This is a genomic window from Stenotrophomonas genospecies 3, from assembly GCF_054473855.1.
The window spans coordinates 1-56746 of sequence record NZ_JBTMUR010000006.1 but is presented as its reverse complement, the minus strand read 5'-3'; the positions used below and the strand labels follow the sequence as shown (position 1 = coordinate 56746).

The window sequence follows — 56746 nt, the reverse complement described above, 5'->3', positions numbered from 1 at the left end:
AGTGGGACCGGCCGGTGAGCGCCTGTTCTCGCGGCTGGCACCGGGCAGCTATCGGCTGGAAGTGCAGGCGCGGTCGGCCGACCATGTCTGGTCACGGGTGCAGAGCCTGGAATTCCGCGTGCAGCCACCGTGGTGGCGCAGCCTGTCCGGCCTGCTGGTGCTGGCCTCGTTCGCGCTGCTGCTGACCAGCTGGTTCGCCTGGCTGTACCGTCGCCGCCTGCAGCGTCGCCACGCCTATCAGCTGGCGCTGCACAAGCAGGAGCTGGCCGAGCAGACGTCGGCGGCCAAGACCCGCTTCCTGGCCAACCTTGGTCATGAGATCCGCACGCCGATGACCGGTGTGCTCGGCATGAGCGAGCTGCTGCTGTCCTCACCGCTGGATCCGCAGCAGCGCGGCTATACACAATCAATCCGCCACGCCGGCGAGCACCTGCTGCATCTGGTCAACGATGCGCTGGACCTGGCGCGGATCGAATCGGGCCGTCTGGAGTTGCAGTCCAAGCCGTTCGCGCTGAGCTGCCTGCTGCAGGATCTGGCGGCGCTGATGGGCCCGTTGGCTGCACAGAAGGGCCTGCGCTTCACCCTCGACAACCAGTTGCCGCCCGGCCTGCAGGCCACCGGCGACGCGATGCGGGTACGGCAGATCCTGCTGAACCTGCTTTCGAATGCGGTCAAGTTCACCAACCGCGGCACCATCACCCTGCACGCGCGCAGCGACGCCGAGCTGCGATCGCTGCATTTCGAAGTGCGCGACACCGGCCCCGGCATCAGCCAGGAGCAACAGCAACGCCTGTTCCGCCGCTTCGAGCAGGCCGATGGTGCACGTACCGCGGCGCAGTACGGCGGCAGTGGCCTGGGCCTGGCGATCTGCCGCGAACTGGCGCATGCGATGCAGGGGCGGATCCAGGTGGAGAGCCAGCTTGGTCGCGGCACCTGCTTCGGCGTGACGTTGCCGTTGCCGATGGTGGTCGATGCCGATGCCGAAGCAGATGGTGAAACGCACCGCGAGGACGCGGCCAACATGCCGCCATTGCGGGTACTGCTGGTGGAGGACGACGCGACTGTGGCCGATGTGGTGCGCGGGCTGCTGAGTGCGCGCGGGCACGAGGTGGTACATGCGGGCCATGCGCTGGCGGCACTGCGTGAGATCAGTGCCGGTGATTTCGACGTCGGCCTGCTGGATCTCGACCTGCCGGGCCTGAGCGGCTTCGAGCTGGCCCAGCATCTGCGCAACCAGGGCTACATGCTGCCACTGCTGGCGGTGACCGCACGTACCGACCCGGACCTGCAGCAGCAGGTGGAGGCGGCCGGCATCGGTGGCTTCCTGCGCAAGCCGGTGACCGGGGAACTGCTGGTGGAAGCGATCGCCCGGGTGATGGGAAGGTAGGGATTATTGCAGGGCTTGCAGCCCTGCACCTGCAGAAGCAACGTCAACGTCAAAAGCGTGCAATCCGTGGGATGGCGGGGTGGGTCCGGTTGCGGGGGACGCTGCAAGTCCCCCTCCGGGGCCCGGCCCAGCCGCTGGCGGCTGTGCGTTCGGGCGCTTGCGAAGCCGTGCTTCGCAAGCAAAGCGCCCTCACCCATGTAAGCTCGGTCGCCGCTTGCTCGTGTGCGCTGTCCTGCGCACACGGCAAGACCGGGGTTGGGCGTCCTGCCCAACCCGCCCGAGGCATGCCTCGGGCCCATGCGGCTCACGCCCCCGCAACCGGACCCACCCCGGCTTCGACAGAATGCCGCGATCTGCCAGAACGGCGTCGTGCACCGCTTTGGTAGGTGTCGACCTTGGTCGACACAGTAGATCCACGCCACGCGTGGATGACTCATTCGATATCTGACAGATGTGTCGACCAAGGTCGACACCTACCAACAACCGCGCGTTCCAACAGTCGCCGTTACCCACAGCCGCGTGAACCTGTCAGAGGTGGGGCGGTGTGGGCTTGCAGGACCGTTGGCGCCATGGATGGCGCCATCGAGCCCCCATGGACGGGTTTACGGCGTGTCCTGCAAGCCCACACTGCCCCGCCATCCCACGGAATGCTCGCTGTTGCTGTTGCTGTTGCTGTTGCTTCGGGTTGGGCCTCTGCGGGTGCAGGGTGCAACCCTGCCGAACCCCCTCACTCCGCGACGTGCTCGACCTGCCGTGGCTCCGGCTTGGTGTCCGGCAGCTGCCAGAAGATCATCGTCGAGGTCAGGGTGATCGCGCCCACGCACAGGAAGGTGGCGTGCAACGCGGCGGTGGCGCTGTTGCTGTCCAGGTGATTGCCGAACGCGGCCAGCAGGCTGCCGGCCGCCGCGGCACCGAAACCGGCGGCGAGCATCATCACCATCGACAGCAGGCTGTTGCCGGAACTGGCGAACTCGCGGTCCAGATCCCGCAGCGTCACGGTGTTCATCACGGTGAACTGCAGTGAATTGACCGCGCCGAAGAACGCCAGCTGCAGCAGGCGCCAGGCCAGGTGCTGGCCGGGTGTCATCAGGATGAAGCTGGCCATCGCCAGGCCCACCAGCACGGTGTTGACCATCAGCACGCGGCGGTAGCCGTAGCGCTCGACCAGCTTCACCGCCAGCTTCTTCGACACCATGCCGGCCGCCGCCACTGGCACCATCATCAATCCAGCGTTCATCGGGCCAAGGCCCAGGCCGACCTGCAGCAGCAGCGGGATCAGCATCGGCATGGCGCTGCTGCCGATGCGCGAGAACAGGTTGCCAAGGATGCCGATGCGGTAGCTGGGCACGCGGAACAGGGCCAGCGAGAACAACGGCGCGGTGGAGTTGGCGGCATGCAGCCAGTAACCGACCAGTGCGGCCAGGCCGGCCACGGTCATCAGCATCACCAGCGCATGTGGCGTTCCGAGCCCGGAGATGCCGTCCAGCGCCAGCGACAGCACCACCATCGCAAAGGCCAGCATGATGTAGCCGCGCAGGTCGAAACGGGTGCGATGGCTGGCGTAGTGGTCGGGCATGATCTTCATCGCGGCGATGAAACCGATCACGCCGATCGGCAGGTTGATCAGGAACACCCAGTGCCACGACGCGATCTCGACCAGCCAGCCACCCAACGTGGGGCCGATCAACGGGCCGACCAGTGCCGGAATGGCGATGAAGCTCATCGCGCGCAGGAAATCCTCACGCGGCACCGAACGCATCACCGCCAGGCGACCGACCGGCAGCAGCATCGCACCGCCGATACCCTGCAGCACACGTGCCCCAACCAGCTGGTGCAGGTGCTGGGCCAGCGCGCAGGCCAGCGAGCCGAGGGTGAACAGGATGATCGCTACCAGGAAGGTACGACGCGTGCCGTAGCGGTCGGCAATCCAGCCGGAGGCAGGGATGAAAGTGGCCACCGCCAGCGCGTAGCTGAACACCACCGACTGCATCTGCAGCGGGCTTTCGCCCAGGCTGGCCGCCATCGCCGGCAAGGCCGTGTTGACGATGGTCGAGTCCAGCATCTGCATGAAGATCGCCAACGAAACCAGCCACAGCAGGGGGCGCTGGCGGTTGTAGGTCGATGGCGATGTAGACATGGGGTGTGGCCGGTGCAGCGTGGGGGACGCCATGATCGCGCACTGCGGGTCACGGCGCGATCAATATCGCGCCGCAACCGCATGCGCAATGCTCAGCGCTGGCTGTGCGCGTGCACTGCGTCGACCAGCACCTGCACGTGCGCCGGGTCCATGTCCGGCGACATGCCGTGACCGAGGTTGAACACATGGCCCTCGCGCGAACCACCGTTGCCGGCGGCATAGGTGTCGAGCACGCGTGCTGCTGCGGCGGCGATCGCATCCGGCGAGGCGTACAGGGTGGTCGGGTCGAGGTTGCCCTGCAGGGCGACGCGGCCGCCGGTGCGGCGCATCGCCTCGTCCAGATCCAGCGTCCAGTCCAGGCCCAGCGCATCGGCACCGGTCTGCGACAGCGCTTCCAGATGCAGGCCGGTGCCCTTGCCGAACAGGATCAGCGGGGTGCGCTCGTTGCCTTCGCCGCGCTCCAGGCCCTCGGCAATCCGCTGCAGGTAGCGCAGCGAGAACTCGCGGTACATCGACGGCGACAGCACGCCACCCCAGGTATCGAATACCTGCAGCGCCTGTGCACCGGCCGCGCGCTGCGCGCCGAGATAGGCGATCACCGCCTCGGTGGTGACCTCCAGCAGGCGGTGCAGGGCCTGCGGATGGTTCAGTGCCATCGCCTTGATCCGCGCGAAGTCCTTGCTGCCGCCGCCTTCCACCATGTAGCAGGCCAGCGTCCACGGGCTGCCGGAGAAACCGATCAGCGGCACCTGGCCGTCCAGCTCACGGCGGATCAGGCGCACCGCGTCCATCACGTAGCCCAGGTCCTGTTCCATGTCCGGCACCGCCAGCCTGGCGATGGCCGCTTCATCACGCACCGGGTGGCGGAACTTCGGGCCTTCGCCTTCGACGAAGTACAGCTCCAGGCCCATCGCATCGGGAATGGTGAGGATGTCCGAGAACAGGATGGCCGCATCCAGCGGGAAGCGGCGCAGCGGCTGCAGGGTAACCTCGCAGGCAATCTCCGGATTCTTGGCCATGGCCAGGAAGCTGCCGGCCTTGGCCCGGGTCGCGCGGTATTCCGGCAGGTAGCGTCCGGCCTGGCGCATCAGCCAGACGGGGGTGCAGTCCACCGGTTCGCGGCGCAGGGCGCGCAGCAGGCGATCGTTGCGGAGAGGGCTGGTCACGATGGGCATTCCTTGGACGAAAGTTGGCAGCGGCGTCAGTCGCCGTGCGAGAGGATCTGGAAACCGCGGTGCAGTTCGGCATCGCGGGCCTTCTCGAAGGCATGGCGGGCTTCGTCGGCCTGCAGGAACAGCTCGCGCCGCAGCTGCGAGCGGCTGCCGACGCGGCCGCTCTCGCGCAGCAGTTCCCAGCCGCCGAACAGATCCGGCTGCAGGCTCAGGCGCAGGAAGCGCGGTGCCTGCGCACCGGCGTCGGGATGTTGCAGGTAGACGTGCATGGCGCCGATTGTAGCGGGGCCAGGGTGACCCCGGCCGCAACGCGGTCGTACCGGCCGTTGGCCGGCACTACCGGGCCGACAGCACCTTCAGCACCGCTGCCTCATCCACGTCCGGCACCACTTCGGCGCGGCCCATGCCACGCCACAGCACCAGGCGCAGGCGGCCGGCCACGTTCTTCTTGTCCAGCCGCATGCGGCCGAGCAGGGCCTGCGGGTCCAGCCCCGCCGGGATCGCCACCGGCAGGCCGAGCCGTTCCAGCAGCGCCTGCAGGCGCGCGCGGTCGGCATCGTCGGCCAGGCCCAGGTCGGTGGACAGCGTTGCCGCCAGCACCATGCCCACCGCCACCGCTTCGCCGTGGTTCAGCGCATCGCGGCCCGGGGCCGAGTAGCCCTGTTCGGTCTCGATGGCATGGCCGAAGGTATGGCCGAGGTTGAGCAGGGCACGCTCGCCCTTCTCGAACGGATCACGCTCGACGATGGCGGCCTTGTGCCGGCAGCTGCGCGCGATGGCTTCGGACAGTACCGCATCCTCGCCGGCCAGCAGCGCATCGGCATGCTGCTGCAGCCATTCGAAGAACACTGCATCGCCCAGCGCGCCGTACTTCACCACTTCGGCCAGGCCGGCGCGCAGCTCGCGCGGTGGCAGGGTGGCCAGCACGCGGGTATCGGCAATGACCGCGCGCGGCGGATGGAATGCGCCGACCAGGTTCTTGCCGGCCGGAATGTCGACCGCGGTCTTGCCGCCCACGGACGAATCGACCATCGCCAACAGGGTGGTCGGCAGCTGCACGCAGTCCACCCCGCGCATCCAGCAGGCGGCAGCGAAACCGGCAAGGTCACCGACCACGCCGCCGCCGAGGGCGAACACGCAGGCGTCGCGGGTGGCACCGAGCGCGGCCAGTGCTTCGATCGCGCGGCCGAACTCGGCCAGGGTCTTGGAGGCTTCGCCGGCAGCCAGCACGTGCTCGCCGATGATCAGGTCCGCGCGTGCGGCCAGCAGCGTCTGTTTGACCGATGCCAGATAGCGCGGGGCGACTTCGCTGTCGCTGAGCAGCAGCACGTGGCGGCCGCGCACATGCGAGGCCAACGCGGTGCCGTCGGCCTGGGCACCAGCGCCGATGGTGATGGAGTAGGGGCGGTCGCCGCCAACGGCGACCTGCAGCAGGGTGGGGGAAGTCATGCGGTCAGGTCCTGGCGCTGCCATTGCGTGGCCAGCTTGACCACCAGGTGGGCGGTCGCGTCGGCAGCGGTATACGGGTCGGTATCAAGGGTGAGGTCGGCCAGTTCGCGGTACAGCGGGTCGCGGTGAGCAGCCAGATCGTGCAGCACCTGCTCGCGGTCCGGGCGCTGCAGCAGTGGCCTGCCTTTGTCGCGGGCCAGGCGTTCCAGCTGCGCGGCCACGCTGACCCGCAGGTAGACCACGAAGCCGCGCTGGGCGATCAGCGCACGGTTGTCCGGATCCAGTACGGCGCCGCCACCGGTGGAGACTAGCTGGCCGCGGCCTTCCAGCACACGGGCCAAGGCTTCGCGCTCATGGCTGCGGAAGCCGGTTTCACCCGAGTGCTCGAAGATTGTCGGGATGCTGGCGCCGGCGGCATCGACGATGGCCTGGTCGACATCGACGAAGTCCAGCGTGAAGCGCTCGGCCAGGCGGCGGCCGATGCAGGTTTTGCCGGCGCCCATCGGGCCGATCAGGATCAGGTTCGGAGCAGGATTCATGCCCTCTGATGCTAACACCTCCGTGCCCTTGCCTTTACGTTCTTCACGTCAGGCTAGGCGTTCCTGCGGGGTCTCCCGCGCCAGCCGGAGTACAGGCCATGACGGTCGCCAAGGTCATCGAAATCACCGCCTCCTCGCCGAAGAGCGTGGAGGACGCCGTGCGCAGCGGTCTGAAGAAGGTCTCCGAGACGGTCAAGGGCATCCAGGGCGCCTGGGTGAACGAGACCAAGGTGGTCACCAACGGCAGTGGCGAGATCACCGAATGGCGGGTCAACCTGCGGGTGACCTTCCTGGTGGAATAGGCGTGCTCAGCGCACGTCCTGCACCTGGCGCTGGCCGTCCAGCACCACCACGTGGTCGGCCAGGGCGGGCAGGGCGTGCAGTGCCTGCCGGCTGACCCGCTCGTAGTACTGCACGAAGCGTTCCAGCTGTGGCCGGCTCATGCCGTGCCGGCCCGGCTGCGCGGCCTGCAGGTTCTGTTCCTGCTGCCAGCGCCAGCGTGGTACCACCGAGAAATCCGGCGGCTGCAGGAACCAGAGGCGGTCGCAGCGCTGCCACAACGCCGGGTAGTCGCGGGCCAGCGCCTGGTTGCACCAGCGGCGCCAACGGCCATCGGCGTCGGCCTCGCGCTCCAGTGCGTTCAGCGGGCTGTCCAGTGCGTTGTCATCCTGCGCCGGTGTGCCGAGGAACCAGCCTTCGAACACCAGCAGGTCCAATGGCTGCTGCAGCTGCGGCCACTGAGCCTCGGGCAGGCGTTCATCGGCCAGCTTGTCGAATCGTGGCATCGCGAAGGGCTGGCGTGCGGCCACCGCGTCCAGCACGGCGTGGGCCAGCGGCAGGTCGTGGGTGCCGGGCGGCCCGCGGGTGATCAGCAGCGGATGCACCTGGCGGGCCAGCCGTTGGCGCTGTGCGCGGGTCAGGTAGACGTCATCGATCGACAGCGTGGCCGCGTTCAGGCCGCGTGCCTGGGCGCGCGCCACCACCTGCGCGGCCAGCGTCGATTTGCCGCTCCCCTGCAGGCCGCTGATCGCCAATACTGGAACCGCTGCGCCGCTGCCCAGCGCATCATCCAGCGCCTGTTCGGCCAATGTTTCGGGGAATCCTTTCACCTGGGGCATATACGCAGCAGCGGCCATGCAGCCACAATAGCCCAATCCGTGTGAGAAGAACGCAATCATGAGCGACCTGTACGCCGAAGCCCTGTCCACGTTTGCCGGCCTGTTCGACGAGGCCAAGCAGAGCCGCGAGGTCGAGCCGAATGCGATGACCGTGGCCACCGCCGATACGCAGGGCCGTCCCTCAGCGCGTACCGTGCTGCTGAAGGCCTTCGACGAGCGTGGCTTCGTCTTCTATACCCACCTGGACAGCCACAAGGGCCAGGAGCTGCAGGCCAATCCGCAGGCCGCGCTGTTGTTCCTGTGGCGCAGCCTGCGCGAGGCGGGTATCCAGGTGCGCATCGAAGGCCGTGTCGAGCAGGTCGCCGATGCTGAAGCCGATGCCTATTTCGCCAGCCGCCCGCGCATGAGCCAGATCGGCGCCTGGGCCTCGCAGCAGTCGAAGACGCTGGCGACGCGCGAGGAATTCGACGCGCGCGTGGCCGAGATCGAAGCCCGCTTCGAAGGCAAGGACGTGCCGCGCCCGGACGGCTGGAGCGGCCTGCGCGTGGTACCCGACCGCATCGAGTTCTGGTACGGCGCGCAGTTCCGCCTGCACGAACGCTGGTGCTATGAAGCCGGTGCCGAAGGGCGCTGGAGCAAGCGCCTGCTGTATCCGTAAGGCAACCTGATGCAACGCCTGCCGCTGTACCGTGTGGTGGTGTTCGTGCCGTCGGCAGCACTGGATGTAGTGAAGCAGGGCATCCTCGCGGTGGACGCGCTGGCGGCCGGCGACTACGAGCACGGGATGTGGTGGTCGGCGCCGGGGTTCGAGCAGTTCCGCCCGCGCGTGGGTGCGTCGCCCGTGCAGGGTGAGGCGGGCCGCACCGAAGTGGTCGACAGCGTGCGCCTGGAATTCTGCCTGCCTCGGAATCCGCAGCGGCTGCAGCGCATCTTCGAACAGGGCATCGTGCCGCATCACCCGTGGCAGGTGCCGGTGGTGCAGGTGGAGGAAATCGAGCTGCTGCTGGCCAGGTAGATCCACACCATGCGTGGATGAGATGCTTGACGGAAGAGCGGTGCGAACCAAGGTTCGCACCCACCAGGCAACGAGTGGTTACAACCCCTCCGCGCGCAGCCAGCGCCACAGCGTGGTGCGTGAGACGCCCAGCGCCTGCGCCATCCCCTCGCGATCATTGCGATGTTCCTGCAGCAGCGTCTCCAGCTGCGCACGCGGCGGGCGCTTCCCGTTGCTTTCCACCGGCAATGCTACAGCGCCCTCATTCACCAGTTCGGGTGCCAGCTGCAGCAGTCGCGCAGCATCAATCAGCCCTTCACCGGGCTGCCAGTGGATGCGCAGCCGATCCACCAGATTACGCAGCTCACGCACGTTGCCTGGCCAACTGGCGGCGGTCAGCACCGCCAGCGCATCCTCATCCAGTGGCGCATCGATGCCACGCAGCTGGCGGAAGAAGTGCTGCGCCAGCAGCGGGATATCACTGCGCCGCGCGCGCAGCGGCGGCAGGGCAATGCGCAGTGCGGCCAAGCGGTAATACAAGTCGCGCCGGAAGCTGCCGGCTGCCGCGCGCTGTTCCAGCGACTGCAGGGTGGCGGCCACCACGCGCAGGTCCACCGGGGTCGGTTCGGTGGCGCCGACACGCAGTACCTCACGTTCTTCCAGTACGCGCAGCAGGCGGGTCTGCAGTGGCAGCGGCAGTTCGCCGATCTCATCCAGGAACAGCGTGCCGCCGTCTGCAGCTTCAACCAGGCCAACACGGCCGCCACGACGCGCGCCGGTGAAAGCGCCATCGCTATAGCCGAACAGTTCCGCCTCCAGCAGCGATTCGCTGATCGCGCCGCAGTTCAGTGCCACGAAGCGTCCGCGACGACCGCTGGCGGCGTGCAGCTGGCGCGCCACCAGTTCCTTGCCGGTGCCGGTTTCGCCGCTGACCAGCACGGTGCTGTCATGTGGGGCGTAGAGCGCGATCTGCGCGCGCACCCGCGCCATCGCGTCGCTGTCGCCGAGCAGTTCATGCGCATCGGCACGCGCTGCCGGGCGCCGGCGTGGGGCAGGGCGGTTGCTGCCGGAACGTGCCAGAGTCTGGGTCAGTTCCAGCGCATGTTCGAACGCCTGCCGCACCGAGTCGGCGGAGTACAGCAGCACGCCGGGCAGGCCGGCCTGTTCGGCGTGGTCGATGGCCATGCCGGTGCCGACGATCACTTCGATGCCGTTGGCGCGCAGGTCGGCGATGCAGTCGCGTGCGTCCTCGCGGGTGACGAAACGGCGATGCTCGATATCCAGGCCGAAACTCTGCTGGAAGTTGCTGAACACCGGCACGTCGCTGGCGTGGGTGACCAGGCCGATGCGGCTGGCGATGCGTCGCGCGCGCGCCAGTGCTTCCATCAGGTCGAAGCCGTTGGCCTGGATCGGCACCAGCGGCAGCTCCAGCCGGCCGCGCAGCCAGGCGGCGTTGGAGCCGCCGGCAATCACCACATCGCAATGCTCGCGGCGCAGGCGCTGGCCGATCACATCCACCGCTTCCTCGAAGCCGAGGTTGATCTGTTCGATGCGCGCGCGGCGGTCGAACTCGGGAATGACGTCGCCGAGCAGGCCGGTCAGCCGCGAGACGCTGACCGTCCAGATCACCGGGCGGCCGGGGTCGGCATCGGCATGGCGCAGGGGCGAGCGGGGCAGGTACATGGCGGCGGGTTCAGACGGGGTGTTTCATGATACATCTGTTTCAATGTTTCATTTGTTTCGCGGTTGCGTGACGGTCATGTCCGTGAAATCAACGGCTTGCAGCTTGGCATGGTGCTTGCGCCTACCCATCCGTTCTTCAACCTGGATTGCCGCATGACCGCTTCCGCCCCTTTCTCCGCCGGTGCCCGTTTCCGTGAGGCGCTGGCTGCCGAATCGCCGCTGCAGGTGATCGGCGCGATCAACGCCAACCACGCCCTGCTGGCCAAGCGCGCCGGCTTCCGTGCCATCTACCTGTCGGGCGGCGGCGTTGCCGCGGGCTCGCTGGGCCTGCCGGACCTGGGCATCAATACCCTGGAAGACGTGCTGGTGGACGTGCGCCGCATCACCGATGTCTGCGACCTGCCGCTGATGGTCGACATCGATACCGGCTTTGGCCCGAGCGCGTTCAACATCGCGCGCACCGTGAAGTCGTTGATCAAGGCCGGCGCGGCCGCCTGCCACATCGAGGACCAGGTCGGCGCCAAGCGCTGCGGTCACCGCCCGGGCAAGGAGATCGTCTCGCAGGGTGAAATGGTCGACCGCGTGAAGGCGGCTGCCGATGCCAAGACCGATCCGGACTTCTTCCTGATCGCGCGCACCGACGCCATCCAGGTGGACGGCGTGGACAAGGCCATCGAGCGCGCCATCGCCTGCGTTGAGGCGGGTGCCGACGGCATCTTCGCCGAGGCCGCCTACGACCTGGACACCTACCGCCGCTTCGTCGACGCGGTGAAGGTACCGGTGCTGGCCAACATCACCGAATTCGGTGCCACCCCGCTGTTCAGCCGCGATGAACTGGCCTCGGCCGGCGTCGCCATCCAGCTGTTCCCGCTGTCTGCCTTCCGCGCCGCCAACAAGGCTGCCGAGAACGTCTACCAGGCGGTGCGCCGCGATGGCCACCAGCGCAATGTGGTGGAGACCATGCAGACCCGCGAAGAACTCTACGACCGCATCGGCTACCACGCCTTCGAGCAGCAGCTCGATGCACTGTTCGCCGCCAAGAAATAAGCAGTACCCTGCACCATCAAGTTTTCGGAGGGAAACATGAACGATACGACCGCAACCCCGACCTTCAAGCCGAAGAAGTCCGTCGCCCTGTCCGGCACCGCCGCCGGCAACACCGCGCTGTGCAGCGTGGGCCGTAGTGGCAACGATCTGCACTACCGTGGCTACGACATCCTGGACCTGGCCAACACCAGCGAGTTCGAGGAAATCGCCTATCTGCTGGTGCACGGCAAGCTGCCGACCCGCGCCGAGCTGGTTTCGTACAAGGCCAAGCTGAAGTCGCTGCGTGGCATCCCGGCCGCGGTGAAGGCGGCGCTGGAAGAACTGCCGCCGTCGGCGCACCCGATGGACGTGATGCGCACCGGCGTGTCCGTGCTCGGCTGCGTGGCGCCGGAGAAGGACGACCACAACCATCCGGGCGCGCGCGACATCGCCGACAAGCTGATGGCCTGCCTCGGTTCGATGCTGCTGTACTGGTACCACTGGAGCCACAACGGCCGCGCCATCGACGTGGAAACCGACGATGACTCGATCGGTGGCCACTTCCTGCACCTGCTGCACGGCGAGAAGCCGCAGGAATCGTGGGTGAAGGCGATGCACACCTCGCTGATCCTGTACGCCGAGCACGAGTTCAACGCCTCGACCTTCACCTGCCGCGTCATCGCCGGTACCGGCAGCGACATGTACAGCGCGATCTGCGGTGGCATCGGCGCGCTGCGCGGCCCGAAGCACGGCGGCGCCAACGAAGTGGCGTTCGAAGTGCAGAAGCGCTACGACAACCCGGATGAAGCTGAGGAAGACATCAAGGCCCGCGTCGAGCGCAAGGAAGTGGTGATCGGTTTCGGCCACCCGGTCTACACCGTCTCCGATCCGCGCAACAAGGTGATCAAGGACGTGGCCCGCGAGCTGTCCGAAGAACAGTCCAGCATGAAGATGTACGACATCGCCGAGCGCCTGGAATCGGTGATGTGGGACATCAAGAAGATGTTCCCGAACCTGGACTGGTTCAGTGCCGTCAGCTACCACATGATGGGCGTGCCGACCGCGATGTTCACCCCGCTGTTCGTGATCGCCCGCACCGCCGGCTGGAGCGCGCACATCGTCGAGCAGCGCATCGACGGCAAGATCATTCGCCCGAGCGCCAACTACATCGGTCCGGAAGACCGCGACTTCGTCGCCATCGACAAGCGCGTCTGATCCACCTGCCGTACCCATCCGGCCGGCCGCGTGCCGGCCGGGTGCTTTCGCCGCCGCACCGCCGGCACCCGGCCCGCCCCAAGTACTCCGCCAGCCCATGAATACCGATTACCGCAAGAACCTCCCCGGCAGCGCGCTGGATTATTTCGACGCGCGTGCCGCTGTTGATGCGATCCAGCCCCGCGCCTACGCCACCCTGCCTTACACCTCGCGCGTGCTGGCCGAGAACCTGGTGCGTCGCTGCGATCCGGCCACGCTCGGCGATTCGCTGAAGCAGCTGATCGAGCGCCGTCGCGACCTCGATTTCCCGTGGTTCCCGGCGCGCGTGGTCTGCCACGACATCCTCGGCCAGACCGCGCTGGTGGACCTGGCCGGCCTGCGTGATGCGATCGCCGACAAAGGTGGTGACCCGGCCAAGGTCAACCCGGTTGTGCCGGTGCAGCTGATCGTCGATCACTCGCTGGCGGTGGAGTGCGGTGGTTTCGATCCGCAGGCGTTCGAGAAGAACCGCGCGATCGAAGATCGTCGCAATGAAGACCGTTTCCACTTCATCGACTGGACCAAGCAGGCCTTCGAGAACGTGGACGTGATTCCGCCGGGCAACGGCATCATGCACCAGATCAACCTGGAGAAGATGTCTCCGGTGATCTACGTGCAGGACGGCGTGGCCTTCCCGGATACCTGCGTGGGCACCGACAGCCACACCCCGCACGTGGATGCGCTGGGTGTGATCGCCATTGGTGTGGGTGGTCTGGAAGCGGAGAACGTGATGCTGGGCCGCGCGTCGTGGATGCGCCTGCCCGACACCGTCGGTGTCGAACTGACTGGCCGCCCGCAGCCGGGCATCACCGCCACCGATGTGGTGCTGGCCCTGACCGAGTTCCTGCGCAAGGAACGCGTGGTCGGTGCGTGGCTTGAATTCTTCGGCGAGGGTGCTGCGGCACTGACCATCGGTGACCGCGCCACCATCTCCAACATGTGCCCCGAATACGGTGCGACCGCCGCGATGTTCTACATCGACGGGCAGACCATCGATTACCTGCGCCTGACCGGCCGCGAGGAATCGCAGGTGGCGCTGGTGGAGAACTATGCCCGCACCACCGGCCTGTGGGCCGATGATCTGGCCACCGCGCAGTACGAGCGCGTGCTGCGCTTCGATCTGTCCAGCGTGGTGCGCAACATGGCCGGCCCGTCCAACCCGCACAAGCGCGTGGCGACCGCCGAGCTGGCCGAGCGCGGCATTGCCGACGAAGCCAAGCTGGAAGCGGGCAGAGCCGAACAGGCGCAGGGCCTGATGCCCGATGGCGCGGTGATCATCGCCGCCATCACCAGCTGCACCAATACCTCCAACCCGCGCAACGTGATCGCCGCTGCACTGCTGGCGCGCAACGCCAACGCGCGTGGCCTGCAGCGCAAGCCGTGGGTGAAGTCGTCGCTGGCGCCGGGTTCCAAGGCCGTGCAGTTGTACCTGGAAGAGTCCGGCCTGATGCCGGACCTGGAGCAGCTCGGCTTCGGCATCGTCGCCTTCGCCTGCACCACCTGCAACGGCATGAGCGGTGCGCTGGACCCGAAGATCCAGCAGGAGATCATCGACCGTGACCTGTATTCCACCGCCGTGCTGTCGGGCAACCGCAACTTCGATGGCCGCATCCACCCGTATGCGAAGCAGGCCTTCCTGGCTTCGCCGCCGCTGGTGATCGCCTATGCCATCGCCGGCACCGTGCGCTTCGATATCGAGAAGGACGTGCTGGGCGTGGACACCGACGGCAACGAGGTGCGCCTGAAGGACATCTGGCCGAGCGACGCCGAGATCGACGCGGTGGTGAAGGCCTCGGTGAAGCCGGAGCAGTTCCGCCGCGTCTACAACCCGATGTTCAACGTGCGCGTGGAGCACGGTGCGGCGGTCAGCCCGCTGTACGACTGGCGCCCGCAGAGCACCTACATCCGCCGTCCGCCGTACTGGGAGGGCGCGCTGGCCGGTGAGCGTACGCTGTCTGGCATGCGCGCATTGGCGGTGCTGCCGGACAACATCACCACCGACCACCTGTCGCCGTCCAACGCGATCCTGGCGTCCAGTGCCGCCGGTGAGTACCTGGCGAAGATGGGCCTGCCGGAAGAGGACTTCAATTCCTACGCCACCCACCGCGGCGACCACTTGACCGCGCAGCGCGCCACCTTCGCCAACCCGAAGCTGTTCAACGAGATGGTGCGCAACGACGACGGCAGCGTGAAGCAGGGTTCGCTGGCGCGCGTGGAGCCGGAAGGCAAGGTCATGCGCATGTGGGAAGCGATCGAAACCTACATGGACCGCAAGCAGCCGCTGATCATCATTGCCGGTGCCGACTACGGGCAGGGCAGCTCGCGCGACTGGGCCGCCAAGGGCGTGCGCCTGGCCGGCGTGGAGGCGATCGCGGCCGAAGGCTTCGAACGGATTCACCGTACCAACCTGATCGGCATGGGCGTGCTGCCGCTGGAGTTCAAGCCGGGCACCACCCGCCTGACCCTGGGCATCGACGGCACCGAGACCTTCGACGTGATCGGCGAGCGCACCCCGCGCGCCGAGCTGACCCTGGTCATCCACCGCCGCGACGGCCAGGACGTGATCGTGCCGGTCACCTGCCGCCTGGACAGCGACGAGGAAGTGGCGATCTACGAGGCCGGCGGCGTGCTGCAGCGTTTCGCCCAGGACTTCCTGGAAGGCGCCAAGGTGGCGTGATGCGGGGCTGAATGCCTGCCCCCGGCGTCCGGGGGCGGGCTTGTCCGACACCAGGGCAGAGCGCACACTGACTTGGCAAAAACTGCCAAAGGAGAGTTTCGTGGCCACCATGAACATTTCGCTGACCGATCCGCTCAAGCAGTTCGTGGACGAGGAAGTGCGCGAAGGCGGCTACTCCAGTACGTCGGACTACGTGCGTGACCTGATCCGCCAGCGTCAGCGCAGCAAGGCTGAAGCGCTGCTCAAGCAGTTGATAGCCGAGGGGCTGGCATCGGGGCCTGCCGTTCCGGTGACAGCGGCTACATTCGAGCGGATGCGTCGCGAACTGACCGAAGGGATGGAGCGTGAAGGCGATTGAATGGAGGCCTCGGGCCGAAGCCGACGCAGCCGATGCCGCGCTGTGGTTCGCACGGCAGGGGGGCCTGGTACTGGGTCGGCGCTCTCTCGCCGAGTTGGAGGCCACGCTTCAACGCATCGCGGTGTTTCCAGGCTCGGGTTCCACCCGGCACGCCGATCTTGCAGCACAGCTGCCGGTGCCTTTGCGCTTCATGCTGGTTCCGGGCTTCGAACGCTACCTCGTCTATTACCTCGATCTACCGGACCGCGTGGACATCATGCGTGTGTGGTGCGTTGATCGTGGCCTTGTCGCACTGATGCAAGATATTTCCTGAAATTCAAATGCGTGGATTCGACGATGACCTTCCTCCCGCAACTCCGTATTCCCGCCACCTACATGCGCGGCGGCACCAGCAAGGGCGTGTTCTTCCGCCTGCAGGATCTTCCCGAAGCCGCGCAGGTGCCGGGCGCCGCACGCGATGCGCTGCTGATGCGCGTGATCGGCTCGCCCGATCCGTATGGCAAGCAGACCGACGGCATGGGCGGCGCCACCTCCAGTACCAGCAAGTGCGTGATCATTTCCACCGCTTCGGTGCCTGACCACGACGTGGACTACCTGTATGGCCAGGTGTCGATCGACACCGCCTTCGTCGACTGGAGCGGCAACTGCGGCAACCTCAGCACTGCGGTGGGTCCGTTCGCGATTGCCAACGGTCTGATCGATCCGGCCCGCGTGCCGCGTGACGGCCTGTGCACCGTACGCATCTGGCAGGCCAACATCGGCAAGACCATCATCGCCCACGTGCCGATGCGCGATGGCGAAGTGCAGGAGATCGGCGATTTCGAGCTGGACGGCGTGACCTTCCCGGCGGCCGAGATCCAGCTGGAATTCATCGATCCGTCCGATGACGGCGATGCGGGTGCGATGTTCCCGACCGGCAATCTGGTCGATACCCTGGAAGTGCCCGGCGTGGGCAGTTTCGAGGTGACGATGATCACCGCGGGAATCCCGACCATCTTCCTCAACGCCGCCGACCTCGGCTACACCGGCACCGAGCTGCAGCCGGCGATCAATGAGGACAAGGCCGCACTGCAGAAATTCGAGACCATCCGCGCACATGGCGCGCTGCGCATGGGCCTGATCTCGAAACTTGAAGACGCAGCAACCCGCCAGCACACGCCGAAGGTGGCCTTCGTGGCGCCGGCGCAGGACTATGTGTCGTCCAGTGGCAAGGCAATCCCGGCGTCGGCCATCGATCTGCACGCACGTGCGTTGTCGATGGGTAAGCTGCACCACGCGATGATGGGCACCGCCGCCGTGGCGATTGGTACCGCCGCGGCGATTCCGGGCACGCTGGTCAATCGTGCGGCCGGCGGCGGCGAACGCGAAGCGGTGACCTTTGGTCACCCCTCCGGCACGTTGCGCGTGGGTGCGCAGGCCGGGTTCGTTGACGGACAGTGGACGGTGACCAAGGCCATCATGAGCCGCAGCGCCCGTGTGCTGATGGAAGGCAAGGTGCGGGTGCCGGCCGAGTAACCAGCCGGTCGGCGCTGGCATCACATGCTTCGGTAGATGCCAACCTTGGTTGGCATGGCATTGGCACCGCCCGGGCAATGTCCAGCGCCAACCACGGTTGGCGACTACCGGGAGGCGCGGCCTGACCTGCTTTCTGAAGAGGAGATCGACGATGTCTGACAGCCACACCCCATCCAACGAGCGTGCAGCGTGGGATGCGCTGCTGGTGGACATCGTCGATTACGTGCGCGACGCCCGTATCGACTCACCGCTGGCGTTCCAGACCGCGCACCACTGCCTGCTTGATACGCTGGGCTGCGGGCTGGAAGCGCTGTCCTTCCCGGCCTGCAGCAAGCTGCTCGGTCCCGTGGTGCCGGGCATCAGCGTGGTCAACGGCGCGCGCGTTCCGGGCACCCACTACGTGCTGGACCCGGTGCAGGCGGCGTTCAATCTGGGCGCGATGGTGCGCTGGCTCGATTTCAACGACACCTGGCTGGCCGCCGAATGGGGCCACCCGTCGGACAATCTGGGCGGAATCCTCGCCGTCTGCGACTGGCTGGGACGCAACGCGCAGGCCCTGCGCCGCCCGCCGCCGACCGTGCACGACGTGCTGCTGGCGATGATCAAGGCGCACGAGATCCAGGGTGTACTGGCCCTGCAGAATTCCTTCAATCGGGTCGGGCTGGACCATGTGGTGCTGGTCAAGGTCGCCACCACCGCTGTGGTGGCGCAGCTGCTCGGGCTGGATCGCGAACGCGTGCTCAATGCAGTGTCGCTGGCCTGGGTCGATGGCCAGGCGCTGCGGACCTACCGGCACGCGCCCAACACCGGTTCGCGCAAGAGCTGGGCCGCCGGCGATGCCACCAGCCGTGGCGTACGCCTGGCGCTGATCGCGGCAACGGGTGAAATGGGCTATCCGAGCGTGCTCAGTGCACCGACCTGGGGCTTCGAGGCTGTGTCCATGCATGGACAGGCACTGACGCTGGAGCGGCCGCTGGGCAGCTATGTGATGGAGAACGTGCTGTTCAAGATCAGCTACCCGGCCGAGTTCCACGGCCAGACTGCGGTGGAGGCAGCGATCGCGCTGCACCAGCAATTGCGCGCGATGGGGCGGCAGGTCGAGGATATCGCGCACATCGCCATCCGCACCCAGGAAGCCTGCATCCGCATCATCGACAAGAGGGGCCCACTGCACAATCCGGCCGACCGCGACCACTGCGTGCAGTACATGATCGCCATCGCGCTGCTGCATGGGCGGCTGGTGGCCGAGGACTATGAGGACGACGTCGCCGCCGATCCGCGCATCGACGCGCTGCGCGCAAAGATGGCCTGCCACGAGGATCCGCAGCTCAGCGCCGACTATCTGGACCCGGACAAGCGCAGCATCGCCAACGGCCTGAGCGTGCGCTTCACCGATGGCACCGAGCTGCCCGAGGTACTGGTGGAATACCCGCTGGGCCACGCGCGCCGACGTGAGGAGGGCATTCCACTGCTGATGGACAAATTCCGCCGGCACCTGGCCCACCGCTTCCCGACCAGCCAGCAGCAGCGCATCCTGGCCGCATCGCTGGACCCGGTGGCCCTGGCGGCAATGCCGGTGACCGACTACGTGGACCTGTACCTGCCGGTGTAGCAACGCTTTGGTGGATCTGACACCACGCCTGCTCGCCGGGCACGTTGCTCGACCCGCTTTGGTAGGTGCCAACCTTGGTTGGCACGGCCGACGCCAACCAAGGTTGGCGGCTACCGAGGCTTTGGTCCACGCCGCTGTTGGCGGAGGCTCCTCAAAAACAGCGCAACTAAATAGCGAGCCTGATCAAACTACATACGTGGAAAGGCATCCATAGTCGGTCCGTACCGAAATGTTGTTTTCTCCTGACCATGCAATGTGTGCAGTACGGACTAGATGATCCACGGGGAAACGTTGAATTTCCCTCATGTCCGCAAAGTCATAAAGGGCAACATGACCGCGGTGTATGACGGCCAATCGACTGCTATTGCTGTCCAGTGCGAAGTCAGTCCGCGTCATGTCAATGAACTCCGGCCACCCTTGGCGGGATTCGCCTGTTGCCGTGTCCATACACATCAGGCGCCATCGTCCATACTGCTCCAAGGCCAATAGCCAGCACCCATCCGCGCTCCACGCCATCTTGGTGATCATTTCAAAATCACCCTGATGTCGGCGCACGGTCTCCGCCTGTGCGACATTGATGAACTCGATTTCGCCCGGCCTGGAACAGCAGGAAAGCGTCGCTGCGTCCGGAGAGAGCGCGCACACCATCTGCCGGGAATGGCCTCCTACCAACGTGGGCTTGCGAGCGAATTGAAGGATGCTCTCTCGGTCCGCGAGCCTCATTACCGTGATCTGCTCGCCGGAATGCCACGATGCATGCCCGTTGGATGCGGCAAGGAAAGGGGACGACATGATCGTAGGTTCACTGATCCGCTGAGGTGGTGTGCCGTCCGCAGACCAGAGATGGATTCCAGAGTCGAATTGGATCAGGAACTGGTCGCTGGTGGTAGATGCTGCCGACCAGGCGAGGTCGGTCTTGCTTGGCCGCCATCTTTGGGTGACATCAGCGCTTTCGCTGACCAGAAGAAGCACATCGGTTGCTGCACCATGCGTGTCTGCATCCTGATGTTGATTGGTCGCCACCTTCCCATTGCAGCCGGCAATCATCAGGGCTCCCGTGTACCCTCCGCCAATATACCGGTGCATGCTGGGTTGCCCTGCGTCAGCGAAAGGATTCACAAGTACGAAGCCCTTTTTCAGTCGTGACCACTCTTGCTTGATCGCCCATTTCAGTGCTTCTTCGGCATTCGGGAAGTCTTTCAACTGTGACTTCAGCTTTCCAGAGCTTCCGGATGTGATTTCGACGGTGCTTCCGTCACATCGCGTACCCCATACCTTTCCCGTTGATGGTTCCTGAACTAGTCGTACTCTTGTCATTGCAATGATCACTGCGGTCAGGAAGGCCTGATGCCGATGCTACAGCGGTGATCAAGTGCGGGTTGGAGAGTTGGTCAATTAAGGGGCCAATCCGTCACTTGAGGGCGGTTTCAACAACCTCTCTGCCGGGGCGTTGCGCGCCACGATTGTGGGAGCACCCGATTCCAAGGCAGGCGGATTGCCGACACGGACCTATGCCTAGCGCAGCGGGGTAGGGGCCCCTGGTAGGTGCCAACCAAGGTTGGCACCTACCGAGACTGCCGGCCAGCGGCCGGCACTACCCGCACCGCGGCAATTGCCGAATTCGCGTCAACACCTTGACGCGGCCTGCCTATAATGGCCACCTCGATCAAGGAGTGACGACATGAGCGGTCCGGCACGGCGGAAGCGGTGGGGATGGGCGGCGGCGGTACTGGCAGGAGGCCTGTTGCTGGGCCTGGCCGGTTGTCGCAACGACAGCGGGCAGCTGCCCAAGGCCAGTGGTGAGGCGATCACCACCAAAGCCGAGCAGGTGAAGGAATTCACCCTGCTGCGCGCTTACCCGGACCAGAAGAATGACGGCCTGTCGCTGGCGCTGGAGTTCTCGCGCCCGCTGGTCGGCACCCAGGATTTCGACACGCTGGTGCGCTTCGAAGAGAAGGTCGGCACCGACGACAGCAGTTGGACGCTGTCCGATGACGGCCTGACCCTCCGCTATCCGTTCGTCGAGGCTGGCAAGGAGTTCAGCCTGGTGGTCTCGCCCGACCTGCTGGCCGCCGATGGCAGTCGCCTGGGCAAGGAACTGAAGCAGAAGGTGTTCAGCGGCGAGCTGAAGCCGGTGGTCGGCTTCGCCTCGCAGGGCAGCGTGCTGCCGGCCAAGGACAGCCGTGGCCTGCCGGTGGTCTCGGTGAACGTGCCCGAGGTTGACGTCGAATTCCTGCGCGTGCGCGAGAAGGACCTGCCGACTTTCTTCAGCCAGTACCAGCGCGGTGGCCGCCGCGGCAGCTGGGAGCTGAGCAGCGACTACGAGCGCAGCCCGATCAACAAGCTGGCCGAGCCGGTCTACGTCAACCGCTTCATCCTCGGCGGCAAGAAGAACGAGCGGGTGCTGACCTACCTGCCGACCCAGGACATCAAGGAACTGCAGGAGCCGGGCCTGTACTTCGCCCTGCTCAAGCGCACCGGTGACTATGAAGGCGAGTTCGACACCGCGTTCTTCTCGGTCAGCGACATCGGCCTGCATACCCGCGCCTACAAGGACAAGCTGTTCGTGCACACCGCCGGCCTCAAGGACGGCGCGCCGCTGAAGGGCATCGACCTGCGCGTGCTCGACGCCAAGGGCGAGGTGGTACTGAAGGGCAGCACCGACGGCAACGGCAATGCGCTGCTGAACTACACGCTGGATGCCACTCACGTGCTGGTCGCCAGCACGGGCAAGGACACCAGCTTCCTGCCGTTCAACCAGCCGGCGCTGGACCTGAGCGAATTCGCCGTGGCCGGCCGTGACAATGCCTGGTTCGACGTCTATGCCTGGTCCGGGCGCGACCTGTATCGCCCGGGCGAAACCGTGCGCCTGTCCGCACTGCTGCGCGACAACGATGGCAAGCCGGTCAAGGCTCAGCCGGTGTTCCTGCGCCTGAAGCAGCCCGACGGCAAGACCTTCCGCGAGACCCGCCTGCAGCCGGGCGAGCAGGGCTACATCAACTTCGAGCAGGTGATCCCCGCCGAGGCGCCGACCGGGCGCTGGCAGGTCGAGTTCCGCACCGATCCGGCCAGCAAGGAAGCGATCCAGGGCATGACCCTGCGCATCGAGGAGTTCCTGCCCGAGCGCATGAAGCTGGACCTGGACAGCGCGCAGAAGACGCTGAAGCCGGGCGAGGACCTGCGTCTGCAGGCCAATGGTGCCTACCTGTACGGTGCGCCGGCGGACGGCAACCGTTTCACTGCGCGCATGGCGGTGGCCGCCGAACAGCAGCCGGTCGAGGGCCTGCCGGGCTACTTCTTCGGTGACCCGACCCTGCAGTTGCCGCGCGAAGCCAAGGACGTGATCGATACCACGCTGCCGGCCAACGGCCAGCTGCGTGAGGATGTGGCATTGCCGGAAGAGGCCGCCAAGGCCAAGGCACCGATCGCCGTGGTGCTGTCCGGCAGCCTGTATGAAACCGGTGGCCGTACCGTCACCCGTACCCTGAAGCGGGTGATGTGGCCGGCCAACGCGCTGGTCGGCGTGCGCCCGCTGTTCAACCCCGAGGATGGCGCCGACTCCAACGGCAATGCACGCTTCGAGCTGATGCGCGTGGATGCCACCGGCAAGCCGCAGCCGGCCAAGGGCCTGAAGATCACCCTGGTGCGCGAGCTGCGCGACTACCACTGGACCTTCAACGACAACCGCTGGGACTACGATTTCACCCGCCGCTTCGAGAACAAGGAAACGCGCACCGTCGACGCCGGCAGCAGCGCGGTCGCCTTCGATTTCCCGGTGGAGTGGGGCGAGTACCGGGTGGACGTGTTCGACCCGTCCACCGGCCTGACCAGCCGCTATCCGTTCCGCGCCGGCTGGAGCTGGGGCGATGACAACCGCGGCCTGGACGCGCGCCCTGACAAGATCAAGCTGGGCCTGGACAAGACCGGCTACAAGGCAGGCGACACGCTTGAGGTGACGGTGACCCCGCCGCATGCCGGCAAGGGCATCCTGATGGTCGAGACCGACCGCATGCTGTACGTGCAGGACATCGACGCCAAGCCGGGTTCGACCTTCAAGATTCCGGTCACCGCCGATTGGGAGCGGCACGACGTCTACATCACCGCGCTGGTGTTCCGTGGCGGCAGTGCGCCGAGCAAGATCACCCCGGCCCGTGCCGTGGGCGTGGTGCATGTGCCGATGGACCGCAAGGGCCGCACCGTGGCGGTCGGCCTGGTGGCGCCCAAGCAGATGCGCCCGGAGCAGGACCTGCCGGTGACGGTCAGCGCACCGCAGCTGGCCGGCAAGATGGCGCACGTCACCGTCTCGGCGGTGGACGTGGGCATCCTCAACATCACCCGCTTCCCGGTGCCCGATGCCGGTGCGCACTTCTTCGCCCAGCGTCGCCTCGGCATCGATGCCTACGACATCTACAGCCGGGTGATCGAGAGCTTTGATGGCGGTGCCGGCAAGCTGAAGTTCGGTGGCGACATGGCGCTGCAGGCATTGCCGCAGGCCAAGCGCCCGACTGCGCGCGTGCAGACCGTGGACCTGTTCTCCGGCCCGGTGCAGCTCGATGCCAAGGGCATCGCCCGCATCCGCCTGAAGGTGCCGGACTTCAACGGTACCCTGCGGGTGTCGGCGCTGGTCTACAGCGATGACCAGTACGGCAAGCGCGACGTGGAAACCGTGGTGCGCGCGCCGATCCTGGCCGAAGCCAGCATGCCGCGCGTGCTGGCCCCGGGCGACCGCAGCACGGTGACCCTGGACGTGCAGAACTTCACCGGCAAGCCGGGCCAGTTCAACGTGAAGGTGGAAAGCGAAGGCCCGCTGAACCTGGGCGAGGGCAGCCGCAGCGTGCAGTTGAATGCCGATGCCAAGACCACGCTGAGCTTCCCACTGTCGGCACGCGAGGGCCACAGCGTGGCCAAGGTGCGGGTGCGGGTGGATGGCAACGGCTTCAAGGCCGACCGTCGCTACGAGCTGCCGGTGCGTGCGGCGTGGCCGCAGGTGCTGCGTTCGCAGGTGCGCACGCTGGATCCGCTGGCAGCGGTCAGCCTCGACAACAGCCTGACCGATGGCCTGATGTCCGAGTCGGTGAATGCCCGCCTGCTGGTCAGCCCGCTGCCGCCGATCCCGTTCGCCAGTGCGCTGCAGGGCGCGTTGAACTACCCGTATGGCTGTGCCGAGCAGACCACCAGCAAGGGCTACGCCGCGCTGATCCTGGACCAGGCGACGTCGTCGATGCTCGGAGCGGACGGGCTGGATGCCAAGACCCGCCGCGAGCGCATGGAAGGTGCGTTCGGTCGCCTGGCGTCGATGCAGGTGGCCAATGGCAACTTCTCGATGTGGGGTGACGACGGCTACGTGAACCCGTGGCTGACCCCGTACATCACCGAGTTCCTGCTCGACGCGAAGGACGCCGGTTTCGCGGTGCCCGACAACGTGCTGCAGAAGGCGCTCAACCGTCTCAGCGAGGATCTGCTGTCCGGTGGCAATCAGTTCTACGGCCAGGACGACCGCGAGAAGCTGAAGTTCGCCAATCAGGCGTATTCGGGCTACGTGCTGGCCAGGGTCAACCGTGCGCCGCTGGGTACCCTGCGCACGCTGTACGACAACGAGCGCAGCAAGGCGGTCGGCGGCCTGTCGCTGGTCCATCTGGGCGTGGCGCTGTCGCTGCAGGGCGATGCCAAGCGTGGCCAGGCGGCATTGGCCGCGGCCTTCGCCAAGTCCAGCAGCGAACGCCCGTCGTACTTCGGCGACTACGGCAGTGCGATCCGTGATGACGCGCTGATGATCGCGCTGACCCACGAAAACAAGCTGGCCAAGCCGGCCTGGGATGCGCGTGCGGTGGATCTGGGCCGTGGCCTGGATGCGCGCCGCAATGCCGGCTGGATGTGGCTGAGCACGCAGGAACAGGTGGCCATCGCCCGCCTTGGCAAGGCACTGGCCGCCAATCAGAAGGCGCTGGTGGCCGGTGAGCTGGTGATCGGCGGCACGACCGAAGCGATCGGTGAGCGCAAGCTGTTCGGCCGCAACTTCAGTGCCAGCGAACTGGCCAGTGGCGTGCGCTTCACCCCGCAGGGCCAGCCGCCGATGTTCGCCAGCATCGACGTGGCCGGCATCCCGCGCAGTGCGCCGGCACCGGACAACAGCGTGCTGGGCATTGAGCGCAGCTACTTCGGCACCGATGGCAAGCCGTGGTCGCCGCGTCCGCTGAAGGAAGGCGAAGCGCTGATCGTGCGCGTCACCGTCACCGCCGACACCACGATGCCCGATGCACTGCTGACCGACCTGCTGCCGGCCGGCCTGGAGATCGAGAACTTCAACCTGGGCGATGCCAAGCAGTGGGCCGACGTGGTGGTTGATGGCATCACCATCAGCGACCGCGGCGAAGCTGCCGACACCAAGCACGAAGAGTTCCGCGACGACCGCTATGTGGCTGCGCTGAAGCTCTCGCGTGGCAGCAAGGCCAACGTGTTCTATCTGGTGCGTGCGGTGACCCCGGGTACCTACTCGGTGCCGCCGCCGCTGGTGGAGGACATGTACCGGCCGCAGCTGCGTGGCGTCGGACGTAGCAACCCGACCACGATCACGGTGGTACAGCCGTGACCGCGCGGACGGGCCGCGACGGCGCGGCCCGTCCCGCTGGCAAGCTCCAATCCGGCACGCTGCAATGAAGAAGACGATGTCGATCCGGCGGGCGGCCCTGCGCCGCCGGTTGCGGCCGCTGTGGCCGTGGCTGCGCTGGGGCACGGCTGCCACGCTGGCGCTGCTGCTGGTGCTGGATTTCGCCTTCCCGCCGCCGCTGCCGAAGCAGCGCGATACCAGCACCCTGGTGGTGGCTGCCGACGGTACGCCGCTGCGTGCGTTCGCCGATGCCGAGGGCGTGTGGCGCTATCCGGCATCGATCGACAGCGTCTCGCCGCTGTACCTGCAGGCGCTGCTGACCTACGAAGACCGCTGGTTCTGGCGCCATCCGGGTATCAACCCGCTGGCCATCCTGCGTGCCAGCGGCCAGCTGCTGCGCGGTGGTCGCATCGTTTCCGGCGGCTCGACCCTGACCATGCAGGTCGCGCGCATCCTCGACCCGCATACGCGCACACCCTGGGGAAAGCTCAAGCAGATTCTGCGCGCGGTGCAGCTGGAAGTGCATCTGAGCAAGCAGCAGATCCTGGCCCTGTATCTGGAGCGCGCGCCCTACGGTGGCACCATCGAGGGCGTGGAAGCGGCCAGCTGGGCGTACCTGGGCAAGCCGGCGGCGCAGCTGTCGCATGCCGAGGCCGCGCTGCTGGCAGTGCTGCCACAGGCGCCGAGCCGGCTGCGTCCGGACCGTCATCCGGAAGCGGCGCAGAAAGCGCGGGACAAGGTGCTGTCACGCATGGCCGAACTGGGGGCGTGGACGCCGGAAGAGGTGGAAGACGCGCGTATCGAGAACGTGGTGGCGCGCTCGCTGCGGCCGCCGCTGCACGCCGCATTGCTTGCGCAGCGCCTGCATTCGGCGCATCCAGGACAGGCACGCATCCAGAGCAGCATCGACATCGGACTGCAGCGCACGCTGGAAGAGCGCGTGGCCAGCTATTTCTCGACGCTGCCCGAGCGTACTTCGGCGGCCTTGCTGGTGGTCGACAACCAGACTCTGCAGGCGCGTGCCTACGTCGGTACGTTGTCCTTTGGTGACCGCCAGCGGCTCGGCCACGTCGACATGGTGCAGGCCTGGCGGTCGCCGGGCTCCACGCTCAAGCCGTTCCTGTATGCGATGGCGCTGGACGATGGCCTGATCCATTCGGAAAGCCTGCTGGTCGATGCGCCGCAGAGTTTCGGCAGCTACCGTCCCGGCAACTTCGACATGGCCTTCAATGGGCCGATTGGTGCCTCCAGTGCATTGCGGCTGTCACTCAATGTGCCCTCGGTGGACCTGCTGCAGCGGGTCGGGGCCGCGCGCTTCGCCGCGCGCCTGTCGCACTCCGGCATCCAGCTGCGCTTCCCGCCGGGCAGCACGCCCAACCTCTCGCTGATCCTGGGCGGCACCGGGGCGCGGCTGGAAGATCTGGTCGGCGCGTTCGCCGCGCTCAACCGCAACGGCATTGCCGGACGCGTGCGCTACACCGATGACGAACCGATGATCGAGCGGCGCCTGGCGTCGCCGGGCGCCAGCTGGATCGTGCGCGAGATGCTGGAATCGAACCCGCGCCCGGGCTACAGCGTCGGCACCTTCGATATTGGTGGCCGCCCGCGCGTGGCGTGGAAGACCGGCACCAGCTATGGCTATCGCGATGCGTGGGCGATCGGCAGTACCCGCCACTACACCGTGGGTGTGTGGGTGGGCCGGCCGGATGGCACGCCGTTGCCGGGCCAGTACGGCGCGGTCACCGCACTGCCGCTGATGTTCGAGGTGGTGGACAGCCTGCCGCGCCAGCGCGGCGATTCGGCTGCCGCACCGATGCCGGCCAGTGTCAGCCAGGAAGACATCTGCTGGCCCACCGGCGAACGCGCCGAGGGCCTGCCGGCGGCGCTGTGCCAACGGCGGATGTCGGCCTATCTGCTGGACGGCGCGGCGCCGCCGACCTTCCCCGAGCGCGAGGCACGGCGCTGGCAGCCGGGGCGGCAGCGTTACCTGGCCGACGCGCGAACCGGCTTGCGTGTATCCGCTGATTGCCGTTTGCCGCATGAGGAAGTCGCGCTTGAGATCGCGCGTTGGCCGGCGTTGTTGTCACCGTGGCTGCCCAAGGCCACGCGCGCTGCCTCGCAGTTGCCGGCGCTGTCGCCGGATTGCCGCGACGACGGGCGTGAGGCCAGCGTGGCCCTGCACATCGATGGCCTCAATGATGGCGCCACGCTGGCGCGTGCGCCAAACTCGGAACATGGCGTGCGCCTGCAGCTGCGCGCGCTGGGCAGCGAACAGGTGGTGGACTGGTTGCTGGATGGACGCTGGATCGCGCAGACCCACGGCGCGCAGTTGATGCAGCGCGAGTTCGCCGATCCGGGCGCACACACTTTGACCGCGCTGGCGGCCGATGGCGCGTGGACGCAGGTGCGGTTCAACGTTCTCCGCTAGATGCCGGCCTTGGTCGGCGCGCGGCCCAACGCCAACGACACCGCCGTGCTCTGGTAGGTGCCAACCTTGGTTGGCACGCGGCAAAGACGCCCACCAAGGTGGGCATCTACCAGATCATTCCCCGATCCACCCATCCAGCAGGTCGGCGAACTCATCGGCGTGCTCCTCTTCCTGTGCAAGGATCTCTTCAAGGATGCGCTTGGTGGTGGTATCGCGGTCGCCGATGAAGTTGATCATCTCGCGGTAGCTGTCGATGGCGATGCGTTCGGCCACCAGGTTCTCGCGCACCATGTCGCGCAGGTCGCTGCCTTCCTTGTACTCGGCATGCGAGCGCGCGGTCAGCGTGTCGGGGTTGAAGTCCGGCTCGCCGCCGAGCTGGACGATGCGCTCGGCCAGCTTGCCGGCGTGCGCCTGTTCCTGCTGTGCATGTTCGAGGAATTCGGCTTTCACCGCGTCGGCCAGCATGCCCTTGGCCATGAAGTAGTGCCGGTAGTAGCGCAGCACGCATACGTACTCGGTGGCCAGTGCATCGTTGAGCAGCTTGATCACGACCTTGCGGTCGGCGCTGTAGCTGTCGGTGATCGCACCGTCTTCGATATTGCGACGGGCGCGTTCGCGCAGGGTCTTGCGGTCACTGATGCCGGGCACCTTTGCGGCAGGCTTTGCGGCTTTGGCTGGCTTGGTGGACATGGCTGGCCGTTTCCTCTTGCGGTGGAAGATCAGGTTGGCAGGTGCTCCAGCACGTATTCGGCCGAAGACACTTCGAACTGGCCGGGCTGCTCGATCCAGGCCGCACGCACCACGCCATCCACCACGTACAGGGCGAAACGGCGTGAGCGGATGCCCATGCCCGAGGCGCTGGCGTCGAGCTCCAGGCCGAGCGCACGGGTCAGTTCGGCATTGCCGTCGGACAGCATCAGCAGGCCGTCGGGCACGCTCTGGTCGGCGGCCCAGGCCTTCATCACGAACGGGTCGTTGACCGCCATGCAGTAGACATCGATGCCGCGCTGGCGGAACGCCTGGAATTTCTCGACGTAGCCGGGCAGGTGGCGCGCCGAGCAGGTCGGGGTGAACGCGCCGGGCACGGCGAACAGCACCACCTTGCGTGCGTCGAACAGCGAATGCGTATCGAGCGTTTCAATGCCCTCGCGGATGCGCTTGAGGGTCACTTCCGGAATGCGGTCGCCGACATGGATGGTCATGGGGAACTCCTTGCTGGGGCAGGCTAGTGGGCCGGATGGGACAGGGGCGTCAAGACATTGGAAAACCCGTGTGCAGGCCCCATCTTCAGGCTTTGCGGCGGGGGCTTCCAGCCACAGCGTGGCGCATGGGGATGGCAGTCGCATTGCGCAGGATCAGTCGGCCTCACCGGGGCCGCACGAGGGGCGGCGTAGCATCGCCGGCGCGTAGAATGAACCTGGGGCGGCGCCACCGGCGCGGCCGAAGCAGATCGAGGTAGCTGGATGGAATTCAAGGATTACTACGCCACCCTGGGGGTGGAACCGAGCGCGGGCGAGGCGGAGATCAAGACCGCCTACCGCCGGCTGGCACGCAAGTACCACCCGGACGTCAGCAAGGAAGCCGGGGCCGAAGACAAGTTCAAGGCGGTCAACGAGGCCTACGAGGCGCTGCGCGATCCGGAAAAGCGCGCGGCCTACGACCAGCTGCGCGCGCAGGGCTATCGCCCGGGCGAGGAGTTCAACGTGCCGCCGAACTATGGTGGTGCTGGCGGTTTCAATTTCGAGGAAGTATTCGGCGGTGGCGGCCCCAATGGCGGCTTCAGCGACTTCTTCGAGAGCCTGTTCGCGCGCCAGCGTGGCGGTGGTGGCGCTGGTCCGGGGCCGGGCTTCAGCAGCCAGGGCCACGCGCCCAACCGCGACACCCGCGCCAAGCTGTCGGTTCCGCTGGAAGCGGCCTACAGCGGCGACAGCCTGCGCATCACCGTCAACGGCAAGCAGCTGGACGTGCGCGTGCCCAAGGGTATCCGCCCGGGCCAGGTGATCCGCCTGGCCGGGCAGGGCAACCATGGCGGCAACCTCCTGCTGGAAGTGGAATACGCCGCCCACCCGCAGTTCGAGGTCGATGGCCGCAACATCCTCTACACGCTGCCGGTCACGCCGTGGCAGGCCGCGCTGGGTACGAGCATCAGCGTGCCGACCCTGGGTGGAGCGGTGGAATTGAAGATTCCGGCCGATTCCGATGCTGGCCGCAAGCTGCGCCTGCGTGGCCGTGGGCTGCCAGGCAATCCGGAGGGCGACCAGATCGTCGAGATCGAGATCGTGGCCCCGGCCGCGACTGACGAGGCGCAGAAGAAGGCGTACCGGAACCTGGCCAAGGCCTTCGGCGAGACCATTTGAAGGTAGTGCCGGCCGCTGGCCGGCAACTTCATTGCCCGGGACGGTGATGCGTGGTTGCCGGCCAGCGGCCGGCACTACCGCGCGTGCCTCAGCCCTGCCCGGCGAACACCCGTTCCAGCACCTCGGACAGCTCGTCTTCCGAGAACGGCTTGGTGATGTAGGCCTTGGCGCCCTGGCGCATGCCCCACATGCGGTCGGTGTCCTGGTCCTTGGTGGTCACCAGGATCACCGGGATATGCCGGGTCGCCTCGTCGCGGGCGAGGGTGCGGGTGGCCTGGAAGCCATTGAGGTTGGGCATCACCACGTCCATCAGGACCAGGTCGGGCAGCTCGGCCTTGGCGGTTTCGACCCCGGCGGCGCCATCGGTGGCGGTCAGGATCTGGTGCCCGAGCTTCTCGACGATGCGCTGTATCCCCAACAGCTGCGACGGTGAGTCGTCGACGATCAGAATGCGTGCCATGTTGTTCCCCATGTAATGCCCGCAGTGTAGTGCGGGCCCATTACTGGCGGGAGGGGCGCATCTGCCGTCCGTCGCCTGCCTGCGACGTTCAGTCGATCCGCACCACGGTGCGGCCCAGCGAACCGCCCGCCAGCATCCGTTCGAACACGGCAGGAAGGCCATCGAGGCCGACTTCGGCGGTGCAGATGCGGTCCAGCTGCTGCGGCTTCCAGTCACTGCCCAGCCGCGACCACACTTCTTCGCGCAGCCCGCGCGGTGCATTGGCCGAGGACACGCCCAGCAGTGACACGCCGCGCAGGATGAACGGCATCACCGTCATGTCCAGCGTCGGACTGGCGGCCAGGCCGGCACTGACCACGCTGCCGTAGGGCACGGTCTGCGCCAGCAGGCTGGCAAGCATGTCGCCTCCGGCATTGTCGAGGCCCCCGCCGAAGCGGGCCGACTGCAGTGGGCCGGTATCGGCCAACGCCGAGCGTGGCAGCACCTCGGCGGCACCGATGCCGTGCAGGAAGTCGGACTGCTCCGGCTTGCCACTGACCGCGTGCACGGTATAGCCGGCACGGCTGAAGATGGACAGCGCCAGCGCGCCCACACCGCCGCTGGCGCCGGTGACCGCCAGCGGGCCGAGCTCCGGGGCCTGCCGGTTGTCCTGCAGGCGCAGCAGCGCCAGCGCCGCCGTGAAGCCGGCGGTGCCCAGCACCATTGCCTCGCGGGCACTCAGCCCGGCCGGCAGCGCGATCACCGCGCTCGACTCCAGCCGCACATACTGGCTGTAGCCGCCATCGCGGGTCTCGCTGAGGCCGCAGCCGGTGGCCAGTACCGCATCGCCTTCACGCCAGGCCGGGTCGGTGCTGGCGACCACGGTACCGGCTACGTCGATGCCGCCGACCAGCGGGAAGCGGCGCAGGATCCTGCCCTTGCCGGTGCCCGCCAGCGCGTCCTTGTAGTTGACTGAAGACCACTGGGCGCGGATCAGCACCTGGCCGGGGTTGAGGTCGTCGACAGTGAGCTGGGCCAGGCCGCTGCGGTAGCCGGCGTCGTCGTTTTCGATGCGGAAGGCGGTGAACGGGGTGGTGGGGGCCATCGGCGTTGCCTGACTTCGAGGAAAACGCCACCTTACCCCGTTGCCCCCCTTTCGATCCTGCCGATCCGCCCCATCTTGTATGATCGGTGATGGTTTCACGGCTGGTGGTGCGGGAAGGGCCCGCGCCGCAGCCCAAATCTTGATGGAGCGTGCATGGCCTGGAATACACCCGGCGGCAACAAGGGCGGACAAGGCCCCGAGGACAATCGACGCGGGCCCTTCGGGTCGCGCGGCGGTGGCAATGGTGGTGGCTGGGGCGGACTGCCCGGGCCGCTGAAGGACCTGTTCGACGGTGGCATCATGCGTTGGGTGGTTGCAGCCGTGGTGTTGCTGGTGCTGTTCTCCAGCTTCCAGCTGATCGGCGAACAGCAGCGTGGCGTGGTGCTGCGCTTCGGCCAGTTCTCGCGCATCCTGCAGCCCGGCCCGAACTTCAAGCTGCCGTGGCCGATCGAATCGGTCACCAAGGTCAATGCCACCGAGATCAAGACCTTCTCGATCCAGGTGCCGGTGCTGACCCGCGACGAGAACATCGTCAACGTCTCGCTGAACGTCCAGTACCGCATCGACGACCCGCAGCAGTACCTGTTCGGCACGGTCGATGCCAACCAGGTGCTGGAGCAGTCGGCGCAGAGCGCGGTGCGCGAGGAAGTCGGCCGTGCCGACCTCAACGCGGTACTGAACAACCGTGGCCCGCTGGCCGTGGCCGCCGAGGAGCGCCTGCAGGCGCTGCTGAAGGCGTTCAAGACCGGCCTGACCGTGACCGGCCTGACCCTGCAGGACGCCCGTCCGCCGGAAGAAGTGAAGCCGGCCTTCGACGAGGTCAACGGTGCGCAGCAGGTCAAGGAACGCCTGATCAACGAAGCCCAGGCTTATGCCGCCAAGGTCGTGCCGGAAGCCCGAGGCCAGGCCTCGCGCGCCCGTACCACCGCCGAAGGCTACAAGCAGGCCGTGGTCTCCAAGGCCGAGGGTGACGCGCAGCGCTTCAGCCTGTTGCAGGCCCAGTACAAGGACGCCCCGGAAGTGACCCGCAAGCGCCTGTGGCTGGAGACCGTGCAGCAGGTGCTGAGCGAGAACCGCAAGGTGATCGGTGGCGATGGCCGCCAGCTGATCTACGTGCCGATGACCGGCGATACCCGTCCCACCACCTCGGCCCCGCCGGGAGTGACCAATCCGGAGGTGGTGATGCCGTCGCTGCCGGGTGCAGCGGCGGAAGCTTCCCGTGATCCGGGCCGGCCGGTGGGCCGCCCGACCGGGCGACCGAGCGGCCGTGAGGAGGGCAGCCGATGAAGAGTCCTATCTGGATCGCCGTGATCGTGGCGGTGGTGCTGGGCCTGCTTGGCTCGGTGTACGTGGTCCGTGAGGACCAGACCGCCATGGTGCTGAACCTGGGCAAGGTGGTGCGTTCGGACATCAAGCCGGGCCTGCACTTCAAGGTGCCGGTGGTGGAAACGGTGAAGGTCTTCGACCGCCGCTTCCAGGTGCTCGACACCGCCCCGGCGCGTTACTTCACCGCCGAGCAGAAGGACGTCAGCGTCGACTTCTTCGCCATCGGCTACATCTCCAACGTGGGTGACTACTTCCGTGCCACCGGTGGCGATCCGCGCATCGCCAATGCCCGCCTGGCACCGATCATCACCGACTCGCTGCGCAACCAGATCAACTCGCGCACCCTGCAGCAGCTGGTCTCCGGCGACCGCAGCGAGCTGATCGCCGAGCAGCTGAAGGGGATCAACGAAGCGGTGGCCGGCCTCGGCATGCAGATGATCGACCTGCGCATCAAGCAGGTGGACCTGCCCACCGACAGCCAGGTGATCAATGACGTGTACGAGCGCATGCGCGCCCAGCGCAAGCAGGAAGCGGCCAAGCTGCGCGCGGAGGGCGAGGAGCAGTCGCTGACCATCCGCGCCCAGGCCGACCGTGACAGCACCGTGCTGATCGCCGAAGCCGAGCGTGATGCCCAGCGCCTGCGCGGTGAAGGCGATGCCGATGCGGCGCGCATCTACGGCAAGGCCGGCTCGGCCGACCCGTCGTTCTATGCGTTCTACCGCAGCCTGGAGGCCTACCGTGGCTCCATGACCGACGGCAACGGCGTGATCGTGCTCGACAAGAACGACCCGTTCCTGCAGTACCTGAAGAACGACCGCTGAGGTCGCAGGGCAGTACCCCACGGGGCCCGGCCAGATGCCGGGCCCCGTGCTTTTTCCGGAGTCCCCCATGAAAGATCTGTTCGCCGCCGTCTGCCTGGTGGCGGTGCTGGAAGGCCTGTTCCTGTTCGTCGCCCCGTTCGCCTGGAAGCGCATGGCCGAGCGCCTGCTGGACCTGCCCAGCCCGGCCCTGCGCAGCTTCGGCGGGATGGTGCTGCTGGCCGGCCTGAGCCTGCTGTGGTGGGCGCGGCATTGAAAGGGTAGTGCCGGCCAGCGGCCGGCACTACCGCCTGCGTTCACATGCATGGCCCGGCTCTGGTGGATGCCAACCTTGGTTGGCGTTGCCGGCCAGCGGCCGGCACTACCGGGCGGGGCAGCTGACCGACCTGCTCCTGCGTGGCCAGGCTCTGGTAGATGCCAACCTTGGTTGGCATTGCCGGCCAACGGCCGACACGACCGGGCGGGGCGGCTGACCGGCCGGTGAAGCCGTCCGTCGGAAAGGTGGCACCCGACCCCGGAAACCCGGATAATGCACAAAAGCCGGACGGGCCTCCCCGTTCGGCTTTTTCCGTGTCTGGGCCTTCCATCGCCGGCTGCTCCCCGTTTGGAGCCGCCCTCCAGGTGCTGGCCAGCCCCGCCACGGTTCAACCGTCCGCGGCCCCGATGGCCGCAACATATGAGGAGCCCGTCATGGGTCAGTCTGTCGTAGTGTTGGGTGCCCAGTGGGGCGATGAAGGCAAGGGCAAGATCGTCGATCTGCTCACTGAGGAAATCGGCGCCGTCGTGCGCTTCCAGGGCGGCCACAATGCCGGCCACACCCTGGTCATCAACGGTAAGAAGACCGTCCTGCACCTGATCCCGTCGGGCATCCTGCGTGACGATGCGCTGTGCCTGATCGGCAACGGCGTGGTGATCTCGCCGGCCGCGCTGCAGAAGGAAATCGCCGAGCTGGAAGCCTCCGGCGTGGAAGTGCGTTCGCGCCTGAAGATCTCCCCGGCCGCGCCGCTGATCATGCCGTACCACATCGCCCTGGACCAGGCGCGCGAGCGCGCTGCCGGCGGCAAGGCGATCGGCACCACCGGCCGTGGCATCGGCCCGGCCTACGAAGACAAGGTGGCGCGTCGCGGCATCCGCATCGCCGACCTGCATTACCCGAAGCAGCTGGAAGAACTGCTGCGCACCGCGCTGGATTACCACAACTTCGTGCTGACCAAGTATCTGAACACCGATGCGGTCGATTTCCAGAAGACCTTCGACGAAGCGCTGGCCTTCGGCGAATACGTGCAGCCGATGAAGTCCGACGTGGCCGGCATCCTGCACGACCTGCGCAAGCAGGGTAAGCGCGTGCTGTTCGAAGGCGCGCAGGGTGCGCTGCTGGACATCGACCACGGCACCTACCCGTACGTCACCAGCTCCAACACCACCGTCGGTGGTGCACTGGCCGGTTCCGGCGTCGGCGCCGATTCGATCGACTACGTGCTGGGCATCGCCAAGGCCTACGCCACCCGCGTCGGCGGCGGCCCGTTCCCGACCGAACTGGACGACGAAGTCGGCCAGGGCATCCGTGACCGCGGCGCCGAGTACGGTGCCTCGACCGGCCGTCCGCGTCGTTGCGGCTGGATGGACATCGTCGCGCTGAAGCGTGCCGTGGCCATCAACGGCATCAGCGGCCTGTGCATCACCAAGCTGGACGTGCTGGACGGCATGGAAAAGCTGAAGGTCTGCATCGCCTACGAGTACAACGGCAAGCGCACCGAGTACGCGCCGCTGGACGCGCAGGGCTGGGAAGACTGCACCCCGGTGTACCTGGAGTTCCCGGGCTGGAGCGAGAACACCCACGGCATCACCAACTGGGACGAGCTGCCGCCGGCCGCACGTGCCTACCTGCGTTCGCTGGAAGAGCTGGCCGGCTGCCCGATCAGCATCGTCTCCACCGGCCCGGACCGCGACCACACCATGGTCCTGCAGGATCCGTTCGCCTGAGCTAGCGCCGGGTGCTGCCCGGCGTAGGTGACAGGAAAAGCCCCGCGCAAGCGGGGCTTTTTCGTTACTGTGTCGCCAGGGCCAGCGGGAAGCGACGCAATGACCAGGATGTCAGCGTGAAGGGCGAGACAGTCGTGCGGATCACCCTGTGGGTGCTGTGGAGCCTGTGGGGCATCGCCTGCCTGGTACTGCTGCTGGGTGCGGCTGCCAATACCCTGGCGTCGCGCACGCAGACGGTGCCGCTGGTGCTGAGTCCTGGCGCAACCGCCCAGATCACCGTCTACCGCCTCATCGATGACCATCTGCGGCTGCGCCTGCGCTATGCCGCAGACGGTACAGAGGCTGACCCCGAGGTGCTGCTGCGCATCGAAACTCCGACCGATCAGGGAGACTTCCGTGCAGGGGAGCGTTCGGGAGTGGCCGGGCAGGGCATCAATCGCGCGCTGGCTTCGGTTGAGTCCAGCGGCCCAACGGCGTTCTACTTTGGCTATGGCCGCGGCGACGCATTGCCACGCGGCCGCTCATGGCTACGGGTAACCGTGCTGGAGGTGGACCCGGCGCTGGCGGGGCGCGCGGCCACCGTCGAGCTGCAGCCGCCACTGGACCTGTTGAAGCTGACTGACCTGGATTATGTCTGGTTGTGGCCGTTCTTCTTCTGGAAAGTGGCGGCACTGCTCCTGTTGATTCCAGGGGCTGCCTTGGCGGTGTTCACGTTCACTTTGCGGCGCTGGCAGCACCGGGCTTCGAAGCAGGCGGATTCAGCAGTGGGTACGGATTGATCGATTCGCCCTTCCACCACTGTTTCTCCGGTCCCAGCACGTGCACCTCGAAATGCAGGTGCGGGGCCTCAGCGCTGGCGTTGCCGGTACTGCCCACGTAACCGATCACCTCCCCGCGCCTGATCACCTGCTTTTCGGTCAGGCCATCGGCATAGCGCTGCAGGTGCGCGTAGTAGTAGCACCAGCGTCCGCTGGGCTCGAACTGGTAGATCGTCAGCCCGCCACGCTCGCTGTTGAACAGTTTTTCCACGGTGCCATCGGCCACCGCCAGCACCGGCGTGCCGGCGGTGGCCATGATGTCGATGGCATCGTGCACGCGGCCCTCGCTGCGTGCATCGGTGAACGTGTCGCGCAGCTGGGACGCCTGGATGCCCTGCACCGGCAGCAGCAGACCGGCTGGCGCATCCGCAGTCCGCGCGGCTGACGGTGCGGTGGCGGCGGGGGCAGGGGCCGTGCCGAGCGGCGCTACGGATTCCTTGGCCGGCGCCACAGCTGCTGCCGGTTGTGCTTCCGGCAGCGAGGCGGCTACCGGCTCGCCTGCATCGGGGCGCAGCCACCAGCCGGCCCCCAGTCCCAGCAGAACACCCAGCGCGATCAGCTGCGAAAGACGCATCGGCTCACTCCTGCATCACCACGGGGACGGAGGTATCCACCGCATCGGCCACGCGCAGCGCATCCCAGTTGGTCATGCGCACGCAGCCATGTGACTCGGTCTTGCCGACATGGCCGGGCTCGGGCGTGCCATGCAGGCCGTAGTGTGGCTTGGACAGGTCGATCCAGACCCGGCCGACCGGATTGTTCGGGCCCGGCGGCAGTGTCGCCTTCTTTTCGCCCTTGCGCGCATCCCAGAACAGCTTGGGGTTGTAGTGGAACGGCGGGTCGCGATACACGCCCAGGATCTTCCATTCGCCGATCGGCAGCGGATCATGCTGGCTGCCGGAGGAAACCGGCACCTGAGCGATCACCTTGCCCTGCGCATCCAGCAGCTGCAGGCTGGAATCGGACTTGTCGACGACCACCTTGGCCGCCTTCGGTAGCGGCGATGGTGCGATATTGGGCACCTGGATGCGGTTGCCCGCCTTGCTCATATCCACGCCCGGATTGAGCAGCTTCAACAGCTCAGGGGATGCGTGGAAGCGTTCGCCCAGCGACTCTTCGACGTTGTTGAAGCCCAGCGATTTCAGTTTGGCCTGTGCGGCGGGGCCCTTCGGCACCGCCTGGAACGGCCCGGCGACATCCTCGCTGGTCAGCGTGTAGCTGGCCAGGGGGGTGACCTTATCAGCCTGCAGGGCCTGCCAGGTCGCGTCGTCCAGTTCACCGGTGACGGTCAGGCCGTGCGCCGCCTGGAAACCAGACACCGCGCGCCGCTGGTTGCTGCCCACTTCACCGTCGATCTGGCCGGGCGAGAAATTCGCACGATCCAGCAGCACCTGGGCATGCAGGGCGGAACGTGCTGCGGTGTCCGGTCCGGCCTTCTCGGCAATGGGGGCGGGCAGTCCAGGCGGCGGTGCCTGCGCGAACGCCGGCGATGCCAGCAGCGAGAGAGCGAGCAGGATGGATCGGTACACGGGTAATGGCATTGGGAACTCCAGCAGATGACGCCACCACCTTGCCTGCAGGCCGCGCCGAGCCGCCGTGAAAGAGATCTGACGTCTGCATGAGCAGTCGGGTCGTTGCGCCACCGTCCCCGCGCGGGTGCCGCCGGCCAAGGGCTCACCAAGGTGAATGGTGCCCCACGCCGTTGGCGGTTGGCGATCAAGATTGCCTGGCGGGCCGCCGATAACGCCACATCCCCCCGTTTTGGATCTACCGATGAACTACTTGAGGAACGTCAGGGTTGCCTGGCGTCTTGGGCTGGGCTTTGGCCTGTTGCTGCTGCTGGTTGCCGCCGTGGTGGCCACCGGCGCCACCGCCAGTGTCGTGCAGAAGCGCGCGATGCAGCAGGTGGTCGACGTCAGCGTAGCCAAGGTGCGCCTGTTGTCGCAGATGCTCGATGCCAACAACCAGATGATGGTGGTGCGTCGCGAGATGCTGATCCGCCAGGGCGACGACCGTGGCCACGACGAGCAGCGCATCGCCGATCTGGTAAAGCGCTACGAGGCCAGCTGGACCGCCTATCAGGCGCTGCCCAGCGACGCCGACGGCAAGGCCATCGCTGAAACCATCGCCGCCAAGCGTGCCATTGCGCGTCCACTCAACAAGCAGACCAGCGAACTGATGGAGCAGGGCGACTACCCGGGCGCCGTAGCGCTGACCCTGGGCCCGGTGCAGGAAGCGGCAAACGGCTGGAACAAGGCGCTGTCCGATGGCGTGGACTTCGAAGAGAAGGAAAGCCGTGAGGCAGCCGCCGAGGCGATCCGTCTGGGCGAGCGCAGCCTGCTGCAGCTGCTGGTGCTGGGCGGCGTCGCGCTGCTGGTGGGCATCGGTGCCTCGGTGATGATCGGCCGCAGCCTGACCGGCCCGCTGGCCCGCGCGGTGAACCTGGCCGAGCGCCTGTCCAAGGGCCAGCTGGACCAGGAGTTCCGCCTTGGTGGCCGTGACGAACTGACCCAGCTGGGCGAGGCGATGGCCAGCGTGCGGCAGAGCGTGCAGGCGGCGATCGGCGCGCAGCTGCAGATGGCCGAACAGCATGAGGCCGGTGCGATCCGCTATCGCATGGACGCCAGTGCGTTCCCCGGTGATTTCGGCCGCATGGTGCAGGCCACCAACAGCCTGGTCGAATCGCACGTCCAGGTGGAGCTGCTGATGGCCGAGGTGATGCAGCGCTACGCCATCGGTGACCTCAGCCGTGATCTGCCGGACTACCCGGGCGAGAAGGGCACACTGACCCGCACCCTGGCGGCGGTGAAGCAGAGCCTGATGGCGATCAACGCGCAGATCGATGAACTGGCCCGCGCCGCACGCGCCGGTGATTTCAGCATGCGTGGCGATGCCGCAGCGTTCCAGTACCAGTTCAAGGCGATGGTCGAGCACCTCAACGGCATGATGGCCAGTTCGCAGGCCAGCATCGCCGACGTCTCCGACGTGCTGCGTGCAATCTCGCACGGCGACCTGACCGCACGCATGGAGGGCGAGTACGACGGTGTGTTCGCGCGCATGCGCGACGACGCCAACACCACCACCGCACAGCTGACCGGCATCGTGCGGGGCATCCAGGTGGCCGCCGACAGCATCAACAACGCAGCGCAGGAACTGGCCGCCGGCAACAACGACCTGTCGCGCCGCACCGAGCAGCAGGCCGCCAACCTGGAAGAGGCCGCAGCATCGATGGAGGAGCTGACCTCCACCGTGCGCCAGAATGCCGAGCTGGCCCGTCAGGCCGACAGCGAAGCGCATGCCGCCGGTGCCGCAGTGCGCGAGACCGAGCAGGCAATGGCACAGATGGCATCGGTGATGGGCGAGATCGATCAGTCATCGGCACGCATCTCGGAGATCTCCACGGTGATCGACGGCATCGCGTTCCAGACCAACATCCTGGCGCTGAATGCTGCGGTGGAAGCCGCCCGTGCGGGCGAGCAGGGCCGTGGGTTTGCCGTGGTTGCCAGCGAAGTGCGCACGCTCGCACAGCGTGCCGGTGTCGCCGCCAAGGAGATCAAGGAACTGATCGAAGATGCCGCTGCGAAGGTGAAGAGCGGCCTGGCAGTGACGGTCGAATCGGAAGCCGCGATCGCGCGCGTAGCCCAGGCAAGTTCGCGCACCACCCAGCTGATGAGCGACATCGCAGCGGCCAGCAAGGAACAGGCCGCCGGTATCGAGCAGGTCAACCAGGTGGTGGTGCAGATGGACCAGGTGACCCAGCAGAACGCTGCGCTGGTGGAAGAAGCCACCGCGGCGAGCCGCGCGCTGGAAGAACAGGCGCATGCGCTGACCACGTCGGTTTCGGTGTTCAAGGTGGAGCAGGGCGCGCGCATGCCCATCATGCCTGCGCAGGCGGCGTAAGCAACCTGCGACTGGATGTTGGACGGCGCCCTGCATGCGCTCCCGCGTGCAGGGCGTCGATGCGCGCAACCGGTCCGTGCCGTTGGCTAGCGCCCGCGCGCGGCGCGTTCGATCAGCCAGCCGGCTGCGTACAGCAACAGCAGTGTTGGCGGAAGCAGCACTGCATACGCGGTCGACCAGGGTTTGCCGTACAGCAGGCTGCCTGCGCCGATGGCATCGAGTGCGGCGGACTGTAGGGTGATGGGAAGCGCCATCAGGATATAGGTGCCCTTCGGGTCCGCGTCCGACTGCGCGCCGTGAACCAGCCATGCGGTCAACAGCAGGTAGACCACGCAAAGCGCAAGACCGGTCCAGCTCAGTAATCGCCGCATCTTCATTCGCATGCCTCCGTTCAACGGACGTCGAAGCGAGCCTGCAGAGGCAGGCTCACATTCCGCAGCAGATCCCTGACCACCACCTGCGCAGTCCATGTGCCTTTCGGATCACTGGCCTCGGCCACGAACTTCAGGTGCAGGTTGGCCATGTACAACAGGGTTGGCGGGCCGGGCAGGGCAGTGGTGAAACAGGGAACATCGCGTTCGTCGATACTGGTACTGCCGTCCGGACGTAGCATGCGCAGATCGCAGTGCACCTTGGGTACGCGGTTCTCGTCCAGTTGCGGGTTGGACAGGAATGTCAGCAAGAACAATTCACCGCCCAGGTGGACTTCGTTGGCCTCGGTAAAACCGGGAGTGGTCTCCGGTGGGGTTTCCCACTTGGCCTGCCAGTCGGCATCGGAGGTAACCAGCAGCGATGCAGCAAAGCCACCGCTGGATTTCATAGCACCGGTCTCCGGCATCGCCTTGCCGTCCCCGTTTATCCAACCATCGCTGGCGGAGCTGTTCAGTGGCAGCATCATGGCCATCATGGCCAGCGCGTAGGTCCATCGCATCAACGGCTCTCCTTGGCAGCCGCGTTCCGCGGCAGAGCGGGCAGTATTGCTCAACCTTGCCCGGCAAAGCAGCCGGAGAGCCGGAGCAGAGTTTCCGTTGCCTGCCGATGTGGGTGATGCTTGTCAGCAAAGGAGGTGACATGGGAATCGGGAGCGAGGAAAAGCCGGGCTGTGATTCAGCATCGGCTGCGCCGCAGCACGTGCTGATGCTGCCCGGCCTGGATGGCTCCGGCAGGCTGTCCACCCCGTTTCTGCCAGCACTTCAGGCTCATGGGCTGACGACGCAGGCGATTACGCTGCCTGCGCAGGGAGGGCAGGATCACGCCACGCTGGCCCAACGGCTGTGGTCGCAGCTGCCCGGCCATCCCTTCATCCTGCTTGCCGAGTCCTTCTCGGGCCCGTTGGCAGTTGAACTGGCCACACGACACCCTACCGGGCTGCGCGGACTGGTGCTTGCCTCGACCTTTGCGCGTCGGCCGGTGCCATTGCCGGCAGCCAGCGCAGCCCTGCTGTCGCCGGCTTGGCCTCTGCCTCCCGTGGCGTTGCTGGCGCGCCTGCTGCTGGGGCGGTGGCGCACCCGCGAGCACCTGTCGATGCTGCGCGATGTGCCCGCCCGGATTCCGGCGGCCACATTGCGGCAACGCGCCGCAGCGACCCTGCGCGTCGACGTACGCGCATTGCTGCCGGCAATCGACGTGCCGACGCTGTGCCTGCACGCGTGCCATGACCGCCTGCTGTGGCCACCCAGTGTGGCAGAACTGCAGGCCCTTTTGCCGGATGCCCGGCATGTTTCGCTGGAAGGACCGCATCTGCTGCTGCAGGCACGCGCTGACGCAGCCGCAGCCGAAGTTGCCGCGTGGATGAGGACGCTGTCGCCCTGATCGAAGGACTCAGCCCCGCGCGCGGGTACGTGCTGCCTTCTTCGCCGCCACCTTGCGCACGGTCTTCTTTGCCGCACGGGTTTTCGCTGCCTTCTTCGCCGCAGCGCTACGCGAGGCGGGAGTGCTGGACTTCTTGGCCACCGTCTTCTTTGTCGCCTTCTTTGTGGCTGTCTTGCGAGCCGGTGCCTTCTTTGCCGCCGCCTTCTTCGCAGGGGCCTTCTTCGCTGCCGTCTTGGGTGTGGCCTTCTTTGTAGCGGACTTCCTGGCAGGCGCCTTCTTGGCAGCCTTCTTGCGGGTCGCCTTCTTCGTACCCTTGCGCGCGCTGCCGCCACGCTTCCCACCACCATCCTGCTTGTTCACGGTCGCCCAGGCAATGCGCTCGGCCGTGCCTTCGCTGGCACCGCGCTCGCGCTCGCTTTCCTCGATGTGCTCGGCCTGACGCTTCTGTTTATCGGAATATGCGGATTTGTCACCACGGGGCATGACAGTTCTCCTGTTGTTGTAGTCAGGCCAGCAGGCGCAGCTTGGGTTCGCGCGCCCACTGGCGGGTGGCGGCCGCTGCCAGGAATGCCTTGGCGTCTTCCGCTTCGACGATGCCGGCGTCGTTGCCGACCCTTGCCGCCTTCAGCAGCGTCTGGCCGCCCGCATCGCTGGCGATGGCCTTCAGGTGCGCCCACGCCTGGCTGACGAACTCAAGGGCAGCGCTCTCTTTCGACAACGCCTTTGATGCCTCTACGCTCAGCACCACGGCCACCGCATCGAACACGGCCGATGGCGTGCCGGCCAGTTGCCCATCGGCGGCCTGTACGCTGCCGTCACTGAGCGTGGCGCCTCCCACTTTTGGTGCGACCAGCTTCACGTCTGCACCTGCTTTCCTGGCTGCTTTGCTCAGGCTGGCAATGATGCGAGCGTCGGAGCCTTCATCGAAAAGGATGCCGATGCAGCGACCCTGCAGGGTAGGCTTGTTGCGCCCGATCACGCGTACCTCGGGAGCGGGGGGCATGTCCCGCACCGGGGTGGCAGTCGGCGCGGGGGCGGGGAGTGCAGCCAACGCCAACCCGTCGGCCACGCGCTGTGCCAGTGAGTCGTCGATATTGCGCAGGTGGCTGACGGTACGCACCCGCACCTTCAGCGTTTCCACCTTGGACAACTCGAACACCAGCGCCGATGCCAGATGGGCCTGTTCCGGCTTTTCAAGGCTGCGGAAGAACATGCGCGCCTGGCTGTAGTGGTCGGCGAAGCTCTCCGCGCGGGTCCGCCCCTTGCGACCGTCGTCCGCAGTGGCGTGGCTACGGAAGCCGCTCGGGGTCTCGCGTGGTGTGTCGTCCTGCAGCGAGCTGGGATCGTAGGCCACCCGGCCCTTGGGAACCTGCATCTGCATGTGGCCGTCGCGCTGATGATTGGCAAACGGGCACTTCGGAGCATTCACCGGGATCTGGTGGAAGTTCGGCCCGCCGAGACGCAGCAACTGCGTGTCGAGGTAGGAGAACAGACGACCCTGCAGCAGCGGGTCGTTGCTGAAGTCGATGCCCGGTGGCACGTTGGCTGGGCAGAACGCAACCTGCTCGGTCTCGGCGAAGAAGTTGTCCGGCCAGCGGTCCAGCACCATGCGGCCGATGACCTGCAACGGCACCAGCGATTCGGGAATGATCTTGGTCGGGTCCAGATGATCGAACGGGAATGCGTCGGCCTCTTCTTCCGTGAACAGCTGCACTGCCAGTTCCCATTCGGGGAAATCGCCGCGCTGGATCGCCTCGAACAGGTCCCGGCGATGGAAGTCATTGTCGGCCGACTGCAGCTTCAGCGCTTCGTCCCAGACCGTTGACTGGATGCCCAGCTTCGGCCGCCAGTGGAACTTGACGAAGGTCGACTCACCTGCCTCGTTCAGCAGGCGGAAGCTGTGCACGCCGAAGCCTTCGATCATGCGCAGCGAACGCGGAATGGCACGGTCGCTCATTGCCCACATGATCATGTGCATCGACTCGGGCATGAGCGAGATGAAATCCCAGAAGGTGTCGTGGGCCGTGGCCGCCTGCGGGAAGGCACGGTCCGGTTCCATCTTCACCGCGTGTACCAGGTCCGGGAATTTCATGGCGTCCTGGATGAAGAACACCGGGATGTTGTTGCCGACCAGGTCCCAGTTGCCTTCCTTGGTATAGAACTTGACCGCGAAGCCGCGCACGTCGCGCGGGGTGTCCACCGAGCCTGCGCCACCGGCTACCGACGAGAAGCGGGTGAACACGGGTGTCTTCACGCCTACCTCGGTCAGGATGCGCGCTCGGGTATGCGCCTTCAGCGATCGGGTCAGCTCGAAGTAGCCATGTGCTGCGCTGCCACGTGCGTGCACGATGCGCTCGGGAATGCGTTCGTGATCGAAGTGGGTGATCTTCTCGCGCAGGATGAAGTCCTCCAGCAGCGTGGGCCCCCGGGTTCCCTGCCGCAGGGAGTTCTGGTTGTCCGCCACCGGGATGCCCTGATCGGTGGTCATCACCGGATGGCTGGCCCCGGCCTGCTGGTGCAGTTCATCACCGTCGCCCCGGTAGTGGTTTTCGGCGTGGGTGGTTGCGCGCTTGCCGGTCGGCTTGCTGGCGGCCATGGACGTTGGCTCCGGATGATCTGAAAGAGAACCACGACACTGGAACCGAGCCCGTTAAACCGAGGTCCGGCAAAGGTGAACGTACAGGCAAAAGCAGGCTCGGGTATGCTTGCCCCATGCGAGTCGAGCCCGCCGACATCGAAGCCCTGTTCGACGCCATCCCGGATGTGCTGTTCTTCATCAAGGACCTTCAGGGGCGTTACACCCACGTCAACCAGACCATGCTGCGGCGGCTGGGCCTGCGCGCGCGCAAGGACGTGATCGGGCGTACCGCGGCTGAAATCTACCCGACCGGCCTCAGCGCGGACTACGTCGACCAGGACGCCCGCGTGCTGTCCGGTGAGGTGATCGAGAACCTGATGGAGCTGCACCTGTTCGCCAACCGCGAACCGGGCTGGTGCCTGACCTGCAAGCGCCCGCTGGTGGTCGATGGGGCCATCGAGGGCCTGATCGGCATATCCCGCGACCTCGGCCAGAAGGACAGCCTGGGCACCCAATACGAGCAGCTGCGGCTGGCCCTGGCCCACCTCAATGCGCACTACGCCGAGAACGTGCGCATGCAGACCCTGCTGGACATCACCGGCTTCTCGCTGTCGAAGCTGGAGCGCAGCTTCCGCAAGGTGTTCCAGATGACCCCGCAGCAGGTGCTGACCCGACTGCGGATCCAGATGGCCATGCACCTGCTGCACGGTGACGACAGCATCGCCTGCATCGGCCAGGCCTGCGGTTTCAGCGACCAGAGCGCCTTTACCCGCAAGTTCAAGGCTGAAACCGGTTTCTCGCCGCGCGCCTACCGGGCCCGTATTGGTGGCAACGTCGGCGAGCCGGCGCTGGCCTGAGCCGCCTGCTGCGCTGTGCCTATCCCCGTGGGCACGGGACAGGGTAAGGTGTCGCCCCTGTAGCCGCCGCCAGCCCTGCCGATGCCCAACTCGATTCCGACCGCTTCGCCGTCCCGCCTCGGGCACTCGCTCAAGCCCCGCCAGCTGATCATGATGGGCCTGGGCAGCGCCATCGGCGCCGGCCTCTTCCTCGGCTCGGGCGTGGGTGTACAGGCGGCCGGCCCGGCGGTTCTGGTGTCGTATCTGGTCGCTGGTGCGCTGGTGATCATCGTGATGAACGCACTGGGCGAGATGGCGGCGGCCAAGCCGACCAGTGGCGCGTTCTCGGTCTATGCCGCTGATGCCATGGGAGCCACCGCCGGCGCCACCGTGGGCTGGCTGTGGTGGGTGCAGCTGGTGATCGTGATCGCCGCCGAGGCGGTAGGCGCGGCCGGGCTTCTTGCCACGGTCTGGCCGGCGATACCGGTACCGATGGCGGCACTGGCCTTCATGCTGTTCTTCACCGCGATCAACCTGCTGGGAGTGAAGAACTTCGGCGAGTTCGAATTCTGGTTCGCCATCCTCAAGGTGGTGGCGATCCTGGCCTTCATCGCCATCGGCGTGGCGCTGCTGATGGGCTGGCTGCCGCAGGTGACCTCGCCGGGCCTGAGCAACTTCACCGAGCATGGCGGCTTCGCGCCGAAGGGGCTGGCCGGTATTGGCGCGGCACTGCTGGTTGTCGTTTTTGCCTTTGGCGGGACCGAGATCGTAGCCGTCGCTGCGGCCGAAACCGAAGATCCCGAGCGCAGCATTGCCCGTGCCATCCGCACCGTGGCCTGGCGCATCCTGGTGTTCTACATCGGCTCGCTGAGCGTGATCATCGCCGTGGTGCCGTGGACCAGCGAGGCGCTGAAGTCGCCGTTCGCTGCGGTGCTGGATATTGCCCGCATCCCGGGCGCGGGTACGGCCATCACCCTGATCGCGGTGATCGCGCTGCTGTCGGCGCTCAATGCCAACCTCTACGGCGCCTCGCGCATGATGTTTTCGCTGGCGCAGCGCCGCGAAGCCCCGGCCGTGCTCGGCTGGACCGACCCGCGCCAGGTGCCGGTGATCGCCGTGCTGGCCAGCGTGCTGTTCGGCTTTGCCGCCACGGTGATGGAACTGCTGTTCCCGGACCGGGTACTGCCGGTGCTGCTGAACATCGTCGGTTCCACCTGCCTGCTGGTCTGGACGCTGTCGCTGGTTTCGCAGCTGGTGCTGCGCCGCCGCGCCGACCGCCTCGGCACCCGCCTGCCGTTCCGCATGGCCGGCTTCCCGTGGCTGACCGTCTGTGCGCTGGCGATCCTGGCACTGATCTTCGGCCTGCTGCTGAGCGAAGCGCACACCCGCCTGCAGTTCCTGTCGATGGTGGCGCTGACCGCCACGATCGCCGCCGGCAGCGCCATCGCGCGGCGCATGCGCGAGGCGTGACTGAAGCTGCCGGCCAGCGGCCGGCACTACCACGGGGGCTGCACATCTGCCGTGCCATCCTGATCGTGTGGGCCGTCATCGGCCCGTCGACCGGGAGTACCGCATGCTGCGCAGTCGCCCCTTCCTGATGTTTACCGGCCAGGCCGAGGCCGCCCTGGCCCTGTACGCCGAGGCCTTCGCCGATTTCCGCCTGCTGGCAATGCAGCGCCATCCGGACGGCGCCGGTGCCGGCGTGCCCGGGCAGGTCCGACAGGCCATCTTCCTGCTCGGTGGCACCCACTACCTGTGCTTTGACAGCCTGGACGTGCACGATTTCACCTTCTCACCGTCGATCTCGCTGTTCGTGGAGTGCTCCGGCGCCGAGCAGTTCGAGCGTGCCGCACGCGTGCTGGGTGAGGGCGGCCATTGGTTGATGCCGGTGGGTGACTACGATTTCAGCAACCGCTACGGCTGGGTGCAGGACCGCTTCGGTGTCTCGTGGCAGTTGAGCCTGGGGCAGATGCCGGATCCGTGATCGGATGTTTGTGGGTGTGGACCTTGGTCCACACGCGCTTATGAAAACGGCCCGCTTGCGCGGGCCGTTCTGTTTACCGATGCAGCGAGGAATCAAGCCTCGACTTCATCATCCTTGTAGGCATCGACCGGGATGCAGGCGCACATCACGTTCTTGTCGCCGTACACATTGTCGACACGGGCCACCGGCGGCCAGTACTTGCTCTGCTTCAGGCTGGCCAGCGGGAAGGCGGCCAGTTCGCGCGGGTAGGCGTGGGTCCACTCGCTCGCGGTCACCGCGGTGGCAGTGTGCGGTGCGTTCTTCAGCGGGTTGTCTTCGCGGTCCAGGCGGCCGTCTTCTATCGCGGTGATCTCTTCGCGGATCTGGATCATCGCGTCGATGAAGCGATCCAGCTCGTGCAGCGACTCGCTCTCGGTCGGCTCGACCATCAGCGTGCCGGCCACCGGGAAGCTCAGGGTCGGGGCGTGGAAGCCGAAGTCGATCAGGCGCTTGGCCACGTCCTCGGCGCCGATGCCGCTGGTCTTCTCCAGCGGGCGCACGTCCAGGATGCACTCGTGTGCCACCAGGCCGTTGCGGCCGGTGTAGAGGGTCTTGAAGTGCGGGGCCAGGCGCTTGGCGATGTAGTTGGCGTTGAGCTGCGCGACCTGGGTGGCCTTGCGCAGGCCGTCGCGGCCCATCATCGCGATGTACATCCAGCTGATCGGCAGAATCGAGGCGCTGCCGAAGCTGGCAGCGCTGACCATGCCGACCGGGCCGTTGTCACCCAGCTTGCCCGGCAGGAACGGGGCCAGGTGCTCCTTGACCGCGCACGGGCCGACGCCCGGGCCGCCACCACCGTGCGGGATGCAGAAGGTCTTGTGCAGGTTCAGGTGCGAAACATCCGAACCCCACTTGCCCGGCTTGGCCACGCCGACCAGGGCGTTCATGTTGGCACCGTCGGTGTACACCTGGCCGCCGTGCTTGTGGATGATCTCGCAGATCTCCACCACCTCCTCCTCGAACACGCCGTGCGTGGACGGGTAGGTCATCATGATCGCGGCCAGGCGGTCGCTGTACTTCTCGGCGTTGAGGCGGATGTCCTCGACGTCGACGTTGCCGTTGGCATCGGTCTTGGTCACCACCACCTTCATGCCGCACATCTGTGCCGAGGCCGGGTTGGTGCCGTGCGCCGAGTCCGGAATCAGGCAGATATCGCGATGTTCCTCACCGCGCGAGCGGTGGTAGGCGCGGATCGCCAGCAGGCCGGCGTACTCGCCCTGCGCGCCGGAGTTCGGCTGCAGGCTGACCGCGTCGTAGCCGGTGCATTCGACCAGCATCGCTTCCAGCGTGTCGATCAGTTCCTTGTAGCCCAGCGCCTGGTCGGCCGGCACCAGCGGGTGGATCTGCGAGAACTCCGGCCAGGTCACCGGGATCATCTCGGCGGTGGCGTTGAGCTTCATGGTGCACGAGCCCAGCGGGATCATCGTGCGGTCCATTGCCAGGTCCTTGTCGGCCAGCGAACGCAGGTAGCGCAGCAGTTCGTGCTCGCTGTGGTGGGTGTTGAACACCGGGTGGGTCAGGAATGCGGACTGGCGCAGCAGGCCGGCCGGCAGGGCATCGGCGGTGCTGGCATCCAGCGCGTCGACGTCCAGCGTGGCACCGAACACGGCAGCCACGGCCACGATGTCGGCGCGGGTGGTGGTTTCGTCCAGGCTGATGCCGACCGAGTCGCTGTCGATCGCGCGCAGGTTGTAGCCGGCGGCGCGGGCCTTGGCGTGGATCTCATCGGCGTGCACGCCGGTGACATGCAGGGTGTCGAAGAAGTCGCCACCGACCTGCACGCCTGCATTGCGCAGCGCTGCGGCCAGGATCGAGGCCAGGCGATGGGTGCGGCGGGCAATGCGGGTCAGGCCTTCCGGGCCGTGGTAGACGGCGTACATCGACGCCATCACCGCCAGCAGCACCTGTGCAGTACAGATGTTGGAGGTGGCCTTCTCGCGACGGATGTGCTGCTCGCGGGTCTGCAGGGTCAGGCGGTAGGCCGGGTTGCCCTGGGCATCGACCGAGACGCCGATCAGGCGGCCCGGCATCGAACGCTTGTAGGCGTCACGGCAGGCCATGAACGCGGCGTGCGGGCCGCCAAAGCCGAACGGCACGCCGAAACGCTGGCTGTTGCCGACCACGATGTCCGCGCCCCATTCGCCGGGCGCGGCCAGCAGGGTCAGGGCCAGCAGGTCGGTGGCCACGGCCACCAGGCCCCCGCGTGCGTGCACGGCATCGACCAGCGCCTTGTAGTCGCCGACCTGGCCGAAGGTGTCCGGGTACTGCAACAGCAGGCCGAAGGCTTCCGCTTCCAGCGCTTCGGCCGGGGTGCCGACGCGCAGCACGATGCCCATGGGCTCGGCGCGGGTACGCAGCAGTTCCAGCGTCTGCGGGTGCACGGCGTCGTGCACGAAGAAGGTGTCCGACTTCGACTTGGCCGAACGCTTGGCCAGGGTCATCGCTTCGGCGGCGGCAGTGGCTTCGTCCAGCAGCGAGGCGTTGGCGATTTCCATGCCGGTGAGGTCGGCGCACAGGGTCTGGAAGTTGATCAGCGCTTCCATGCGGCCCTGCGAGATTTCCGCCTGGTACGGGGTGTAGGCGGTGTACCAGGCCGGGTTTTCCAGGATGTTGCGCAGGATCACGTTCGGCGTGTGGGTACCGTAGTAGCCCTGGCCGATGAAGCTGCGCAGCACGGTGTTCTTGTCGGCGATCGCACGGATCTTCGCCAGTGCCTGCACTTCGGTCATCGACTCCGGCAGCGCCAGCGGCGCCGGCGACTTGATCTTGGCCGGCACGATGGCATCGGTCATCGCATCCAGCGACGCGTGGCCGACGACGTCGAGCATCTGCGCGATCTCGGCGTCGTTGGGGCCGATGTGGCGCTCGACGAACGCATTGTGGTGCTCGAGCTCACGCAGGGAAGGGGTGTTCTGGGACATGGCGAAGGATCCGTCAGGAAAGGGCACACGCACGGGCACAAGCCGCCGGTCGGCGGTCTGCGGGGCGCCCCTCTGTCCTTTTGCCTGAGAGTTTAAAAGCGCGGCGGACCGCAGCTTCGTGCCCCTTCGGCGCCGGATCGAACCGGTCTCTCCAGAGTTCTGTTACGGGTGGTATCGGGCCTGAGCGATTACGGGCGTTGCGCCTTCGGCAGCGGTGTTCCGCTTCTCCCACCGTGTTGCCCGCTGATTATAGCCCGTTGCGGGCCCGCCGGCCGCCTCCAGGCATGGCCGCCGCGCCTGAATGGCCGATGGCCCGGTCGTGCGTTTTGTGCACCGCTGCATGGCATCGGGCGCAATCCCCACCTATGATGGGCGGATACCCGAATTCATCTGGCGCCGTCCCTGCAGAAGGGGACCGGCGCCCGCCGTGCGTGCCGCGCATGGCCCTGCCGGACGCCTTCCCCATGACCGCCGCTGTTGCTCCCTCCACCCGCCGCATGGCCCTGCTGCTCGCCGGTCTGGCCATGTTCGGTCCGTTCTCGATCGACACCATCTTCCCGGCGTTCCCGCAGCTGGCCCAGCGCCTGGCGGTGGACGAAGTGGCGGTGCAGCAGACCATCAGCGTGTACCTGCTGTTCTACGGCCTGATGAGCCTGGCGCACGGCCCGCTGTCCGATGCCTGGGGCCGCAAGCGGGTGATCCTCGGCGGCCTGGTGGTGTTCGTCGGCGCCTCGGTCGGCTGCGCGCTGTCCACCGACCTGACCACGCTGCTGGCGTTCCGCGCGCTGCAGGGCCTGTCGGCGGGTGTCGGCATGATCGTTGGCCGCGCGGTGATCCGCGATCTCTACCATGGCCACGACGCGCAGCGCCTGATGAGCCAGGTGTCGATGCTGTTCGGCATCGCCCCGGCCATCGCACCGATCATCGGTGGCTGGATCCTGCTCAGTGGCGCCGGCTGGCCGCTGATCTTCTGGTTCCTGGTGGTGTTCGGGCTGGTCCTGCTGGCGGCCACTGCACGCTACCTGCCGGAGACCCATCCGGTTGAAGCGCGCGTGCCGTTGTCGCCGCGCACGTTGATGCGTGATTACCTGCGCATCGGCTTCAACCCGCGCTTCCTGCGCCTGGCGCTGGCCGGCAGCATCGGCTTCGGTGGCATCTTCCTGTACATCTCCTCGGCGCCGGTGTTCGTGATGCAGCACCTGCATCTGGGCGAGGGCGGCTTCGCCTGGCTGTTCATCCCCACCATCGGCGGCATGACCACCGGCTCGTTCCTGTCCGGGCGCATGGCCGGGCACACCACGCCTACCCGCCAGGTCGCCATCGGTTTCGGCCTGTGTGCGCTGTCGGTGCTGTTGAACGTCGGCTACGTGGCGCTGGCCCCGCAGTTCGTGCTGCCGTGGGCGGTGCTGCCGATCTTCCTGGGCGGCATGGGCATGGCGCTGATCTTCCCGATCCTGGCGCTGGCGGTGCTGGACATGTACCCGCACCAGCGCGGCCTGGCCTCGTCGCTGCAGGCGTTCGTGCAGCTGATGATCAGCACCGTGGTGGCCGGCGTGGTGTCGCCGCTGCTCAGCGCCAGCCCGCTGCACCTGGCGTTGGGCCAGGCGGCGTTCTTCGGTGCTGGTTTCGTGTTCTGGTACTGGGAACACCAGCGTGAACGCGCGGCGCAGGCAGTCTGCACGGGTCACTGAGCAGCGTGCAGGGGTAGGGCGGACGGGGATGCCGGCACATCCTTGCAACCGCGGACAACCGGACTAGGCTGGGCATTCCAGCCAGCCGGTGCGTGGATGCACGACAGCCAGCCAATCCGATGTCGTTGCATGAGGTTCCCCCATGGCTGCGCAGCAGACCTACCGCCTGTTCGAGGTGGCGCTGAAGGAGCGCCGCGTTCTCTCCCCTTCCCTGGACCGCATGGTATTCACTGGCGCCGACGTGGCGCGGATGAAGACCGAAGGCCCGGACCAGCGGATCAAGGTGTTCTTCCCCTTGCCCGGCCAGGACCTGCCGCAGGTCCCCAGCGGCGAGGACTGGTACCCGCGCTACCGGGCGCTGCCGGACGATCAGCGCCCGCCGATGCGCACCTACACCATCCGCCAGCTGCGTGCGGAGCAGGGCGAGGTCGACGTCGATTTCGTCATCCACGGGGTGACCGGACCCGCTTCGCGCTGGGCCATGCATGCACGGCCGGGAGACCGCGTGGTGTTGCTGGCCCCCGATGCCGACTGTGCCGAGAGCAGCGAAGGCTGGGAGTGGAAGCCGCCAGCCGGTGTCGGCCAGGTACTGCTGGTGGCCGATGAAACGGCGTTGCCTGCGGTGGCGGGCATCCTCGAAGAGCTGGCGGACATGCCTGATCCGCCGCGCACGCTGGCATTGCTGGAAGTGGCCCAGGCCGGCGATGCGGTGCCGTTGAAAGCGCCGGGCACAGCCGAGCTGGTGTGGTTGCCGCGTGGGCAGGCCGCCTATGGCCAGCCGCTGCTGCAGGCGGTCCAGGAACGGCTGTCAGCGACCTCAAGCGTGGCTGCTGGCGATGCGCTGGAGGAGATCGACGTCGATACGCAGATCCTCTGGGAGCAGGCCGACACCTGCGTGGCCGGGCCGCTGTACGCCTGGGTGGCGGGCGAGGCGGGGGCGGTGATGGCGATCCGCCGCCACCTGGTGCGCGATTGCGGGCTGGACCGCCGCGCGATCACCTTCATGGGCTACTGGCGGCACGGCAAGGTGCTGGACTGACCATACTGGATCGAGCACGCGTGAAGCAGCGCTGCGGGCGGGGTGCGCTATCCTTGCGCCCCCCTTCGCAGCGGTACCGCACCATGTCCACCAGTTCCAAGACCCGCCGCGACCAGCGCCGTCGCCAGGAAAAGCAGGCCGCCAACAAGGCCGCCGCGCAGGCATCGCCGGTGGAACCGCATGCCGAGCTGCGCGATGCGCAGCGCACCCTGCTGGCCGGTGTCGTGCGCCGTGACGGCGAATGGGTGCTGGGCATGGACGGCCGCATCGCTGGCCACAGCGAGAGCGCTGCGCAGGTGCTGGCGCTGATCATGCAGGCCGGTGAACTGCACGAGCGCAACGGCACGCCGGTTCGCCTGATGTACTCCGATGCGCTGCGCGATGCCGCGCAGGCCGAAGCGAAGGAGAAGGGCCAGACCTTCGAGGAATTCAAGGCCGAGCTGGCCGCAGCGATGGCCGCGAAGAAGAACAGCTGACAGGCCTTTCGGTAGAGCCGGCCGCTGGCCGGCTGCCAGACAGATGTCCACCGTGCAGTTGCCGGCCAGCGGCCGGCAGTACCGGAAAGGGGCGGATCCTCGCGGACCCGCCCCTTTTCTCATTTCGCCGCCGGGGCCGCGTTGGCCTGCCAGCCACACATCTGGCCTTCGTTTGATTGCTGTTTCGGTAGAGCCGGCCGCTGGCCGGCTGACCGTTGGGCCTTCATCGCGTAGTTGCCGGCCAGCGGCCGGCACTACCGGAAAGGGGCGGATCCTCGCGGACCCGCCCCTTTTCTCAATTCGCCGCCGGGGCCGCGTTGGCCTGCCAGCCGCACATCTGGCCTTCGTTTGATTGCTGTTTCGGTAGAGCCGGCCGCTGGCCGGCTGCCAGACAGATGTCCACCGTGCAGTTGCCGGCCAGCGGCCGGCACTACCGGAAAGGGGCGGATCCTTGCGGACCCGCCCCTTTTCTCATTTCGCCGCCGGGGCCGCGTTGGCCTGCCAGCCACACATCTGGCCTTCGTTCTGCTGCTTCAGCCACTCGTTGACCGGGGTGAAGTACTCGATCATCGGGCCGGCATCGAGCTTGTCGGTGCCGGTCAGCTCCTTCAGCGTGGCCTGCCACGGCTGGCTGGCACCCTTGCTCAGCATCGCCCAGTACTTCTGGCCGGCTTCCTTGTTGCCGTAGAAGGTGCACTCATGCAGCGGGCCCTTGTAGCCGGACGCGTCGCACAGGCCCTTGTAGAACTGGAACTGCAGGATGCGCGCCAGGAAGTAGCGGGTGTACGGGGTGTTGCCCGGCACGTGGTACTTCGCGCCCGGATCGAAGAACTCTTCGCCACGGGTGCTGGCCGGCGCCACGCCCTGGTACTTGGCCTTCAGGTCCCACCACGCCTTGTTGTAGTTGTCGGCGGTGATCGAGCCATCGAACACGCCCCAGCGCCAGCGGTCGATCATCAGCCCGAACGGCAGGAACGACACGCCCGACAGCGCCATGCGCATCTGGTTGTTGATGACCGCTTCGCGGCTTTCGGTCGGCGCATCAACCAGGCCGATCGAGCTGAGGTACTTGGGCGTCATCGCCAGCACGATGGTGTCGCCGATCGCTTCATGGAAGCCATCGTTGGCACCGCCCTGGAACAGCGGCGGCAGCGGGTTGTAGGCCAGGTCGTAATAGATGTGGCCCAGCTCGTGGTAGATGGTGGTGAAGTTCTCTTCGTTCGGCTTGATGCACATCTTGGTGCGCACGTCGCCTTCCATGTTCATGTCCCAGGCGCTGGCGTGGCAGACCACGTCGCGATCGTCGGGCTTGATGAACTGGGTCTTTTCCCAATACGACTGCGGCAGCGACGGCATGCCCAGCGACACGTAGAAGTCCTGGGCGCGCTCGGTCATCTGCCTGGCGGTACGCAGTTCGGCTTCGCGCTGTGCCTTGTACTGCGCCGCTACGTTGGCATCCTTGCCGGCCTTGGCCAGCGCCGCGCTCAGGTTGGTCTGGTACTGCTTTTCAAGCGCTGCAGTGATGTCCAGGCTACCGGCACCCGGATACGGCTCCAGCTGGTCCCACAAATTCGACCAGTCCTGCTGCCACATGTTGCCGAGCAGGTGCGCGGCGATCAGGCCGTTGCCCACTTCGGCCTTGTCCTTGCCGTAGGTCTTGTCCAGCTTGCCGCGTGCATAGCAGTGCAGCTGCTCGTACATCGGCTTGACCTGCTCCCACAGGCGATCGGTTTCCGGGCCGATCTGCTCCGGCGGCATGTCGTAGCCGCTGCGCCACATCTGGCCGGCATCGGTGAAGCCCATGCCCTTGGCGCCTTCATTCACCAGGCCGACGAACTTCTGGTAGTCGCCGCGCATGCTCCTGGTGGTGCTGTGCCAGCCCTGCCAGGCGTCGAGCTGCTTGTCGTAGTCGCGGCTGCGTGCCAGCACCTGCTCCAGCTCGCCCAGCTGGCGGCAGGAGTTGGGATCGTTGGCATCGGTGCAGTACTTGCCGGCACCGTAGCTGCCTTCCATGCGGGTGGCGATCTGGGTCAGCTCGGCCAGCTTGGCCGGGTCACGCGGTGCCGGCATCGAGGACATCAGCTTCAGCAGGTGGATCGCGCGCTTGCTGTCCTCGCTCATCGGCTTGCCGTCGAACTTGGCGGCCTGTTCGATCCAGCTGTTGAGCTGGGTCAGCGAGCGCTCGTTGGCCTTGGCCGCGATGCGTTCCGAATCACTGTTGATGTAGGTGGAGGACAGCCACTGCGCCGAGGTCATCTCCGGGTAGGCGGCCTTGAATTCGGCATTGATGCGGGCCACGAACTGGTCGGCGGTTTCGCCGGCCGGGGCGCTGCTGCTGGCGCTATCGGTGCCTGGCGCAGCTTCCTTCTTGCAGGCGGCCAGGGCCAGCGTGGCGGCGGCGACAGCCGAGGCCAGCAGGAGATGACGGTGTTTCACGGGAGGTCCTTGGGTGGTGAACGACGGCCGAAGGCTAGTGGGCCGTCGCCGCCACCGCAAGTGGCGGAAGTCGGCCGGGCGGCGCCCGGCGCCCGCAGAGGCCTTCAGGCAACGGCAAAGGCCGAAGCAACAGCAACAGCGGACCATCCGTGGTTTGGTGGGGCGGTGTCGGAGTGCGGGGACGCCGCAAGTACGTCCTTGTAGGCTTGGCAGCCGCATCCATGCGGCTGAC

General features: G+C 66.7%; 47 protein-coding genes and 1 riboswitch (1 of these 48 cut by a window edge). Of the genes, 27 read left to right on the top strand and 20 right to left on the bottom strand.

All coding sequences use genetic code 11. From position 1 onward, the window contains the following. Window positions 1–1387: the 3' portion of a hybrid sensor histidine kinase/response regulator gene (locus tag ACX9OT_RS09670; protein ID WP_459001860.1), read on the top strand. It extends 2141 nt beyond the left edge of the window; only the last 1387 of its 3528 coding nucleotides appear in the window; its start codon lies off the left edge, out of view; the stop codon is at window positions 1385–1387. A 727-nt stretch (window positions 1388–2114) separates the two neighbouring features. Here the strand turns inward: ACX9OT_RS09670 and mdtD are convergent. From mdtD to ACX9OT_RS09645, 5 genes are all read right to left on the bottom strand, one after another. Further along, the gene (gene mdtD / locus ACX9OT_RS09665; protein WP_010482759.1) at window positions 2115–3524 is read right to left on the bottom strand and encodes a multidrug transporter subunit MdtD; all 1410 of its coding nucleotides are present in this window, start codon (window positions 3522–3524) and stop codon (window positions 2115–2117) included. Window positions 3525–3616: 92 nt separating this feature from the next. After that, the gene (hemE, locus tag ACX9OT_RS09660; RefSeq protein WP_032127799.1) at window positions 3617–4699 is read right to left on the bottom strand and encodes a uroporphyrinogen decarboxylase; all 1083 of its coding nucleotides are present in this window, start codon (window positions 4697–4699) and stop codon (window positions 3617–3619) included. A gap of 26 nt (window positions 4700–4725) precedes the next feature. Continuing rightward, window positions 4726–4965, bottom strand: a complete 240-nt coding sequence (locus ACX9OT_RS09655; RefSeq protein ID WP_032127800.1) for a WGR domain-containing protein — start codon at window positions 4963–4965, stop codon at window positions 4726–4728. Window positions 4966–5032: 67 nt separating this feature from the next. Next, complete coding sequence (gene aroB / locus ACX9OT_RS09650; RefSeq protein WP_459001857.1) at window positions 5033–6145, bottom strand: 3-dehydroquinate synthase; 1113 nt, start codon at window positions 6143–6145, stop codon at window positions 5033–5035. After that, window positions 6142–6684, bottom strand: a complete 543-nt coding sequence (locus ACX9OT_RS09645; RefSeq protein WP_032127802.1) for a shikimate kinase — start codon at window positions 6682–6684, stop codon at window positions 6142–6144. Before ACX9OT_RS09645 ends, aroB begins: the two co-directional genes overlap by 4 nt. Window positions 6685–6782: 98 nt before the next feature. On the opposite strand from ACX9OT_RS09645, the gene ACX9OT_RS09640 reads away from it, so the two are divergent. Beyond that, entirely contained in the window at window positions 6783–6986 is a 204-nt protein-coding gene (locus ACX9OT_RS09640) for a dodecin family protein (protein ID WP_005410663.1), read from the top strand. Window positions 6987–6992: 6 nt separating this feature from the next. On the opposite strand, the gene ACX9OT_RS09635 is transcribed toward ACX9OT_RS09640, so the two are convergent. After that, entirely contained in the window at window positions 6993–7820 is an 828-nt protein-coding gene (locus ACX9OT_RS09635) for a kinase (RefSeq protein WP_125431738.1), read from the bottom strand. A 40-nt stretch (window positions 7821–7860) separates the two neighbouring features. Here ACX9OT_RS09635 and pdxH point away from each other — a divergent pair, with 40 nt between their 5' ends. Beyond that, on the top strand, window positions 7861–8460 hold the full coding sequence (pdxH, locus tag ACX9OT_RS09630) for a pyridoxamine 5'-phosphate oxidase (RefSeq protein ID WP_032127805.1): 600 nt from the start codon (window positions 7861–7863) through the stop codon (window positions 8458–8460). Between the two features lie 9 nt (window positions 8461–8469). Further along, a complete protein-coding gene (locus tag ACX9OT_RS09625) occupies window positions 8470–8817 on the top strand; it encodes a YqfO family protein (RefSeq protein WP_459001854.1) in 348 nt (115 codons plus the stop codon). Window positions 8818–8895: 78 nt separating this feature from the next. On the opposite strand, the gene prpR is transcribed toward ACX9OT_RS09625, so the two are convergent. After that, entirely contained in the window at window positions 8896–10479 is a 1584-nt protein-coding gene (gene prpR, locus ACX9OT_RS09620) for a propionate catabolism operon regulatory protein PrpR (protein WP_189720761.1), read from the bottom strand. Between the two features lie 153 nt (window positions 10480–10632). On the opposite strand from prpR, the gene prpB reads away from it, so the two are divergent. The 7 genes from prpB (at window position 10633) to ACX9OT_RS09585 (ending at window position 18921) form a co-directional block, all read left to right on the top strand. Continuing rightward, window positions 10633–11526 (top strand): methylisocitrate lyase, encoded by an 894-nt coding sequence (gene prpB / locus ACX9OT_RS09615; protein ID WP_005418360.1) that lies wholly within the window; start codon window positions 10633–10635, stop codon window positions 11524–11526. A 36-nt stretch (window positions 11527–11562) separates the two neighbouring features. Next, window positions 11563–12720, top strand: coding sequence for a bifunctional 2-methylcitrate synthase/citrate synthase (gene prpC / locus ACX9OT_RS09610; RefSeq protein ID WP_014038133.1), 1158 nt, complete (start codon window positions 11563–11565; stop codon window positions 12718–12720). 97 nt (window positions 12721–12817) lie between these two features. After that, window positions 12818–15436, top strand: coding sequence for a Fe/S-dependent 2-methylisocitrate dehydratase AcnD (gene acnD / locus ACX9OT_RS09605; RefSeq protein ID WP_459001851.1), 2619 nt, complete (start codon window positions 12818–12820; stop codon window positions 15434–15436). A gap of 100 nt (window positions 15437–15536) precedes the next feature. Further along, window positions 15537–15794, top strand: a complete 258-nt coding sequence (locus ACX9OT_RS09600) for a type II toxin-antitoxin system ParD family antitoxin (protein ID WP_107432250.1) — start codon at window positions 15537–15539, stop codon at window positions 15792–15794. Continuing rightward, window positions 15781–16107 carry a type II toxin-antitoxin system RelE/ParE family toxin gene (locus ACX9OT_RS09595; RefSeq protein ID WP_107432249.1) on the top strand — a complete coding sequence of 109 codons (327 nt, stop codon included), beginning with the start codon at window positions 15781–15783 and terminating at the stop codon, window positions 16105–16107. Before ACX9OT_RS09600 ends, ACX9OT_RS09595 begins: the two co-directional genes overlap by 14 nt. Before the next feature lie 23 nt (window positions 16108–16130). Beyond that, window positions 16131–17309, top strand: a complete 1179-nt coding sequence (gene prpF / locus ACX9OT_RS09590) for a 2-methylaconitate cis-trans isomerase PrpF (RefSeq protein ID WP_459001848.1) — start codon at window positions 16131–16133, stop codon at window positions 17307–17309. 151 nt (window positions 17310–17460) lie between these two features. Next, window positions 17461–18921, top strand: a complete 1461-nt coding sequence (locus ACX9OT_RS09585) for a bifunctional 2-methylcitrate dehydratase/aconitate hydratase (protein WP_459001846.1) — start codon at window positions 17461–17463, stop codon at window positions 18919–18921. 183 nt (window positions 18922–19104) lie between these two features. Here ACX9OT_RS09585 and ACX9OT_RS09580 read toward each other — a convergent pair whose 3' ends face one another. Beyond that, window positions 19105–20124 carry a WD40 repeat domain-containing protein gene (locus tag ACX9OT_RS09580; RefSeq protein ID WP_459001844.1) on the bottom strand — a complete coding sequence of 340 codons (1020 nt, stop codon included), beginning with the start codon at window positions 20122–20124 and terminating at the stop codon, window positions 19105–19107. A gap of 478 nt (window positions 20125–20602) precedes the next feature. On the opposite strand from ACX9OT_RS09580, the gene ACX9OT_RS09575 reads away from it, so the two are divergent. Further along, window positions 20603–25510 carry an alpha-2-macroglobulin family protein gene (locus tag ACX9OT_RS09575; RefSeq protein WP_459001842.1) on the top strand — a complete coding sequence of 1636 codons (4908 nt, stop codon included), beginning with the start codon at window positions 20603–20605 and terminating at the stop codon, window positions 25508–25510. A 64-nt stretch (window positions 25511–25574) separates the two neighbouring features. Further along, complete coding sequence (gene pbpC, locus ACX9OT_RS09570; protein ID WP_459001840.1) at window positions 25575–27956, top strand: penicillin-binding protein 1C; 2382 nt, start codon at window positions 25575–25577, stop codon at window positions 27954–27956. A 114-nt stretch (window positions 27957–28070) separates the two neighbouring features. Here the strand turns inward: pbpC and ACX9OT_RS09565 are convergent, their stop codons facing one another. Beyond that, complete coding sequence (locus ACX9OT_RS09565) at window positions 28071–28646, bottom strand: ferritin-like domain-containing protein (RefSeq protein ID WP_049421227.1); 576 nt, start codon at window positions 28644–28646, stop codon at window positions 28071–28073. 29 nt (window positions 28647–28675) lie between these two features. Continuing rightward, window positions 28676–29158 carry a peroxiredoxin gene (locus ACX9OT_RS09560; protein ID WP_032127816.1) on the bottom strand — a complete coding sequence of 161 codons (483 nt, stop codon included), beginning with the start codon at window positions 29156–29158 and terminating at the stop codon, window positions 28676–28678. A 261-nt stretch (window positions 29159–29419) separates the two neighbouring features. Here ACX9OT_RS09560 and ACX9OT_RS09555 point away from each other — a divergent pair, with 261 nt between their 5' ends. After that, window positions 29420–30313 (top strand): DnaJ C-terminal domain-containing protein, encoded by an 894-nt coding sequence (locus ACX9OT_RS09555; protein ID WP_032127817.1) that lies wholly within the window; start codon window positions 29420–29422, stop codon window positions 30311–30313. Between the two features lie 88 nt (window positions 30314–30401). Here ACX9OT_RS09555 and pilH read toward each other — a convergent pair whose 3' ends face one another. Next, on the bottom strand, window positions 30402–30773 hold the full coding sequence (gene pilH / locus ACX9OT_RS09550) for a twitching motility response regulator PilH (protein WP_005410644.1): 372 nt from the start codon (window positions 30771–30773) through the stop codon (window positions 30402–30404). A gap of 88 nt (window positions 30774–30861) precedes the next feature. After that, entirely contained in the window at window positions 30862–31857 is a 996-nt protein-coding gene (locus tag ACX9OT_RS09545; protein ID WP_459001838.1) for a YhdH/YhfP family quinone oxidoreductase, read from the bottom strand. 153 nt (window positions 31858–32010) lie between these two features. On the opposite strand from ACX9OT_RS09545, the gene hflK reads away from it, so the two are divergent. From hflK to ACX9OT_RS09520, 5 genes are all read left to right on the top strand, one after another. Beyond that, a complete protein-coding gene (hflK, locus tag ACX9OT_RS09540; RefSeq protein ID WP_049401370.1) occupies window positions 32011–33144 on the top strand; it encodes an FtsH protease activity modulator HflK in 1134 nt (377 codons plus the stop codon). After that, window positions 33141–34004: a protease modulator HflC gene (hflC, locus tag ACX9OT_RS09535; RefSeq protein WP_010482785.1), complete on the top strand. Its 864-nt coding sequence runs from the start codon at window positions 33141–33143 to the stop codon at window positions 34002–34004. The genes hflK and hflC overlap by 4 nt, the downstream gene beginning before the upstream one ends. Window positions 34005–34071: 67 nt before the next feature. Further along, window positions 34072–34257: a DUF2065 domain-containing protein gene (locus ACX9OT_RS09530; RefSeq protein WP_049421230.1), complete on the top strand. Its 186-nt coding sequence runs from the start codon at window positions 34072–34074 to the stop codon at window positions 34255–34257. A 434-nt stretch (window positions 34258–34691) separates the two neighbouring features. Further along, window positions 34692–35984, top strand: a complete 1293-nt coding sequence (locus ACX9OT_RS09525) for an adenylosuccinate synthase (protein ID WP_006463282.1) — start codon at window positions 34692–34694, stop codon at window positions 35982–35984. Between the two features lie 116 nt (window positions 35985–36100). Next, entirely contained in the window at window positions 36101–36763 is a 663-nt protein-coding gene (locus ACX9OT_RS09520) for a hypothetical protein (RefSeq protein ID WP_049463117.1), read from the top strand. On the opposite strand, the gene ACX9OT_RS09515 is transcribed toward ACX9OT_RS09520, so the two are convergent. Further along, window positions 36699–37376, bottom strand: a complete 678-nt coding sequence (locus tag ACX9OT_RS09515) for a M23 family metallopeptidase (RefSeq protein WP_049463118.1) — start codon at window positions 37374–37376, stop codon at window positions 36699–36701. The two genes, ACX9OT_RS09520 and ACX9OT_RS09515, sit on opposite strands and share 65 nt — an antisense overlap. A gap of 4 nt (window positions 37377–37380) precedes the next feature. After that, window positions 37381–38343 carry a L,D-transpeptidase family protein gene (locus tag ACX9OT_RS09510; protein WP_459001835.1) on the bottom strand — a complete coding sequence of 321 codons (963 nt, stop codon included), beginning with the start codon at window positions 38341–38343 and terminating at the stop codon, window positions 37381–37383. A 232-nt stretch (window positions 38344–38575) separates the two neighbouring features. Here ACX9OT_RS09510 and ACX9OT_RS09505 point away from each other — a divergent pair, with 232 nt between their 5' ends. Continuing rightward, the gene (locus ACX9OT_RS09505) at window positions 38576–40702 is read left to right on the top strand and encodes a methyl-accepting chemotaxis protein (RefSeq protein ID WP_107432238.1); all 2127 of its coding nucleotides are present in this window, start codon (window positions 38576–38578) and stop codon (window positions 40700–40702) included. An 86-nt stretch (window positions 40703–40788) separates the two neighbouring features. Here ACX9OT_RS09505 and ACX9OT_RS09500 read toward each other — a convergent pair whose 3' ends face one another. Next, entirely contained in the window at window positions 40789–41079 is a 291-nt protein-coding gene (locus ACX9OT_RS09500; protein ID WP_107432237.1) for a hypothetical protein, read from the bottom strand. Between the two features lie 14 nt (window positions 41080–41093). After that, the gene (locus ACX9OT_RS09495) at window positions 41094–41687 is read right to left on the bottom strand and encodes a hypothetical protein (RefSeq protein WP_459001832.1); all 594 of its coding nucleotides are present in this window, start codon (window positions 41685–41687) and stop codon (window positions 41094–41096) included. Between the two features lie 86 nt (window positions 41688–41773). Here ACX9OT_RS09495 and ACX9OT_RS09490 point away from each other — a divergent pair, with 86 nt between their 5' ends. Then, on the top strand, window positions 41774–42514 hold the full coding sequence (locus tag ACX9OT_RS09490) for an alpha/beta fold hydrolase (RefSeq protein ID WP_459001830.1): 741 nt from the start codon (window positions 41774–41776) through the stop codon (window positions 42512–42514). 9 nt (window positions 42515–42523) lie between these two features. On the opposite strand, the gene ACX9OT_RS09485 is transcribed toward ACX9OT_RS09490, so the two are convergent. Together ACX9OT_RS09485 and ACX9OT_RS09480 are read right to left on the bottom strand one after the other, a co-directional pair. Further along, window positions 42524–42997 carry a hypothetical protein gene (locus ACX9OT_RS09485; protein WP_071228122.1) on the bottom strand — a complete coding sequence of 158 codons (474 nt, stop codon included), beginning with the start codon at window positions 42995–42997 and terminating at the stop codon, window positions 42524–42526. A gap of 22 nt (window positions 42998–43019) precedes the next feature. Further along, a complete protein-coding gene (locus ACX9OT_RS09480) occupies window positions 43020–45110 on the bottom strand; it encodes a catalase (protein WP_459001828.1) in 2091 nt (696 codons plus the stop codon). Window positions 45111–45226: 116 nt separating this feature from the next. Between ACX9OT_RS09480 and ACX9OT_RS09475 the strand changes: the two genes are divergently transcribed. The 3 genes from ACX9OT_RS09475 (at window position 45227) to ACX9OT_RS09465 (ending at window position 47912) form a co-directional block, all read left to right on the top strand. Beyond that, entirely contained in the window at window positions 45227–45949 is a 723-nt protein-coding gene (locus ACX9OT_RS09475; protein WP_032127825.1) for an AraC family transcriptional regulator, read from the top strand. Window positions 45950–46030: 81 nt separating this feature from the next. Beyond that, window positions 46031–47398, top strand: a complete 1368-nt coding sequence (locus ACX9OT_RS09470) for an amino acid permease (protein ID WP_107432234.1) — start codon at window positions 46031–46033, stop codon at window positions 47396–47398. 103 nt (window positions 47399–47501) lie between these two features. Continuing rightward, on the top strand, window positions 47502–47912 hold the full coding sequence (locus ACX9OT_RS09465) for a VOC family protein (protein ID WP_005410627.1): 411 nt from the start codon (window positions 47502–47504) through the stop codon (window positions 47910–47912). A gap of 92 nt (window positions 47913–48004) precedes the next feature. On the opposite strand, the gene gcvP is transcribed toward ACX9OT_RS09465, so the two are convergent. Next, window positions 48005–50872, bottom strand: a complete 2868-nt coding sequence (gene gcvP / locus ACX9OT_RS09460) for an aminomethyl-transferring glycine dehydrogenase (RefSeq protein ID WP_459001825.1) — start codon at window positions 50870–50872, stop codon at window positions 48005–48007. A gap of 62 nt (window positions 50873–50934) precedes the next feature. Next, window positions 50935–51037: riboswitch (glycine riboswitch) on the bottom strand. A 299-nt stretch (window positions 51038–51336) separates the two neighbouring features. On the opposite strand from gcvP, the gene ACX9OT_RS09455 reads away from it, so the two are divergent. From ACX9OT_RS09455 to ACX9OT_RS09445, 3 genes are all read left to right on the top strand, one after another. Continuing rightward, window positions 51337–52563: a multidrug effflux MFS transporter gene (locus ACX9OT_RS09455; RefSeq protein ID WP_459001823.1), complete on the top strand. Its 1227-nt coding sequence runs from the start codon at window positions 51337–51339 to the stop codon at window positions 52561–52563. Between the two features lie 142 nt (window positions 52564–52705). Next, a complete protein-coding gene (locus ACX9OT_RS09450; RefSeq protein WP_071228126.1) occupies window positions 52706–53602 on the top strand; it encodes a siderophore-interacting protein in 897 nt (298 codons plus the stop codon). 83 nt (window positions 53603–53685) lie between these two features. Next, window positions 53686–54078, top strand: coding sequence for a hypothetical protein (locus ACX9OT_RS09445; RefSeq protein WP_008265644.1), 393 nt, complete (start codon window positions 53686–53688; stop codon window positions 54076–54078). A gap of 471 nt (window positions 54079–54549) precedes the next feature. On the opposite strand, the gene ACX9OT_RS09440 is transcribed toward ACX9OT_RS09445, so the two are convergent. Continuing rightward, window positions 54550–56514 carry a M2 family metallopeptidase gene (locus tag ACX9OT_RS09440; RefSeq protein ID WP_459001821.1) on the bottom strand — a complete coding sequence of 655 codons (1965 nt, stop codon included), beginning with the start codon at window positions 56512–56514 and terminating at the stop codon, window positions 54550–54552. Between the last annotated feature and the right edge of the window lie 232 nt (window positions 56515–56746).

Excerpts from the sequence above, each read along its gene's own strand:
- mdtD (WP_010482759.1), bottom strand. The coding sequence starts at position 3,524 with ATGTCTACATCGCCATCGACCTACAACCGCCAGCGCCCCCTGCTGTGG.
- hemE (WP_032127799.1), bottom strand. The coding sequence starts at position 4,699 with ATGCCCATCGTGACCAGCCCTCTCCGCAACGATCGCCTGCTGCGCGCC.
- ACX9OT_RS09655 (WP_032127800.1), bottom strand. The coding sequence starts at position 4,965 with ATGCACGTCTACCTGCAACATCCCGACGCCGGTGCGCAGGCACCGCGC.
- aroB (WP_459001857.1), bottom strand. The coding sequence starts at position 6,145 with ATGACTTCCCCCACCCTGCTGCAGGTCGCCGTTGGCGGCGACCGCCCC.
- ACX9OT_RS09645 (WP_032127802.1), bottom strand. The coding sequence starts at position 6,684 with ATGAATCCTGCTCCGAACCTGATCCTGATCGGCCCGATGGGCGCCGGC.
- ACX9OT_RS09640 (WP_005410663.1), top strand. The coding sequence starts at position 6,783 with ATGACGGTCGCCAAGGTCATCGAAATCACCGCCTCCTCGCCGAAGAGC.
- ACX9OT_RS09635 (WP_125431738.1), bottom strand. The coding sequence starts at position 7,820 with ATGGCCGCTGCTGCGTATATGCCCCAGGTGAAAGGATTCCCCGAAACA.
- pdxH (WP_032127805.1), top strand. The coding sequence starts at position 7,861 with ATGAGCGACCTGTACGCCGAAGCCCTGTCCACGTTTGCCGGCCTGTTC.
- ACX9OT_RS09625 (WP_459001854.1), top strand. The coding sequence starts at position 8,470 with ATGCAACGCCTGCCGCTGTACCGTGTGGTGGTGTTCGTGCCGTCGGCA.
- prpR (WP_189720761.1), bottom strand. The coding sequence starts at position 10,479 with ATGTACCTGCCCCGCTCGCCCCTGCGCCATGCCGATGCCGACCCCGGC.
- prpB (WP_005418360.1), top strand. The coding sequence starts at position 10,633 with ATGACCGCTTCCGCCCCTTTCTCCGCCGGTGCCCGTTTCCGTGAGGCG.
- prpC (WP_014038133.1), top strand. The coding sequence starts at position 11,563 with ATGAACGATACGACCGCAACCCCGACCTTCAAGCCGAAGAAGTCCGTC.
- acnD (WP_459001851.1), top strand. The coding sequence starts at position 12,818 with ATGAATACCGATTACCGCAAGAACCTCCCCGGCAGCGCGCTGGATTAT.
- prpF (WP_459001848.1), top strand. The coding sequence starts at position 16,131 with ATGACCTTCCTCCCGCAACTCCGTATTCCCGCCACCTACATGCGCGGC.
- ACX9OT_RS09585 (WP_459001846.1), top strand. The coding sequence starts at position 17,461 with ATGTCTGACAGCCACACCCCATCCAACGAGCGTGCAGCGTGGGATGCG.
- ACX9OT_RS09575 (WP_459001842.1), top strand. The coding sequence starts at position 20,603 with ATGAGCGGTCCGGCACGGCGGAAGCGGTGGGGATGGGCGGCGGCGGTA.
- pbpC (WP_459001840.1), top strand. The coding sequence starts at position 25,575 with ATGAAGAAGACGATGTCGATCCGGCGGGCGGCCCTGCGCCGCCGGTTG.
- ACX9OT_RS09565 (WP_049421227.1), bottom strand. The coding sequence starts at position 28,646 with ATGTCCACCAAGCCAGCCAAAGCCGCAAAGCCTGCCGCAAAGGTGCCC.
- ACX9OT_RS09560 (WP_032127816.1), bottom strand. The coding sequence starts at position 29,158 with ATGACCATCCATGTCGGCGACCGCATTCCGGAAGTGACCCTCAAGCGC.
- ACX9OT_RS09555 (WP_032127817.1), top strand. The coding sequence starts at position 29,420 with ATGGAATTCAAGGATTACTACGCCACCCTGGGGGTGGAACCGAGCGCG.
- pilH (WP_005410644.1), bottom strand. The coding sequence starts at position 30,773 with ATGGCACGCATTCTGATCGTCGACGACTCACCGTCGCAGCTGTTGGGG.
- ACX9OT_RS09545 (WP_459001838.1), bottom strand. The coding sequence starts at position 31,857 with ATGGCCCCCACCACCCCGTTCACCGCCTTCCGCATCGAAAACGACGAC.
- hflK (WP_049401370.1), top strand. The coding sequence starts at position 32,011 with ATGGCCTGGAATACACCCGGCGGCAACAAGGGCGGACAAGGCCCCGAG.
- hflC (WP_010482785.1), top strand. The coding sequence starts at position 33,141 with ATGAAGAGTCCTATCTGGATCGCCGTGATCGTGGCGGTGGTGCTGGGC.
- ACX9OT_RS09530 (WP_049421230.1), top strand. The coding sequence starts at position 34,072 with ATGAAAGATCTGTTCGCCGCCGTCTGCCTGGTGGCGGTGCTGGAAGGC.
- ACX9OT_RS09525 (WP_006463282.1), top strand. The coding sequence starts at position 34,692 with ATGGGTCAGTCTGTCGTAGTGTTGGGTGCCCAGTGGGGCGATGAAGGC.
- ACX9OT_RS09515 (WP_049463118.1), bottom strand. The coding sequence starts at position 37,376 with ATGCGTCTTTCGCAGCTGATCGCGCTGGGTGTTCTGCTGGGACTGGGG.
- ACX9OT_RS09510 (WP_459001835.1), bottom strand. The coding sequence starts at position 38,343 with ATGCCATTACCCGTGTACCGATCCATCCTGCTCGCTCTCTCGCTGCTG.
- ACX9OT_RS09505 (WP_107432238.1), top strand. The coding sequence starts at position 38,576 with ATGAACTACTTGAGGAACGTCAGGGTTGCCTGGCGTCTTGGGCTGGGC.
- ACX9OT_RS09500 (WP_107432237.1), bottom strand. The coding sequence starts at position 41,079 with ATGAAGATGCGGCGATTACTGAGCTGGACCGGTCTTGCGCTTTGCGTG.
- ACX9OT_RS09490 (WP_459001830.1), top strand. The coding sequence starts at position 41,774 with ATGGGAATCGGGAGCGAGGAAAAGCCGGGCTGTGATTCAGCATCGGCT.
- ACX9OT_RS09485 (WP_071228122.1), bottom strand. The coding sequence starts at position 42,997 with ATGCCCCGTGGTGACAAATCCGCATATTCCGATAAACAGAAGCGTCAG.
- ACX9OT_RS09480 (WP_459001828.1), bottom strand. The coding sequence starts at position 45,110 with ATGGCCGCCAGCAAGCCGACCGGCAAGCGCGCAACCACCCACGCCGAA.
- ACX9OT_RS09475 (WP_032127825.1), top strand. The coding sequence starts at position 45,227 with ATGCGAGTCGAGCCCGCCGACATCGAAGCCCTGTTCGACGCCATCCCG.
- ACX9OT_RS09470 (WP_107432234.1), top strand. The coding sequence starts at position 46,031 with ATGCCCAACTCGATTCCGACCGCTTCGCCGTCCCGCCTCGGGCACTCG.
- ACX9OT_RS09465 (WP_005410627.1), top strand. The coding sequence starts at position 47,502 with ATGCTGCGCAGTCGCCCCTTCCTGATGTTTACCGGCCAGGCCGAGGCC.
- gcvP (WP_459001825.1), bottom strand. The coding sequence starts at position 50,872 with ATGTCCCAGAACACCCCTTCCCTGCGTGAGCTCGAGCACCACAATGCG.
- ACX9OT_RS09455 (WP_459001823.1), top strand. The coding sequence starts at position 51,337 with ATGACCGCCGCTGTTGCTCCCTCCACCCGCCGCATGGCCCTGCTGCTC.
- ACX9OT_RS09450 (WP_071228126.1), top strand. The coding sequence starts at position 52,706 with ATGGCTGCGCAGCAGACCTACCGCCTGTTCGAGGTGGCGCTGAAGGAG.
- ACX9OT_RS09445 (WP_008265644.1), top strand. The coding sequence starts at position 53,686 with ATGTCCACCAGTTCCAAGACCCGCCGCGACCAGCGCCGTCGCCAGGAA.